Source organism: Pirellulaceae bacterium (assembly GCA_019636385.1).
GTDB lineage: Bacteria > Planctomycetota > Planctomycetia > Pirellulales > Pirellulaceae > Aureliella.
In genome coordinates this window covers 57,672-115,342 of sequence record JAHBXT010000004.1, presented here as the reverse complement: position 1 = coordinate 115,342, position 57,671 = coordinate 57,672, and the positions used below count along the sequence as shown (strand labels likewise).

The following is a 57,671-nucleotide window of genomic DNA, read 5'->3' as shown; positions in this document are numbered from 1 at the left end:
ACTATCAAACCCAAACGTAAATGCAGTGGCAGACAGATCGTTGTCGATTGTTTTGGGAACCCCGACGACGGGAATGCCAAATTCATGGAACTGCTGGGCTACCGCCAATGAACCATCGCCACCGATACAAATCAATCCCGACAAATTGAGTTGTTGGCAGGTCCGCTGTACGCCAAGCAGCAGTTGCGGGTCCAGTTCTTGACGATCACTAACGCCGACTGTCGCCGCAAACCGGCCTTTATTGGTGGAGCCCAGTATGGTGCCGCCTTGCTTGAAGATGCCGCGGGTGATTGTACCGTCTAGTGTCACGTAGCTGACCGGATCAACCAAGCCTTCGTAGCCCTTCAAAAACCCGATCATCTCGTAGCCGTGGCGTTCGGCCGCCTTGGCTGCTCCCCGAATCACCGCGTTCAGGCCTGGACAGTCGCCGCCCGAAGTTAAAATCCCGATTCGCTGTTTAGTGGTGCTCATGCTCAATTTGCTCCCGATAGGTCGGCGCTCTGCTAGAGGTCTTCAAAAAAACTATCCAAACCTAGGTCACCCACAAACTTTCTAAGTCATTGGTGGTGATGCTTTTATCGTCCTCTGCACGGTAAAGTAAGCTTTAGCCGTTACATTCGGAAATGTGCTTACAATCCGCCGGAGCGGTGGCTTGCCAGTTCAGACACAGCTACATCCTGGCAAAGTTTGCGGTATGAAAGTTTCTGAGCGTTGCCGGAGTCATCAAGACTTATGATTCTGGCCTTCTCAGGCATCGATTTAGCCGCATATCTGCTTTCTGGGGATAGAATTGCTGAGTACGGTGTGCTTGCCGTACATGGATGTATCCAAAGCTCACCGGGTAGGATGATGACCAAGCTACTGCAGTGCATGGCGGTAAGTTCTTTAATCGTCGTGACGTTCTCGCCCGTAGTAACGTCGGGTGAAGCTGCTGGTTGTAAGCAGCCATCTACCGAGCTATGTCAACACAGTCCGCCGGAGTTGTGGATTGTTAGCTCACGCTGTGCCCCGCGCTGCGACGGTTTGGACGAAGGTTTCGAAAAACTAACCTACCAGCGGTTTGACGAGTGTACTCGACGGTTCGTCCAGCAGAATCGCGAATCCTTTCTAGCGGCTCAAGCCAACATTCCAACGATGTTGTTTTCGCATGGCAATTCGCTGGATCACCCAGCGGCCATGGAGGTATGTTGGAAAGTCTACGACCGGCTGAAGGTCTGCTCCGGGCCCAAGCTGATGGTGTTTTGGTCCTGGCCCGCCGAGATCCTGTATAGACGACCGGTGATTCGCCCCATCGAACTGGCGCGAACCAACATCAAGGCCAAATATATCTATGCCGAGCGCCAAGGATACTATATTGCAAAACTAACCAATCTGATGAGTACCGTCCAACCGATTACGCTCAGCGGACACAGTTATGGGGGCGTAACTGTAATTTGCGCGCTACATTTTTTAGGCGGCGGGCAACTTGACGGTATCGGGCTACCACCAGAGCAGGCCCAACCGGTGGAACGAGTCAATCTGCGGGCAGGCATCATCTCGGGGGCACTCGATTGCGATGCGATGTATCCCGGGCACCGCTACGAGAGAGCCTTGGTCGCCGTCGAAAAACTGTATACAACCTACAATGATCGCGATTCGACTCTCAAGCGTTGGCCGACGCATTCCTTTCGCGACCAACAGGCTCTGGGGTACACCGGGATGTGTTTGGCCTGTCTAGGTGAACATGCTTGCAAGGTGCGACAAGATCATCTGACCGTGGATGTCAAGCGATCGCACTACATTCAGCCGCACCTCAACAGCCTCACCATGATGGACGCCATCTGTGAGATGGCGTTTGGCGAGGGAGTCTGTCTGTGTCCGGCTCAATGTGGTCGGCGCGGTGCAGCCAGTCGGGTACAAGCTGCCGACATGCGCCGCATTTTAGAACTGCCTGCCACCACTGTATTTCCAGGCCTAGCACTCTAGCGCGGAAAGTGACCGTGGCGTAGAAAATGGACGGTGGCAGCTTGAGTGGCTTTGTAGTGTGGCATCAGCGGATGCAGCCCGCCGACCTGTAGGAAATCGCTGGCGCCCTCTAGATCGTGGGTGTCAATCGGCAACAAACCATCATCGTCACCAGAGATTGCGGCTAGGTAGCCCTGCGAGTTCCCTTTGCCGCCCGCCAAGATTCCGAACTCAAACCAGGGCGTGGCCAATTGCGGCTCTAAGTCGCGCCAGCCATGGCTGGGAGCCAATTGATCGACGACCGGCCCCAACACGGTCTGGGCTAGATGACGTTGTCCGGCAGAGTCGGCCAACAGTGCGCCACGATTGGGTGGGCTGATCATGACCATCCGTTCAAATTCGATGGGTGGCGGATTGGCCAAATTCTGATAGCGGAATAACAGATGTCGCACCAGAATGTTTCCCAGGCTGTGCGCGACAAAGCTCACTCGCTCGACGCCATCGAAGCTGCGCAAAACGTTCTCCAGCGCAACGGTCAATTCCTGCACGTTACATTTGGTGGAGGCGTAACCGAAGCTAATGACTTGAAAGCCACCCGTATCGCGCAAATAGGCTTCCATATTGCTCATATAGCTTCGCGAACCGGCCAGTCCATGCAACAGCACGACTACATGTGGCTTGTTGGCAGCTACGTCTGCTGCGGTTCGATGCCGATTGAGCTCTTGCAGGCAATACTCAAAGGAGCCGACTGCTAATCGGCGATCGTGAGGATTCAGCAAACGATAGTGTTCCGAGCCAGCCTGTTGCTGAATACGCCACCCGTTCGAAATAAGTTGGTCGGTCCAATCCCAGCCACCTCCGCGTGGCAGAATTCCCAGCGTTTGGCGATCGTTGCCGAACAGCCAATCTTGCGCGGCCAATGGCGTGCGCGCCGACGTCATGATGCTTGCCAAGCAGAGCGCGATACAGAACTGCGATCTTCCCGCTAGCAGGCGAGCCAGTTTGACGCAGATTACAGCAACCAGACCGACAGGGATCGCGAGCAGCAAGCTAATTGCGGCCTCCATTGCCCAGGCCGCAGCACCGTTGTCGAAACCATGGCTAAAGTCTTCGATCTGGTGATGGAGTGGTGCGAAGCTATGAATCAGAATACCGCCGCCAACCCATAACATGGCAGCCGTACCTACAAAACTCAAGATGCTAAGGACTGTGGGCATGCCATGAACCAGCATCCGACCAATCGATTGAGCCATAGAGGAACGTTCGGCCTTCACTAGCTGTAGACCAAAATCATCGGCCTTGAGTATCATCGCTACCACACCGTAGACACCGGCTGTAATGCATAGGGCCACCGTTATTAGTGCTGCCAATTTGATAGGAAATGAATCATCGCGCACAGTGGCGTAAGCAATTGCCATGATTTCGGCGGACAGAATGAAATCAGTGCGAATAGCTCCGGCCGTGCGCATGGTCTCCAGCTCGTGGGGACTAATCGTAGCCATCGGCTCTACTGGGTGTTGTAGACTGGGAAGAAAGAGGTGCCGCACGGTATGATGCAGCTTCTCGTAGCCTTCAAAACACAAATACAGTCCGCCGATTGCCAGCAGTGGTTGGATCGACCATGGAACAAGATGTCCCAGGAGCAAGATGATTGGCAACAGTATTAGCAGTTTGTTCTTGAGCGAGCCTTTGGCGATATTCCAAACGATCGGCAATTCGCGGGAGGGGGACAGTCCGACGACATATTTGGGCGTTACAGCGGTGTCGTCGATGACAACACCAGCGGCCTTACTGCTAGCTTTCAGAGCACCGGCAGCCACATCATCCAACGACGAAGCAGCAAGCTTGGCGATTGCCGCCACATCATCCAGCAAAGTCAACAGGCCAGAACTCATTTATCGTCACCGTATATCAAGAAACCACAGGATGCCTCACGGCTCAAGAGGACCTTCTGCTGGAAACTCCCCAGACTGAGACGCTAACTCGGTCCATTGCCAGCGATCCCAATGCAATGTTTGCAGATTGCCGTTTGTATCAACGCGTACTTGGATAGCTCCATCGCGAAACGTAATTCCCAACTGCTCGGCTGCGGCGAATCTGTCTAGCACCGGCAAACGAACGGTGCGCTGGCTGCCGCTGACTACGATGACTTTGGGTTGGCACCAGTTTATCAGCTCTGAGACGTCATTGGTCAAGCTGCCGTGATGCGGTGCCATCATAACTTCACAATGACGGGGCGGCCATCCACACAATGTAGCCATTCCAGACCCCTCCACATCGCCGGTCAGCAGCAGTCGGACTCCAGCAAACTCCAATTGCAAGCACAAGCTATCCGCGTTGTCGGTTTCGGCGCGAAAGTTACCAGGCGGATGCAGAATCAGTACCGACAAGTTGTTCATCGGTGCGATTGACGTTTGTGTGTCCCACGTATGGCATTGGATAGCGCGCGATCGAAGGCCCTGCTGTAAGGCTCTGACATCCGGTTTAGAACTATTCCAAAAGCGCCGAGTACTCGCAACCCGGCCCACCCCAAACCGCGTCAGCAACCCCGGAACTGCGTTGTAGTGATCGGCATCTGCATGCGACAAGATCAGCGTATCGACTCGGCAAATGCCCAGATGCCACAGTGTTGGAGCAATCCACTCGTGGCTGCGCAATGAATCCCCCAGATGACCTGCGTCGTACAACCATACTCTTCCGTCCGGCAGTTCAATTACCACGCACGTGCCATGCCCCACATCCAGGAACGTACACCGCAGTTGGGTGGTCTGGCTGTTGGCTGCCCAACTGCTGTGCCAGCCAGCCAGACCGCGCGGTCCTGGAACAAACCAAGCCACTCCCACAACCAACCATGCCACCAGAGGCATAGCGAGCGTTACCGTTGGCTTGGAGTGTCTTAGCAGCAGCCAAAATACAACCACAGCGTAGAAAGTAATGCTCCACCACAGTGGTGGAGCAGGCAACCACACGTGTCCCGCCGGCAGCGCATCACCGCATTCGACCAGCCACAAAATTAAACTCAAGCTTGCACCGGTGACTTGTCCTGCCAACCAACCGATCGGTGCTAGCCATCCTAACAATCCGGTGACTAATCCTCCGATCAAGCTAATTGTCAGCGGTGGCATCAACACTATGTTCAGAAGTATTGCAATTGGCGACACTAGGTGAAAGTGATGCCAGATCAGGGGGACAGCCATCAGCCATACCCAAAAGCTCATTCGGATTGCCGAGAAAAGGGAACGTCCCAGGGCTAAACTTCGGCGTCGTGCAGGGCTCAAGTTCTCTTCCAACAAATGTTGCAGGGCAGATCGCCGTGGATGTATGTTTGGCGACAGCGATGAGAAGGTTCCCAGCGTAGCAACCGCCATGAACGACAAGACGACCCCGATACTGGTTAAATGCTGAGGATTGAACACCAGTAAGACGAGCGCCGCCAACCCTAACAGATTAGTCAGTCGCCCTTGGTGTCCCCAATATCGGGCAATGGCAATGGTAGTGATCAATATCACGGCTCGCAGCACTGGCGGCTTGCCTCCTGCCAGCACGGCATACATCATACATGCACCTACAACCAGCAGAAGCGTTGTTCGGGGACCAGCGCGCACCAATAAACACAATACGAGAATCGTACCAGCGACCAAATCAACATGCAGGCCACTGATGGCCAGCATGTGAATCGTCCCGGTAGTCATCAATTGTTGTCGGTCTTGCCAGTCCACCTGCTCACGCTGTCCGAAGACCAAGGCTGCTGCCAGTGGAGCCTGAAGGTTGCTGACGTACCGATGAAGGGAGCGATTCACCGCCACTACGGCCAAGCCGCGAAGCCTCACAGGCCAGTAATTCCAGTGCCTCGTGTCACGCTGAACAATCTGATGTGGGCTGTCAGTCGTCACCTGTACAAACCTGCCATGACGACTGGCGCGCTTAGCAGCATCGTGCATGCCGGGATTGGTCGCTGGCCAGATGGCGGTCAGTAATCCGTGGACTTCGATCTCGTCTCCCGGCAACAGAGTATCTACGAAACTGTTGGCTTTGAGCCGACTGGTGGACTGGATGGCAGTCCAGGTATCTCCCTGGCCAATTTCATGCCAGCGCACATTCCACTGAGTAACCCATCGCAGCGAATGGTCATCGACTGGGCGATGCTTCTGATTGGGGCTCCACACGGGTACGCTGATAATGACGCCCCGCAGGGCAATGGGCTGCGATTGCCGCATAGCCACCTCAGAAAGGCTGTCATAGTCAGCAGGTGCGCGCAATAGAGACATCCACATTGCTGCCAAGAGCGCGGTGACCAACGACGTCAGTCGCACAATCCAGACGGATTGTCGGTACATCCATCCGAATGCCAGCAGGATAGATAGGATCGCCGCCGGCCACCATGAGAACTGATCGAGCGCGCCGGGTGCTAGTGCGGCCAATCCGATCCCCAGAATCCAGGCCGCTACGAACCCCACCAACGGATAGCGATGTACCAGCAGTTTGATGGTGGAACCAACGGTTGTCTCGGGTGTGTCGGGCGCACTAGCGGTTGGAGGTTCCATACATGGCTGCTCACAACATCAGCTGGCCAAGTTTCGAGAAACATCGGTACGATAAGCCGCCCATGCGGGGATGATGCCTGCCAAGATAGCCAACACCATTAAGCCGGGGATCAGTACCGCTTCCTGCCAGGAGACTGTGTTGAACATACCGACTTGCAGGCCGGTTTGCTGCTCAATAAATCCGCTGGCGGCTACGCCAACGCCATGTCCTATCAGCCAGCCCAACATGCCACCGCCGACGGCAATCAGTAATGACTCCAGCAGAATGATCAGCATGATGACATCGCGCCTAGCACCAAGAGCCCGCATTACAGCGATGTCGCGTCGGCGCTCATTCATGGAATTGTAGATGCTGACCAAAATACTAATGGCGCTGACCAGGCACACCAGTACCGTCAGTATCAGCAGCACGTTGCTGATCGGCGTCACGAAGACTTGCAATAGATTGGCGATTTCTGACAGCGGCGAGACAGCTTGGGTGTTGAGTCGTTTATTGATGGTCCACAACAGATTCACGGCAAACATTGGTTCCCCGGTCTTGACCAAGATGGCCGTCAGGTCGCGGCGGTGAAGAGGCAGTCGCGGCGGTTGGTCGGTATCGATCGTCTGCTGGACATCTACCTTAAACTGGTCGGGGTTGGCTGGGTCCGCAGCCTCGCGAGCGTGATTGTCCATCCAGTAGAACCCTTCGATGTTGATAAAGGCCGCACGATCATTGGGAGTGCCGGTGGACTCTAAAATGCCCACGATCTTAAACTTCTCGCCGTGTCCCTCGCCATCGGGATCGCCGTGTGTGGTTTGCAGATAGTCACCGACCTGTCGTCCCATCACACGAGCGACCTGCGCGCCCAGTACAGCTTCGTAGTATCCATTGTCTGGCGAGTAGTTCAGCAAATTGCGGCCTTGCGAGAACTTGTACTCCAGTTGCCCATCGGCACCGTGTCTTAATTTGTCGAAGAAGTCGGCGGTGGTACCGACCACCCGAAACGGCCCAAAATAATCACCTAGACAAATCGGAATCGCAAATCCTTTGCCCGATGTATAAGCCTGGAATAGACCGCTGCGTTCCGGTTCCGCCACTCGGCCACCAATCCGCTGAATCTCTCGCTGGCGGCCCTCCTTACCGGGAATTAATTCCAAGTACTCCTCGTATGGAATGACTTCAATCGGCTTGCTCAAATAGAATACCGAGTTGAGAGCCAGTTGCAGTGAGCCGCCTTTTGAGCCGACGATCAGGTTGTAACCCACGTTGCTATTGCGATCGAACGATTCGGTTACCAGCCAACTGATGCTCAACACCAATACGACCATGGCAACACCCAAAGCCATGCTGAGCGTGGTCAGCGCGGATGCCAAGCCACGCTGTTGGATGTTGCGTAACGCAATGGTAAATAGATTCACGTGTTGACTTCCTTTATGCCGACTGGGATGCGCCGGAGGCCATGTTGATCGCTTCCAGCCGATCGACTCGATCAAATTGTTGCGCGATCTGCATGGAATGCGTCACCACCAGCAGCGCGATCTGCTCCGCCTGGCAACACTCGCGTATCAAGTCGATGATCTTCTGTTGATTGGCCGGATCGATATTGGCGGTGGGCTCGTCGGCTAGCAGCAGTCGAGGTTGATTGGCCAGTGCGCGAGCCACAGCCACACGTTGCTGCTGGCCGACCGACAGGGCAGCAGGCTTATGGCCCAAGCGATCTGCCAGTCCCACGCGGTCCAACAGTTCTTTGGCCCGTGCGAGGTCGTGCTTGCCGCTGGCGAAAGTCATTCCCAATCGTACATTCTCCAGCGCCGTAAAACCTGGCAGTAGATTAAAAGTCTGAAACACATAACCCAACTTGGCAGCCCGGACGCGATCACGCCCCTGTTCGCTCAGCCGCGTGATCTCGATTCCGTCCAGTTCAATCGTTCCCGAATCCACCGCCAGCAATCCTGCGATGGAATGCAACAACGTGGTCTTGCCGCCACCGCTTTGGCCAATCAACACCGCTTGTTCGCCAGCAGCCAAGCGATACTGTGGAATGTCCAGCACTGGCAGGCGACCACCGTCGGGTAGCAAAAACGATTTTTTCAACTGGGAAATGTAGAGCATAGCAGATGGTTCGCTGGCGGTCGGGTGTTGAATTTGCCGGGACTCTAGCGTTTGGGGCGGCGCAGAGAGCGCTCTATATCGCGTCGAGCGTCAGTAGCTTTCATTTTCTGGCGCTTGTCATGCAACTTCAACCCTTTGCACAACGCTAACTCGCATTTCGCGATCCCGCGCTGGTTGAAATAAACTCGTAGCGGTACCAACGTCAGTCCTTTCTCTTTAGCCTTCTTAAGGAATCGCACCATCTCGCGCTTGTGAACCAACAGTTGCCGATGCCGTTTGGGCTCGTGGTTCCAAACCGATGCCTGCGGGTACTCGGCAATATTACAGCCAACCAACCACAGCGTGTCGCCCTTGACGCGTCCGTACGCTTCATCCAACTGGCATTTGCCGTCGCGCAGGCTTTTTACTTCACTGCCGCGCAAGATCATGCCGCATTCGACGGATTCGAGAATTTCGTAGCTGCGACGGACTTGTCGATTCGTGCTGATGAGCTTGATCGTCGGCTGGAGACCGCTCTTGCCAGCGGTAGGCGGTTTGGCCGCTTCAGTAGGCACGGGTTTGGACTTGCTCTTTTTGCTCACGGTGGTCGGCTCTCGGCGCGCGGTGCAAACATTTGAATCGAAAAACAGCGTACAATATGTGCTGGTGATTAACAGGGGCCAGCCGTCGGCAAAGCAGCCGTTTCCTGACTAACAGCTTCCTACGGCTTTTCATTTGTACCAGTTCGGTGGGCTGAGTTGATTCGATGCGGATTCTGTCATTCCTGCATTTATCGTGCGTGCAAACGGTCTTTTGGACCGGTATCTTGAACCTCTGGGTTTGTTCAGCCTTGCGCGCATCTGAGGAAGCGCGTACCACGAGTGAAGGTCAGCCCAGCCAGCAACATCAAGTAGCCAATGACGATCTGCGCATCAGGTCGCTGATTTCGCAACTCGGCTCGGAATCCTTTGCTCACCGGCGGCACGCCTTTTCTCAGTTATTGCAAATTGGTGCGTTGGCCCAATCGCAGGTAGCTGCCGCTTGCTACTCCAGCGATAAACAAATTGCGGAATCAGCCACGCGATTGCGGCTGCTCCTGAAGGTCAGCTCGCAGGCCAAGGATACTAGCATGGCTCGCGAAGTTGCTGAACTGTTCTTGGAAGGTAGCGATGAGAATTTGATTGAACTGGCTCAGCGAGGTTATTGGCAATTGGCCGAATCCTTCCTGGAAGAGCATCGGGCCTACGCGATTAAGGCTCAAGAGAACTTTTTTCAAGATGCTAGCTCACGCTCGGTAATCCAAGCCATTGTTGACCACGCGCTGGCGCAAGACAATCTGGATGCAGCTTGGCCCATCGTTGCCCGGTTGGTACCGGATGAATTGGCGGCTTGGACCGCACTGCGTGTGCAGTTGCCCCTGCCCGAGCAGGCCAAAGACGTACATCAGCAGGCCCAGCGATTGTTCGTTACCGGACAATCCCAGCCGTTGCTGGGCGAGCCCATTTCCGCGCAGCTCAATGCACGACTGGTCACGCGCGGATTCCATTGGCAGGAATTGTCAGCGGAGGCAATTCAGGCATCGCTCATCGGCCAAGCAGACAGTATCGGGCGTCGTGCCGCTCAGGCCGTGTTAGTTGAATTCTCGGGGAACCATCAAGCTGCACAACAACTGTGGCGCAAGACGCTGAAGGTTAACGTGGCCCACCAGGATCACGAATCCGAAACTGAACTACCCGAACTTGATGAAGCTGCAGTCCAGGCACTAGCCGCAGCCAATAGTTCGGCTATCGACTCTACCAATCTGAATCAGCTGTTGTTTGCGCTGTTACTAAGCGGTCGCATCCAAGCCATTGAAAGCTTCTTTAAACAGCACGCTCCGAATGCGGCCTGGGAGCATGCCCTGGTGCGTAGCGACTTCACATCTGCCTTTCATCAAATTGGACTAGAGTCCGACCTCAAGAATTTTGATTCTTGGCTGCCTCAACAATTGGCCCAGGCAGAAGCGGCACTAACGGAGTTCAATAGTTCGCCCAGCAATGATCCTCGCCGGCTGCAATCGGCAATCACGTTGGGCCACATGGGAGCCATTCTGGTGGGGCTAGGCTATCGCGAGCAATCGCAACAAGTACTCGATGGGCTAGTTCACTTGGGACAACGTAGTTCTAAACGCCAAAATCCGGTGTGGGATCGCTGCATTTTGCGGTGGATTGGGCGCGATGAATGGCGCGCACTGTGTTTGGAAGCCATCGGTCAGCATTTCGAACGGCTGCCAGTGCGACAATGCCCCAGTATATTCTCCAAGCTGTTTTCTGATCTGGGCGCAAACGCTTGGGCCTTGATGTTAGAGGCTCCAGCCATGCAGTCTGGCCAGCAGTCGCCAGACCCGATCTTGGCCATTCGCCAATTGGATCACCTGCAACGCTGCGATCGCGAATACTTTGGACAAGACGCTCGGCGCATGATCGCCGACTGGCTGTGGCGCACGGCCAAGCGAACATCAACGGGCGATGAGGAATCATCGTCGGTTAGCGCGGACGTAACCAGTCTGGCCTGGCTAGCACACGAGTGCGGGTTTTCTGAGGAAGCGACGCAACTGTTGTCATCGGCGGGTGATCCTGCCAAGGACGCCTACGACCGGTTACGGGTCGCGGCTGAGATTTGTTTGGAAAAGCGACAAGCAACTAGTGCGCTGGAATACTTGGAAATGGCCAAGCCCAGCTTTTTTGATCATGCCTGGGATGCGATCGTTCGCCGAAACGCCTGTTTGCTCGTGGGGCAATTTGATCGCGCACAACTTTTGGAGCGGGCCAATTGGATGCGAATGACATCGGTCAGTTGGAGCGGTGATCGCGCGGCTAGCTATCGAATTGCCGACGACCTGGCCAATAAGAGTATGTGGGAAGATGCTCTGCCCTATGCAGAGCGGAGCTTTCTAATTGGCCAATCGCAGAATTCCTTCTTCGGGTATTGGGAAGCCCGCCAGTATGCTCGCATTTTGCAAGAGTTGAAGCATTACCGACATAGCGCCGATGTGATGCGGGCGGTGTTTGTTGAATTGTTTCAACCAAATTCTCAAACGCTACAGTATTTTGTGCAGAACGACGAGCTTGGGTTAATTCAGTATTCGGCAGCCCGTGAGCGATTGTCGCGAGCCATCGCTTTGATCGAAGAAGGCCAGTACTCCGAGGCACTGCGAGAATTGGATGTGGCATACCACATGCAACCACAGGATATCGAAGCCGTGGTCAGTTGTTTCCCCCGATTGGTCAAAGCAGGGCGGCAGGAATTAGCCGATGCTTTGTTTGATAGATATCGCACATCCATGAGAACTCAGCTATCTGACTGGCCCAACGATGCAATGGCCGCCAACAATTTGGCGTGGATGTATTCGCAGTGTGAACGAAACCTGGATGAGGCATTAGAGTTGGCCCGCACAGCAGTTCGCATCGCGCCCAGTTCGCCGGTCTATCTGGACACGTTGGCGGAAGTTCAATTCAACATGGGTGACACAGCCTCGGCCATTCAAACGATGCGCGACTGCGTGCGACTGAATCCCCGCGAGCCGCACTATCGTCAGAATCTGCAGCGGTTTAGTGGGGCCAATTGACGGAACTCGTTCGCCGTGGCCAGGTTCGCCAAAGCGTGGACCGGTATGAACAGCCCCACTGTCTGCGCGACGGTAGCTGCCCTGTCACTTCCGGACGGGCGGCAACTTACGAGTCAGCTCGTCACCACCACGACCGCTGTCCAATGCTTCATCAGTGCTGTCGGGATCAACTTGGCGGCAGCATTCGGTTAGCCGCCCAATTTGCCGGTCGATGCGATCCTCCCATTCTTGGGTGGTGCATTCGGCTGGTGGAATGCTGGCCATTTCATCCAACAACAGGATTAATCTCAGCAAATGTCGAAAGATGATGCCTTCATGCTTTTGCAGGCCCTTGGCTACGATGTACTTGTTGAACTGACCACCGAATTCCAATACCTCGCCCGCCACGTGAACTGGCGTAATCGACAGGTCATGTACGTTCGGAAAATCATACTGAAACAACCGCTGCAGCTTTTCGCCCAGTGTAATGATCCACACCGGTTGTTCATCAAATACGCCTGAACCGTAGCGTCGTTCTGGCGATTGATCGTCACGCGGCTGACGACCAATCAGTTCTTCTTGACTGGCTAGACCAAGTTCCAGCAGCCGCTCGTCCAGTCGCAGAGTCGCCAGAGGTCCCGGAGGCAGTTCTTCAATTTTCGGTACGCGCACATGACGAGCTACTGTGCCAGGCATTTCCAGTGTACTTTCCAACGCCAGTAAACGCTCGGTGTCATCGGCGATCGCCAAATGCCCGGCCAAGAACTCGCCGTACAGCGGGTGAATGCTCCGCAGGCGGACCAGTAGTTCCAGTCGCGGCTCTGGATATGCGAATTCCGGGCGATAGCTCTTCAAGTCGTAATCGCTGGTACCATCCAGTGATGGCGACGAATCAGCACTTGAAGCCTGTGACGCTAGCGATTCACGCGATGAAGCCACCAGCTTGCTCAGGCCGGCAGCTTCCAGCAGACCTCCACCGGATGGTTTGCCCGAGAACGTGCTATCGCCAGCTTGATTGCTGACTGGCGGAGGCGCAGTTGCTCGGCCAACCTTGGGTTTTGGATCGAGCTGTACATAACCCGCCGTCCACAATGTTAGCAACATGCGGTTGAGCTGCTCCTGGGCTTTGTCGACTTGCCCGCTATCCAGCAACCGACGTCCCACCATCTCACGCAACGGTTGAACGGCGGGGTTTTGTAGCAACAGGTAAGCCAGAAGACGCCAGGGCAGGTTGCCACGGCTGGACAGCTTGGCAGCTTGGCCACTGCGCAACTTGTCGAATTGTTCCTGAGTCCAATAGGTTTCGCCTTCGCGGCGGCGCGGCATCTTTTTCTTCAGTGCCTTCTTGGCCCGCATCAGACCCGGGTCTTTGGTATCCTCCGGGATTTGATCGTATTTCTGGCGCCAGCGCAGCAGCTTGACATCATCTTCGTGAGCCAGCGCGTAGATGTAACCTTCGGAATCGAATTGCGGCCGGCCCGCGCGGCCAAAAATCTGCTGTGCGGACGCGGTATCGATCAGCCGCCGCTTTTCGCGAGGTCCTTTTAGGATGGTAGGCAGCACCACGCTCCGTGCCGGCAGGTTGATCCCGGCAGATAACGTTTCGGTGCAGACCGTTACGCTCAACAGCTTTTTCTGGAACAATTCTTCCACCACGCGGCGATACTTGGGCAGCACACCGGCATGATGAATGCCCACGCCGCGCAGCAATAACTGCTTTAACTTGGGGCCAGCTCCTTCGAACCAATCGTGTTTTTCCAATTCAGCGGCGATGTGTGGCTGCTTGGATTTGTCCAGTACCTGCTTGCCTTTGAGCAACTCGCCGACCTGCCAACACTCATCGCGATTGAAGCAAAACACCAGTGCCGGCGTACGTCGCTGAACTTCGTCGCCATCGGCCATCTTCTCCATCCACTCGTCCAGCAGATGGTCGTTGACCCAGTTGAAGCTCAACGGCACCTTGCGATCTTTGCCTTCGACCAACTGCAAATTGCGGCCACAACTGCGTTGCAGCCAGCGTGTGAATTCGTAGCTGTTACCGACGGTTGCGCTCAGCAGCAGCGTACGGGTGTGGGCGGGCAACATGCCCAAAGTCAGCTCCCACACGATGCCGCGTTCGGGGTCGTTAAAGCTGTGAAATTCATCCATTACCACCGCGTGGACTTGGCTGAAATCAAAGGTCTCGGGCTGCAGCAGTCGATTGAGCAGGATTTCGGCCACCACCACCAGTACCGGTGCATCCGCGTTGACTCGTCGATTGCCCGTGACCAAGCCGATATCGCTTTCGCGAAATCCCCAGCGCACCGCCGACGCACGCAGTTCATGCAGCTTCTGATCCGTCAGCGCGATCAGCGGCGTGGTATAGTAGGCGCGCGTACCACCCCGCAGCGCTTCATAGACCGCCGCTTCAGCGATCAACGTCTTGCCGGTCCCAGTCGGCGCACATACCAGTACGCCTTGGGGCGACGTAAAATAGGCCAGCAGCGCCTCCTCTTGAATCGGATAAGGCGTAAACGGCAGCAACTCAAAATACTCAGCCGCAATAGCATCGCGTGACAAGCCGGCTGGTGAATTCATGGTTGCTGGTTACTTAAACGAGTCGCCAATCGGTAGCAACTATTGTCGCCGCAATAGCCGGTCGGTAGCCACCTTCGCGCTGGCAGCGATTGATTCGCAGCCACCGTCGCGAGTCGGTGGTTGGTCGGTATCTACCGTCGCGCTCGAGGTGATGTCCTTCAGCCAGTCCCTAGCGACCGAATCCCTTGTCGATCGCCAATTCCAGGTGAAATCCGGACTGCCCTAGTTTAGCTTGATTGGCTGGTGTCTCATAGGCGAAGCAACTTCAACGCGCTAGGCCACGAATCCACAATTGTGAGATCGCATGATGGCACCAATGGCTTAGTAAAACTGCGTCCCAAGCTCGGCTGAACCGCTACTGCAAGCTTCTGTTTCGAGACGTGAGCACAGCGGTAGTTATGGGGTCATAGGCACGTAAGTGGCATGACTTCCAAAGTCCAACGCCACCGGCTCGTCTGGTGGATCGTTTCGCTTCGTGCTACAGCGCCACCGACCACCACAACCCATGCCTATTCCTCCGCACATTCAACTCGCACCCCCGCAAGCTCTGCCATAGCATCGAGCATCATCCAATCTTTTCTTCCAGCCATCCCCCCAAAGTAGTCAAATGCTATTTGACAACAAAAACTTTCCGATGTTCGATTTAGATGCTTGAATTCCCTCCAGAATACTGATTCAATCACACTGGTAATCTGCCCCAGGATTAAATTGCACCGGCAAACCGCCGTCAACGATACGCCCAGCTATTCCATTGGGATATTTTTCATTCGTGCATTTCGGGTGACAGAATGAACAACTGCTCGGGCAGCTCAATCGAACTCAAGGCAAGCTCGCTGCGCGAGGGCGGAAGTTTTGAACATCGAGTCGATTTTTTACGAGTGAAAGTCATGTTCTGACTTGTGGTGTCAAAATCATTGGATATTCAGAACCAAATTAGGGTGACTATGAGCAGGTTGCGTACGATCTTCGCGATTGGCGTTTTCAGCATGAGTGGGATATTGCCTTGCAGAGCTGAAATAGACACAAGGCTTTTGAAGTCAATACGAGGTTCGCTGTCGCCCAAAATTATTAATGGGGATCGAACCGTCCACATTCGTGTCGCGGAAGTGACCGATCGCTCGGAGCACAATGTGAATAGGAATTACTCGAAAGAGTTATTGGCAGCAAAGAAGGCGCTTGGTAAGTCAGCAGCGAAAGCTGTGGCAGAGTATGAACTTCTGGTGCGCGGTCCCGAATGTCTGGTTAGAATCGAATCAAGGGAAGTTTCGAACAAGAAGAATTCTAGGGCAATCGGTGTGATTGCAATGAATCCCGATTATGGGTTCAGGTTAAACAAGCAGCGAGAAAATTTCACTCTCGATGAATTGATCGACCTCAACGGTGAGCTCGCGCTCGATCCGGGGCTAACTAGAATGATTCGATCGAGTTTGGCTACTGTTTCTACACAGGAAGTCTACGACTTTGGTGTGCTAGCAGATTATCTGTTAAGCGACGTTGGACAAATTGAGAAGGTCGAGCACCAAGGTGAATTGGTGCGGGTAGAATTCAAGTCGTTGGGGCAGGACAACCCTCGACTACCGCGATTTAGAGACGCTTACTCTGTTCATGATAACAGGCTCAACTTGGCGATTGTGGAGTTCGGATGCGTATGGGTCGCTAGAAACGGTGAGGACATTTCTTCAATTCATAATACCTATTCGTACCAACCGACCTCCTCTGGGAACCCAATTGTTAAGGAAATGATCAGTAGCATGAGATATGCGGATGAACCAGAAAATTCTCAGAGCACTTTTCAACGAACTATCAAAATCATCCGAGAGGATGTTCCGGAGAAAGAATTTCGACTGTCGTACTATGGATTGCCTGAACCTCAGTTTGGAACGAATTGGTTTATGTATGCGGTAATTGGAGTTTCGTTGATGGTTGTTGGCGTCTTACTAATTCGTTGGAAGAATGCTCGAGCATAGCCCACGGCCAGCGCGTAATTAAGTCATTGCCCGCCAAGGACTTGCTCGAGGATGTCGGTATTGTAGGCTGCTAATTCCATGCGACCGACGATGCTCTCGTTCTTCTTCTGCCCGCGTTTAAGTAGCGAGATGGCGAAGCGTCGTAGCCAACTGAGGTTGTTGACTAAGGCCCGCTCACTGGTCTGCTGGGCGTCCTCGCGAAAGGTTACGTCCAACGTCCAGTGCATCGACTCGATCGACCAGTGGCCGCGCACGGCAGCGGCAAACGCAGATACTGTCAGCAAGCGACCAGAGGATGAAGTAGCGTGTCTGGAATGTCTCTTGTTGGTTGGCATCTGTACTGACGCGAACCGCATAGCCGATGGCTTTAACCGAGGGCCAGGCTTTCTTGATTGGCGAATCTTTCTTCAGCTTGATAATTGCGTAGCTGCGTTCATCAATCCGCCCGTGTGACTGATCGGTGGTTTGGAGGCTGCGGCAGTACAGGTCTTCCCGTACTCCCTCCAGTACATCAAAGACCAATTCTTCTACCGTTTCAAATAGGTTCAGCTGATTGGCTTTGACAGCTACCACGTAGGTTCCCTGTCGCTTGTCGATCTGGGCTACGATCTGCTTTTGAAATCCCATGGCGTCGATGGTAACGATCGAGTTCTTCAAGTCGATCTGCTCCAGTAGCTCTGGAATCGCTGTGATTTCATTGGATTTCTCCTGCGTAGCGATCTGTCCAAGTGCCATGCCTTGTTCACTAGCCCATGCGCTCACAATTTGCAGCGGCCCCCAGTCCTTGCGAGCGATCATGTGAGCCGCGACAGGTCTTGCCATCGGGTGGCGATTAGCCGAGGCTGACCATCTTCTGTTTGCTCCATGCACGAGGCTAGCCAGCGCATGAAGCATTTCCGAAACGCTTCAGGCTCAAGCGCGATGAGCACCCTGCGAATACAATCTCGTGATGGCAGGCCACCGGGAAGCTCCAAGAACCTTTCCAGAAAGTCTCGCTTGCCCTTGGCCCAGCGCTCGGGTGCCTGTCGGACCTTTGGCACCCGAGATAATCGCGCAAATGCAGATCACGATCAGATCAGTCAATTTGTGTTTGCGGTTCTTGGTGTTTCTCGGATCGGACAAGCTCTCGAAGTATTGATTGACCAGTTCGACTCGAACTGCTTTTGCAGTGGACATGATCGGCTCTCCCATAGACCAAGCAGCGACACAGCTTCCACGGCCTTCGCAGAAAGAATCACGTCGCGCACGCCTATGGTCTACCAAAGAAATCAATATCGCGCTAGACTACCTGGACCACCTAGCATTGCGCGCTGGCCATGCGTTGTGTGGGTACCTGCATAGACACGTCGGTGTTTCTCTTTTGCGACAATGGCTGTGGGTGCGGGTCGAATCTTTCTGGATCAAACTGCACATGTCGCACTAACTCCTGATTATTCGCAGAGAGGCAATGTAAAATTGCCAAAATAGCCAACGTCACGAATCGTGTTTACAGCAACGGTCTGTGAATTAGCTTCGTAACGAAGATGTAATCGCGAGAGAATTCCATCGGGCGTTCTCTTGCATTAGATTTGACGTTCTCCACTTTCGTTGGACGACACTACATTATGATGCGTCACACTTCTAAGTTAGTAAGGCGTAACAAGTCGAAACGCGATGTATACCGCTGTGCGTCCATTATTGCGTTCATGCTCGCGAACCTTGCGAGTTGCTGCGAAGTGTCAGGGCAGGTGACCTGCTCCCCAAAACCTGATCCAGGTGATATGAAAGTCGAAGAGCCCGAAACGGGCAGGAGGACTTTCAATGACAAGGCGAAGACGCAAACACACAAGCGAACAGATCATCAAGAAACTACGAGACGCCGACGCGATGCTTGCGGCTGGCAAGAGTGTGGGCGAGGTGCTGCAAGCGTTGGAAGTGAGTGAACCGTCACTGAGCCGCTGGCGCAAGCAGTACGGCGGCATGAAGAGCGAAGAGGCCAAGCGTTTAAAGCAACTGGAAGATGAAAACACTCGGCTGAAACGACTGGTGGCGGACCAGGCGTTGGACATTCAGATGCTCAGGGAGGTCGCCCGGGGAAACTGAGCACCCCTCAAGCGCGTCGAGAAGCAGTGGAGATGCTGCAAGCGAAGTATCAAGTATCGCAGCGTCGAGCCTGTCGGGTGTTGGCACAACCAAGATCCACCCAGCGTTATGAGGGGCATCCGAAGGACGAAGACGAGCGGCTAACGAAACGCATAATGGAGCAAGTTAGGCGTAGACCGCGTTGGGGCTATCGCCGGATTGGACAACTACTGCGTCGAGAAGGAGACAGCCTCAACATGAAGCGTATGTACCGACTGTGGGAGATCGGCAGGGCTGAGAGTACCAAGGAAACGCAGGAAAAAGCGAAGTCAAGGCCAAGCGGTGAACGCCTGTCATCGGAAGCCAGCCAGCCAACCGAATGATGTATGGACATGGGATTTTATGGAATCGACGACGCTCCAGGGCACAAGACTCCGATGGCTCAATGTGATCGACGAATACACGCGGATGTGTCTGGCGATCAAGGTGTCACGAAGCATCACCAGCGAAGACGCGATTGATACGCTGGCCGAGCTATTCTCGATGTATGGAGTCCCCAAGATGTTGAGAAGCGACAATGGGCCTGAATTCATGGCCAAAGCGATCCAGCAGTGGCTAAGCAGACTATCGATTCAGACGCTGTATATCGAGCCAGGATCGCCGTGGCAAAACGGAGTGTGCGAGAGTTTTAACGGCAAACTCCGAGACGAGTATCTGCAACCGAGCGAGCTGGTTTCAGTGGCAGACGCAAGACTCAAATCCCGACAGTGGCAAGACGACTACAACAGAGTCAGGCCCCACAGCTCGCTGGGCTACCTGACCCCCAACGAGTTCGCCGCTCGCTGTGCTGATTCCGTTCCGTTCGCTGCGCTCACTCCTCTCCATCAGCACAGCGAACATTCCATTCCCTTACCTATTTCCTAACCCAATCTTTCATATCACGTGGTACAAATAAATGGGGCAGCTCACAGGGCTCGCCGTCAGAATCACAGTTAAGAAAGCAACTTTTTAGTGCGATGGATAGTTTGCGAGAGTCCTCATCCAGGACAACTGGCTCCGGGACTTATTTAATTTCCAAATGCTGGCCTAATAGGGAATCGGGGGATCCAGGCAAGCCGAGGGAATCAATCCCGGAGTCGAGAGACATTTCTTTGTATGGCGACCAGTGTGTGAAGGTCTCACAGGTAAAGGATAACATAGAAATACTTGACGTTGTAAATGAACAATATGGATTTGTGCTCACACGAACAAAGGGAAGTAAATACGCAATAAAGGCTGTTCAAAGACGTGGTCTAAGTCCAGCAGACGATAATATAATTGAACAAAGCATCGGAGATGCCATGTACTGTCTGTTGGGGGCGTACGATTTTTACGGGAGAACAGTATGGGGTTTGGTTCGTGATCCTGGATTCACAATCACTAAGATCGAAGAATTAGGGAATGGTACTGGCGAAGATCGCATCCGCGTAGAATTCGATTACTCACCGGAAAACAAATCTGAAAAAGTGAATGGTATAAAAGATTGGACGATAAATGGTGGGTATCTAGTGTTTCAGCCTAACGATGGCTGGAAATTGATTGAATACAGCAGAGGATATCATCCAGGAACGGTTCAAGGATATCCGCGGACTATCGATACCGTTGATGATTGCCCTGATGGTCAACTTCAATTCACGGACTACGCAGTCGCAAAGTTGTATGCTAAGGATGGAAAGACCGTAGGATTGGAAGATCGTGTCCGTCGAGTGAAGTCAAGCTACGGGCCGATTCCGAAGGAGCATTTTTACTTGAGCCACTACGGGTTTCCCGAGCCAAACTTTGGATCGAAGCGATACTGGCTGTGGATGTTGGGAGGATTGATTGGTGGAATTGCGTGCATCGTCGCGTCAAGGCGGTTGTTGAAACGGTAGAGGGACATGTCTGAATCTGCCGTAACGCTTGGGTTGAGGGTTCCTGGAACACGGGTGGGGCAGTACAAGTGGCCAGTGTTCGGGGTCAAGTTCGCGATCCGGACGGCGATCGCCAGCGTGGCAATAATCTTTTTTGCATTGTCACATACACCTTATGGTTGGCCAATTTATCCCGTCGCTTTCGTGCCGCTAGTGTGCCTGTGGCGCATGGAGAAACTGGCTCCGCAATCGGTTGGCTGGTTAGTCTTTGAGGCGATTGTAGTCGGCAGCTTTATGGGTTGGACCATTACACGCTTTGTTCCGCCGGAGATGCCGGGTTGGAGTCCCTGGCTGCACTTGCTGTGTTGTTTGATGTACAGTTCCTTGACGGTTGCTATTGCCCTGAGCTTGCGGTTTTCTCAGGCGTGGGGCTTGCCGTGGGCTGCGGTTACGGCAGTAGTGGCGGTTGGTGTTGAATATACCCAGGCGAGAATTCTGGGTGTTACTTGGATTCTGTCGAATCCGGCTCTGGCTATCGCAGCAACTCCGTTGGCGCAATGGTCTGCCGTGCTGACGCCCTTCGGTCTGTCAGCGCTGCTGTACTGGATCAATTTCTCTTGGTTGCCGGATTTCAATAGCAACGACATACGATGGAGATGGGCTGGACCGCTGGGAGCCGCCTTGCTGACAGCGGGACTGTGGTTAGGTGGAATGTTTTTGGAGTCGCAAGCGGTTGGTAATTCACCACCTTTTTCTGCGATGTTGGTTCAACCGGGTGGCCCAGCCGATTCACCGACTGAAGAAGAACACGAGACTTGGCGCGCTCTCGCCTCAGCTACTTCCCAAAGCCTAGTGGAGAGTGGAACTGTAGACTTGGTGCTGTGGCCCGAAGCCTGCTTGCAAGATAGCCAGTACGCTGAGCTTGCGCATCAGCATTCAGTGCCGCAATGGGACGCCGGCCAAGCGGCGGCTGACACAGCGTCAAACCAAAGGTCAGGGATGAATCTTGCCGGCTTCCGTCAGCGGTTAGCATCCGGTTACGGAACGAATAGTCTCGTCGGAATATGTTTAGTCGAGAGGGTAATGACCGAAAAGTACGGTCTGACGATCCCAGAACTGCGTCGCTACAACTGTGGTTGCTTAATCGCGGCGGATGGGCGGGTCAGTTGCCACAAGAAGCTAGCCATCATGCCTTTGCGAGAGGAGGTCCCGTATTGGTTCGACTGGGGTTGGCTCCGCAACATCGCCAGTTCACGATCCAATGGCAATTCGAACATCACCGAGGGCCGCAAGTTTGAAACGCTTGAGTTCACAGACGCCGGAGGTCACAGAAAGAGAAGTGGCGTTGTCATCTGCTGCGAATCGTGGCTTCCCTGGTTGCCGCAGTATCATTGCCAAGAGCCGCTGGACGCAATTTGTCACCTGGCATACGACGGCGATTTTAAGGACCATCCGGAGTATACGCAGCGGATGCTGTTGACGATCCGGCTGCGGGCGATCGAAACTCGCACCTGGCAGTTGGTGTGTACGCACTTCAGCGGTACGGCGGTGATTGATCCGCGCGGAAGAATCGTAAAACAGTTGCCGCCAGGGCCGGGAGTGCTGAGGACGGATGAGCTTTAACAGTCAGTAGGCAATGGGCAGTAGGCAGTGGTAAAGAAGATGAAGAGTTGGGAGGTGGAGGATGGTGAAGGTGAATCAGCGGAAATCGGGAATTGAAACGCAGAGTCGCTGAGAGCACAGGGGATTGTGTTGTCGCCGCCGCGCTTATGCCTCAGCGCTCTCAGTATCTCGGCGTTTTAAACTGTCACCATGTTTTGTATTGTAAGCTTGATCGTGGTAACCGAATTGTCGTGTGGAGTCATAAATCATGCGGACGGTAGGTAGACTGGGTTTTACCCTGGTGGAGCTGTTGGTGGTGATGGCGATTATTGGTCTGCTGGTCGCTTTACTGATTCCGGCGGTTCAGGCGGTGCGGGAGGCGGCGCGGAAGATGCAGTGCCAGAATAATCTGAAGCAAATTGGACTGGCGCTACGTAATTACGAAAGCGCCCACAAGAGACTGCCACCGTCGATGGTCTGGCACGGCAAGGGGGAGCCCAACGGCGGTGGGCTGCTGCCAATCGGTGTGCTGGACCGGGTGGCAACCGGCATTAGCCCACAGAGTGAACCCGATCGACTAGGCTTCAACTGGCTGATCATGCTGCTGCCTCACATGGAACAGTCGAATGTCTACGACAAACTGGATAGCCGCTTGGCCATCGATGATCCGGTCAATCGCCCGATAGCGGCCATCGAGCAGCCGACTCTAAAGTGCCCCAGCGATGGGAATAATGGTCAACCGCTGGAGCGAGCACAATTGGTTGGAATCACCGGTCATACCTACGCCCGAGGCAATTACGGGATGAACATGGGCATCAATCCCTACTGCTTTACCTTTGACGGGAGTTGTCCTGATGGATTTAAGGCCGATAGCCCGGACCTGCAAAACAAGGCCAGTCGTGTCTGGGGCAGCGGTGTTGGCGGATTTAATACATCGTTTGCGCTGAGCGAATTCCCAGAGGGTTTGTCTAACATCATTGCTGTTGACGAGGTGCGCGCTGGCATATCACCCATCGACTCGCGTGGGGTATGGGCGCTGGGCATGGCGGGATCGAGCATTACCGGGGCGCATCCGACTGGGCCGAACTTCGTCGAACGTGGCGATGGAATTACAGCTTGTGGCATGTTGATTTTGATGGTCAGCCAGGCCGCGCTGCGCAAGATGCGGATGCCCTGTGAAACCTCGCCGATCCCAGGCAATTATTCCGCAACAGCTCGCAGCCAGCACAGCGGCATCGTCAATGCGCTGCGGTTGGACGGTTCGGTCGAGTCCATTGGCAACAACGTCGAGCGACTGGTATGGCTGAAGCTGCATTCGCGTGATAGCGCTCTAGCCGAACGCATCGCCAAGTAGTGCCTATTCCTCGATCGGTACGTGATGAGACAGGTCCATGCTGTCGTGTAGTGCTCTGGCGATTTCTAAGGCACCGACTTCCGGCAGATGTTAAGGCCGAAACTGCCTTGGCTGCTGAAAACGTTCCTCCTCTGATACATTGTCGCGGCTGGAGCGTAAGTGGTAAGTGAATGTTCCGTTGGAGAGTCCTGGGGGGAGTGTCCCAGGACGCTTCGGGGCTTGGGCAAGATCAATGATGGCCTGAACGACTAGCGCTACATATCGCAGTCATACCGATTTTACTCGCGATTATTGACCTTGCGGTAGCGACTCGGATGCTGCAACACTCGGCGCTGGGATTTGGAACTATCAACGTAGCGGGAAAGGATTCACATGCTTCGTTGCGCAATGACAATCTGGACTTTGACGGCATTGGTCTTATGCTCGGCAGTGGCAAAGGCCGATTGCGTGGTTCTGTTCTTCCAATCAGCGCAGTGCCAGCCATGCAAGCAAATGGAACCGGCGCTGCACAATCTACAAGGCCAAGGTCTGGACATCCGCTCGGTGGAGGCTCCCGAACAATTGGACTTGGCCAAACGCTATCAAATCAAGAATCTGCCGACGCTAATAGTTCTGCGAGACGGTCGAGAAGTTGATCGCATCGTGGGTGTCGTCGGGGCGGATGTATTGGCTTCGCGACTGGGTCGAGCCGCCTCGCGCGGTCAGTCGATGGTCGGTGAGCCGAGTCAGGCAGCGCCCACCGGACCGGTTATCCGAGGGCAATCGCCACCGACTGGCTTTCCATTGCTAGCATCAGCGGGATCGGTAGCACGAACGGACAGCGCATGGAATGAGGATCCGCCGGCGGTTGTGCAGCCAGCTTCGTATGGAAAAAGTGAAAGTCGCCAGAGCCAACAACCTTCGCCCCATGCGTCTGCAACCGATTCGCCTGGTGACCTGGAGCAGGCTTTCAGTCGCGCGATGGCAGCTACGGTTCGTATTCGCGTGGAAGAGTCCAACACCACAGCCTACGGCACCGGAACGATCGTGGCCGTACATGGTCAGGAAGCTCTGGTGCTGACCTGTGGTCACCTGTTTCGCGACATGCTGCCCGGATCAAAATTGACAGTTGAACTACTGGCGGGCACGCCGCGTCAGTCAAACGTGTTGGCGCAATTGATTGACTTTAAAGCGGACAAGGAAGATATCGCGCTATTGACCTTTCAATTGCCGGTCACCGTTCAGCCGGTTGAAGTACTGCCGCGTGATCAGCGGGTTCAGGTCGGCCAGCAGGTATTCAGCATCGGCTGTGATCACGGTGCCAATCCAACTCGCCGCGATACCCGAATTACCCACGTTAATCGATATCTTGGACCGTCGAACATTGAAATCGCTGGCGCTCCTGCCGTGGGACGTAGCGGAGGCGGATTGTTCGATGCCCGTGGTCGGCTGATCGGGGTGTGCAACGCCGCCTGCAATCAAGACGACGAAGGTATTTACGCATCCGCCGAAGTGATCTACCAACAACTGGCTCGCGTCGATCAAGCACATTTGTTCGGTTCTGGCTCGCAGGTTGTACAATCCAATCACCAATCCAACGCGCAACCGGTCGTCGAGCCTCCAGTCAGCCAACCAATCAAGGCAACGCAGGTCGCAACCAATCGCGGTCAAGTTCAATGGCCCGATGAGCGCACGGATGGTCCGCCGCCGATGGCTTCCTTGAGCGCCAACCGTGATTCGCGCAGCGACGGCCGCGCCACTCAGCCGACTCCATCCACTTCGGCAGTGGCGCAACTGATCTGCGTGGTTCGCGATGGCAGTGGTCAGGATCGAGTCGTGACGATCGACCAGCCCTCAGCTGGGTTGTTGCAAGCCATCGAACAACACGGTTCTGGCTTGAAATAGCGTGAGCGGTTACGATTCTTGTTCACGTTGACTTGGCTATGAATCAGTCACCAGTTTCTAAACACCGCCAGCCCATTCAGCGCGATCGGTTGCTGAGCCGATTCTTGCGCTACGTCCGAGTGGGAACGCCAGCCAATGCACAGACTCAGCAGTATCCAAGCAGCCCAGGGCAGTGGGAATTAGGGCGAATATTGGTCAGCCAACTCAGGCAGATGGGCGCGCAGGATATTGTTCACGATGAGCACGGTTTGGTGTGGGCCACCATCCCTTCCACCATGACTAGCGATTGTCCGACGATTCTGTTCAACGCGCATTTAGATACTTCGCCCGAAGCTCCGGCCGAAAACGTGCGACCGCAGGTGATTGATAGCTATCAAGGTGGCGATATTCGCTTGGGCAGCTCCGGCAAGTCGATTTGCGTGCAGGATACTCCTGAACTACAGAGCCAGCTTGGTGGGCATACGTTGATAACAACTGATGGCACAACGCTGCTTGGTGGCGACGACAAAGCGGGCGTTGCGGCCATCATGGAACTAGCCGAACACCTGCTGGAGAATCCACAACTGCCGCATGGCCCGGTGCGCATCTTGTTTACGTGCGACGAAGAAATTGGTCGCGGTGCCGATCATGTGTCGATTGACATGGCCCAGGCGAGCGTGGCTTACACCCTGGACGCTGCCGGTGCTTATCACGTGGAAAATGCAACCTTCTCCGCAGATATGCTGGAAGTGATCGCTGTGGGACGCAACATTCACCCGGCCATCGCCAAAGGCAAAATGGTCAACGCCATTCGCGGGCTCAGCCTGTTGCTGGCCGAACTACCTGCCGATCGATTGACGCCCGAAACAACTTGCGACAGGCAAGGCTTCTTGCATCCCTACCTGATGACCGGCGGAGTAGGGGAGGCGCGCGCTCACATCCTGCTGCGCGACTTTGAGACGTCCAAGCTAGGGGATTACGCTGACCTGGTGGGGACGCTGGCGAAGGAAATCAGCAGCCGAATTCCCGGCCTACAGTTCACGATCAACCGGCAACAGCAATATCGCAATATGGCGGAGGGACTGCGTAACTGTCCACTTGCGGTCGAGCTGGCTGTTCAAGCGCATCAGCGATTGGGAAAACAGCCCTGTTTGTCAGCGATTCGCGGTGGAACCGATGGGGCACACTTCACCGCCATGGGATTGCCTACTCCCAATTTGTCTGTTGGACAGCACAATGTGCACAGTGTGCTGGAATTTGCGTCTTTGGACGAAATGTCTTATGCCGTTGAGCACGCCATTGAGCTGCTAGCGATGTGGGCAGAGTGTCCCGTAAGCTAACTGGAAAGCAATCCCAGCGAAGTGGGTAATCGAAGGGGACTGGTAGGAATCGGTCTTGGATAATCGGGCTCAATCGCGGACAATCTAAGTAGCGCTTGGCAGTTGGTTGTGGTCCGCCGAATCTGCTGTGTACTTACAGAACCGTTTGAGATATCAACAGCGGTTAGCCAACTTTAGAAGCTCTGGAACAACACGTTCGCAGTTCTGCGTGGCTAAGGCCATGCGACACATATCAGGTAGGAGTCGAGTTCATGTCGATAGTAGATCGTGACACAAACGACACCAATAGCGAACTCCCGATGGGCGAGTTGGCTGGTGAGGTGACTCAGCCAATCGACATTGACCCAGTGGAGACGGCTGAGTGGATGGCCTCGCTGGACTATGTTCTGAAGAGCAAAGGCGGCGATCGGGTCAAGTATTTGCTTAAGGCGTTGGACACCAAGGCTCGCCGTGAAGGCGTGGATGTGCCTCTGGAGGTAAACACTCCGTACATCAACACTATCCCGCGTCACAAGCAACCGGCCTACCCGGGCAATCGCGAGATCGAGCGACGCATCAAAAGCATCATTCGTTGGAATGCGATGGCCATGGTGCAACGGGCCAACAAGAAATACGATGGCATCGGCGGACATATCAGCACGTTTGCTTCCAGTGCCACGCTGTACGAAGTGGGCTTCAATCACTTCTTCCGTGGTCGCGGCCCCTCCGGCTACGATGGCGACATTGTTTACTTCCAAGGCCACGCATCTCCAGGCATGTATGCTCGCGCTTATTTGGAAGGACGCTTAACGGAAGAGAACTTGGAATGCTTTCGGCGTGAACTGCAAACGGTCCGTGGTCTGAGCAGTTATCCGCATCCTTGGTTGATGCCAGATTTTTGGGAGTTCCCCACAGTGTCGATGGGCTTGGGGCCGATCATGGCCATTTATCAGGCTCGATTCAACAAGTATCTGCGAGATCGCGGCATCAAGGACACTTCCAATCAGCGAGTGTGGGCTTTCTTGGGTGATGGCGAATGCGATGAACCCGAATCGCTGGGCGCCTTGCACTTGGCCGCCCGCGAAAGGCTGGGCAATCTGATCTTCGTCGTCAACTGCAATCTGCAGCGCTTGGATGGCCCGGTGCGCGGCAATGGCAAAATCATTCAAGAGCTGGAGGCGGTCTTCCGGGGCTCTGGCTGGAACGTCATTAAAGTGATTTGGGGGGACGATTTCGATACGTTGCTGGAAAAGGACACAACCGGAAATCTGGTGCGGCGCGCCGGGGAAGTTGTCGACGGCCAGTTCCAGAAATACACTAACATGCCCGGGTCGTACATTCGCCAGCATTTCTTTGGTAAATACCCCGACGTGGCTGAGTTGGTAGCCAATTATTCCGATGAGAAATTAGAAAAACTGCGTCGCGGTGGCCACGATCCTGAGAAGGTATTTGCTGCATTCAAGGCGGCCGTGGATAACACGGAACAGCCAACGGTCATCCTGGCTAAGACGATCAAAGGTTATGGGCTAGGCGAAGCCGGAGAAGGCAAGAACGTGGCGCACAATCAAAAGAAGCTCAACGAGCAGGAGCTATTGGAATTTCGTAGCCGCTTTGGCATACCCATCTCCGACGACGAAGTGGTCAGCGCGCCATTTTACAAGCCGCCCGATAGCAGTATCGAAATGAAATATCTCCGCGAACGACGTAAGGTGCTAAACGGTCCGGTACCTAGTCGTCCAATGGAGCATCCCAGAACCCAAGTACCGCGACTGGAAGAGTATTCGGCGTTTGTCAAAGATAGCGGCGGCAAACCGATGAGCACCACGATGGGCTTTGTGCGGCTGCTATCCAAGCTGTGCAAAGACAAGCAAATTGGCAAGTATATCGTGCCGATTGTTCCCGATGAATCGCGGACTTTCGGTATGGAAGGTATGTTCCGCGAAGTCGGCATTTATGCGCACTCGGGACAACTGTACGAACCGGTCGATTCCGAGCAGTTGCTGTATTACAAGGAAGCTCAAGACGGGCAGATTCTGGAAGAAGGGATTACTGAAGCCGGTTCGATGTCCAGCTTCAACGCGGCTGGTACAGCCTATGCCACTCACGGAGTCAACATGATTCCGTTTTACATTTACTACTCGATGTTTGGCTTCCAGCGCGTTGGAGATCTGATCTGGGCCGCCAGCGATATGCGTGCCAAGGGATTCTTGGTCGGCGGTACATCGGGCCGTACGACGCTCAACGGTGAAGGCTTACAGCATCAAGATGGTCATAGTCAACTCAATGCAATCGCTTTTCCATTTGTTCGTGCGTATGACCCGGCTTATTCGTATGAGACCACGGTCATCGTTATGGATGGTCTGAAGCGGTTGTACGAAGATGGCGAGACGGCCATTTACTACATCTCTGTGGAGAATGAAAACTACGAAATGCCCGCGATGCCTGAGGGCGTGACCGAGGGGATTATTCAGGGTATGTACAAGCTGACCAGCCGTGATGTTCCTGGCGCCATTGCGCGCGTGCAGCTGTTTGGTACCGGTCCAATTCTCCGCAGCACACTGGCGGCTCAACAGCTACTAGCCGAGCGCTATCGCGTGGCCAGCGATGTGTGGAGTGTGACCAGCTATACTCAGCTCCGCCGCGATGCCCAAGATGTTGAGCGTTGGAATATGCTCAATCCGACTGCCCAACCCAGATGCAGTTACATTGAACAGCAGTTGTCGGGAGTGCAGGGACCGTATATCGCGGCAAGCGATCATGTCCGCGCTGTGCCTGAACAATTGACGCGATATATCCCGGGCGATTATTTCGTGCTCGGGACCGATGGCATGGGGCGCAGCGAGACACGCGAGGCGCTGCGACGACATTTTGAAGTCGATGCACAGTCGATCACAATCGCCGCCCTATATCGCCTAAGCAAACAGCATGTGTTGCAACCAGCTGATGTGGCTAGTGCGATTCGCGATTTGGATTACGACCCGCAGAAGGTCAATCCGATGTTTGCTTGATCTAAGGTTTGGGTGTGACTTTCGCAAATTGCTGGAAAGTATGTAACGATGTCCATTGATGTAAAACTGCCGGACTTGGGTGACGGCATCGAGTCGGGTGACGTATTGGAAATCTACGTTACCGAAGGCGAGGCGGTCACCAAGAATCAAGGATTGATCGAGCTGGAGACGGACAAGGCGACCGTCACGGTTCCAAGTCCACTTTCAGGCACGATCCGCAAGATTTTAGTGGCCCCAGGACAGTCGATTGCGGTGGGGGCTGTTATCGTGCAATTGGAGGCTACCGGAGCTGCGCCGACGACCAAGCCAGCCGCGCCAGCGCCAACGGCTAAGCCAACGCCCACACCTGCACCTGCACCTGCACAGGACCAGGTTTCACCGGCCAGTGCCACCCCGGTTGTGTCTACTCCTTTGACTCCACCAGTTGCTGTGTCATCGTCGGCAGCCGCCACGACCGCGTCCAGCGCAGCGGCGATGGGAACAACCGGTCGAGCCTCCAGCAAACAATCAACGTCCGCCTCGACATCAGCAACGGCCCCATTGACTTCGGTCGCAACTACCGCCAGTACCAATGCGGATACTGTGGTTGCTGCTTCACCGGCCGTACGCCGGTTTGCGCGAGAAGTTGGAATTGACTTGAGCCAAGTTCATGGGACGGGTGATGGCAGCCGAATAACGCGCGATGACGTTCTGCTGGCCGTTCGCAAGTCGTCAGCTCTCGCCGCACAGTCCCAGACTGCCGTGCCGCCGGTACTTCAGCCCGACCGGTCACCAGCCGCCACAGTGGATGTTCCGTCAGGAGCTTCGGGTGCTCAGGCCACGGCGCTGCCCGGCACACCTGGACGAGATGACTACGGACCGGTTCGCACCGAGCGGCTAACCAAGATTCGCAAGACGATCGCCACGCAAATGCACAAGTCGTGGAGCACGGCGCCTCAAGTGACCAACTTTGACGATGCCGATGTCACTGAATTGGAAGCGTTTCGAGTCGCCAGCAAAGATGATTATGCGGCGCGGGGCATCAAATTGACCTCGCTGCCGTTCTTGGTGAAGGCCGTAGCAGCTGCGCTGCGCAGTCATCCGATGCTCAATGCCTCGCTGGATCTTGAAAACGAGCAGCTCGTGTACCATGACTATGTGAACTTGGGAATAGCAGTCGATAGTCCACGCGGTTTGGTGGTTCCCAACATTCGCAACGCGCATCAGATGAGCATTCCCGATATTGCGCGTGCTTTGGCCGACATGGCCCAGCGGGTGCGCAGCGGCGAGTTCAGCGTCAGTGAATTGCGGGGTGGAACGTTTACAATCAGCAATTTAGGTGCCATTGGAGGAACCTACAGCACACCAATCGTTAATGTGCCTGAAGTCGCAATTCTGCTTGTGGGACGTACTAGGCGCTTGCCTGTGGTCATGGACGACAATTTGATCAAGCCTCGTCAGATGATGCCGCTGAGTTTGTCCTATGACCATCGCCTAGTGGATGGTGGTGCAGCCACGCGATTTCTGAATGACGTCATCGGGCTATTGGAAGCCCCCAGCAGATTGCTGTTGGCGCTCAGCTAGTGTTATTCGTCGTTCGCCGATGGTGGTTGTTGGCTCCCACCAACAATCTTGTCCGATCAACCGTTCCTCGCGACCTATCTGGCGGGGATCGGTCGAGCCGATGCGGAATGGGTTCCGGCCGGCTCAGGTGCTCTGATGACGAACATATCACGATGTCCCGGGCACTGCTGGAAGTCTAGCGTGTCGGCCGCTTCGGCTCTGAGTTGTGCTACTTCTTGGCGATCCGTCAGAAGAATCGCTCCTAATGGATGGGCTGCAATTGCCTGAAGCTCCTGTAGCGAAGTAGCCGTGATGACGCTGGTGTGCGCCGGTAATTCCAATTGGAACGCGTTGGGCAAACGATCATAAAACACGACTGTTTGTGTGGGATTGCTGGTGAGCATCTGACGAACCAACTGCAAATCGCTACGCCAATAGGAAAACTGAGGTAACACTTGACCGAATCCGAAGTAACCAACCAGCAGGCTCGCACCCATTGCATAACCCCATGGCCAGTCGAGCCACCGCCGATTGCTGGGAGCAAACCACTTCAGCCACACCAAAGCGGCCGTTACCAGCAATCCAAAAATAATGGCTGTCTCAGTCAGTTGTCGCGCCAGGTAACCATGTAGCGGGATCAAGATCAAGCCGCCAATTAGTACGAGCAGTGTGCCAATCCGCGCGCCTTGACGCGACCAATGCACAATGGGCCCAACGGCAGCAGCTTGGCCGGATATCAATGTTGAGTTCGCAGGCGGTGTCTGGTGACTCCGCTGCGCAACCCACGCGCGGTGCAGGCAGACGGCAATCGCCAAGCTCAGCAGTGGAACGCTTGGTAGAATGTAGGCAGGCAGCTTGCCATCGGACAGTGAAAAGAAGAATACAACCCAGCTTGCAGAAAGTAGGACAGCGCCTAGGGGTTGGCACCGCATTCGGCAGACCAGCGGTTGGGATGACGTCAAGAATCGCAGTGCGGCTGGTATTAGAAAAGTCGTTGGGGCCATGGCCACTAACAGAATCGGCAGATAGAACCAGAAAGGTTGCTCGTGCTGAAACGTGTCCGTAAAACGCTGAAAGTTATGCTTCCAGAAGAAGTACTGAATGAAGCCGGGTTGCTTCAATAGCATCAGCACAAACCAGGGGGCAGGCAGCGACAGGGCGGGAGCGAGCACCGCAAGATAATGCCAATGATGCAACTGACGCACCTGATTGCTCAGGCGATAATAGATGCCCACAGGAGGAATCGTTAACAAAAGGGCGATTGGACCCTTAGTCAATATACCTAGACCGATTGCCACTCCGGCCAGGATAAGCCACAGGCCGGTGCTTCGAGAGGATTCGCGATGCAATGCCATGATCATGGCCAGCGAGGCTGTCGTTGTTGCAAACGTCAAGATAGCATCGGTCAGTAAAAATCGACTAGCGACGGCTAACAACCCAGTGCACAGCAAGCAACAAGTTCCGGCGACCGCAGCTCCCGTGCCAAATAGTTTTCTGCCCAAGACGTAGGTGGTTAGTATCGTTAGCCATGCAGCCAACGCTACCGGCGCACGAGCCGCAAATTGAGACACGCCCAGCAGATGGTAACTGGTCGCGATCGACCAGAAGAGCATGGGCGGTTTATCCATGTATGCTTGGCCACTAATTTTTGGAACGGTCCAGTCTCCTGTCTCGTACATTTCCAGAGCGATTTGGGCGTATCGCGTTTCGTCGGGTTCAAACAGCGGATGATTCAAGCTGTGGCCGATTGAAACTGCGGCCAGCGTCATCACGGCTACTCCGGCAAGCCAAGCCATGCGGTGGTTGTCAGCGGCTGGAGCATTTTCGGAACGTTGGCCCGGAAAGGCCGACTTGTTCCACCAGAGTTCCAGTAGATTAAGGACTGAGTCTGCAACTCTTCTGGTCACCCGAATCGCCTTCCGCCATCCGGTTGGTCGGCCACTGAGTTGGTTTGACTTGGGAGTTTTTGTAGTGAGGGTGTCGTCCAAGATTATTCCTGATCTGGGAGCACTGATTGATTGCAGGAGCCATTGATAGCGGCATACTTCTGTAGCACAGCCTCTGGCAACAGGTCAATGTGACCGCACAAACTCGTAGGTATTTCGCCCATGACATGCTGGTCGAGACGACGAACGGGTCACACCAAAAATTTGGAAAAAAATCTCCGAGTCCGTCAAAAATATGCGTTCGGCCCGCGACTACCAATGTGCAGTTCATCGCTGGCTCGTGTTGACTGGCGACGCGAATTGCATACATCTGCTGTAGGAGCGGAAGCATGTCCCGTATGGTCAGCAAAAAATCGAGATTTTTGGCAGTCTTGGCAATAGTGGCAGTTTGGGGGCTTGGCTGGAACGCAGCTCAAGTGACCGCTAGGGAAACAATCCCCTTAGGCGCAAAATCAGAGTCCACTAAAGCGGCGGAATTACAGAATGAGAGCGATCAGGTACCCGGAACGCCTGATCCAAACAGCAAGAGCGTCAAGATTCGCAAGCCGCGAGCTGCAAAGCAAGCAACGGATATCGACGCGTTGCCTGAGGCACCGGTAGGCCGTTTGCCTCGGTATTTCGCAGGCTTGGTAGATCCCGAACAGCGAGACAGAATTCGGGAGCTTCAAGCCGACTTTCGTCAGCGTATAGAGGAACTAACACAGCAACTGGATCGGCTCAAGCAGGAAGAGCTAGCGGCTTGTGAGGAGGTGTTGACCGATGCGCAGCGCAAGTTATTGCAACGCAAGCGAGCCGAAGCGCACGCCCAATTTGCTAACAAGCGCGAGCTGCGGGATTCATCTCCCACCGAGTAACATTCAGCAACCGAGTAACATTCAGCAAAGGTGCATGAGCTTCTTGGTTTAACCGCGCGGGCATCGCCCCGCGCGGTTACCAAAGGTCGTATGGCCTCATCTGATGGGCACGCGGCTCTCCAAGTTGCTCACTTTGGTTGACCGGTGCGGTTTGTCAATTGCAGCTCAGTGCTTGAATTGTCATGTTCAAGCAGAATGTGAAGTGGGCGCAATTTAGGAGGAATTTTTAAGGCAGTTAACTGCGATTGTCGTAAGTGCCTATCTGTTCTAATGTTGCGTAGAATCTATCGGTATTGACCCAAACAGCCCAATCGTTATAATCCAACGCACTTCTGACAATTCTGGCAAGATTGGTCAGGATGGAAAATGCTGAGGGATACAGAACACAAGCAGATTGGGGTTGGTCTTCGATCTGTGTTCTTTGCGCAACACACGGTAAGTCGGTTTGCTGAAGGCGGAGCTGGGGTCAGGGAAGAGACCACTTAGGATTCTCTGGTCTGATTCGATAGCTTGGCTGTGGCAACCGTCGATCAGGAAGGATGGTGGGAGCCAATGTCGACAACCAAGACAGTCTTTACGACAGGTGAAGCAGCCAAGATATGCAAAGTTAGTCAGCAAACGATTATTCGCTGTTTTGACAACGGGACATTGAAGGGATTTCGAGTTCCCGGAAGCCGATTTCGAAGAATTCCTCGCGACCAGTTGTTTTCTTTCATGAGAGACAACGGCATTCCCACGGATGCCCTCGAAAATGGCAAGAAGAAGCTGCTGATTGTCGATGACGAACAAGACTTGGTGGATTTGATGGCCGACGCTTTCGCGCGGGATGGTCGTTTCGATATCCGCACCGCGAACAATGGCTTTGCGGCCGGTATGCAAGTCAAAGAATTCCGACCAGACATGGTTGTTCTAGACGTCATGCTGCCAGACATCAACGGCAAAGAGGTCTGCCAGCGAGTTCGTAGCGACAGTACCCTCGATTCGGTCAAGATCATTTGCATTTCGGGGATGATAGAGCAAGACAAAGTTGCCAGCCTCCGCGCCGCCGGTGCCGATGACTTTATGCAAAAGCCATTTACCGTCGATCGACTGATCGAAAGAGTTTGCGATTTACTGGAGATTGACCGGCCGGTGGCGCATTAGTGTCTCCCTGTTGTGACTCGTCATACCCTAAATGATATTCATTTCTCGGCCGAAACGTGGCATCAGTTGGTTGGCCTGTTGCTACGCTCGCTGTCTGCCGATAGTCCACAGTACTTAGACGTTGCTGCCAAAAGTCACTTAGCCGACTTGGCCCGCTCGGATGCTGACTGCGCAGCTTGGCTATGCCACATTGCGATACCAGCAGACGCAGGCGGGCCGCTTGGAACGGTTGACGACCGCAGAGGCAGGGTGCCAACTAATGGACGCTTGCCCAGCGTTGATGGTCTGCTGACTTGGAACGAGGCGCAGTTCTGGGAGGATCCGATAGCGTGGGATGATCTGCTTGGCGCACTGGGGTCGCTTCCGCAGAACTCGCCGCAGGCCCAACCCGTCAGGCAGGCGGCGCACACGGCGCTGCGCTTGCGAGGTATGCAACGTGCATACGCTAGTCAACTGGAGCACGAAAAGTGCGAAGTACTATACCAACTGGCATATGGACTGAGCCACGAACTAAACAATCCGCTGGCCAATATTGCGGCGCGGGCAGGAGTGCTGCTGGAAAAATGCCATCAGCATTCTGATCGATTGTTGTTGGAATCCATTCTGGACAGCGCGCTGCGGGGCGCGGAGATGCTTGGTGACTTGATGCTGGTCGCTCGGACTCCCCAATTGCGGCTGGAGGATGTCGACTTGGCAGAATTCGGTAGCCAGGTCCAGCAACGTGGAGCCGACTGGGCGCGGCTCAGGCAAGTACATTTCGACTGTCTCTGGCAACTGACCGACATTGTGAGTCTCGATCGACGCTTGCTGGAAGAGGTCATTTGGGCAGTGCTCCGCAATGCTCTCGAGGCGTCGCTACCGGGCCAGACCGTGCGTTTGACGGCCGGGCGGTCAGACAATCAATTGACGGTACAGATTGATGATCAAGGTGCGGGGCTGAGCCAGCAGGCTCTTAAGCATTGCTTCGATCCCTACTACAGTGGACGAGAGGCCGGGCGTGGCTTGGGACTGGGATTGACCAAGGCCCGGCGACTAGCGCAAATTCATCGTGGCCACGTTAAACTGGCTAACCGAGCCACCGGCGGGTGTCGAGCCAGCGTGGTTGTGCAACTGGGGACTTGGTAAGCGTTGCGGTGAGGCAGGGTGGGGCAGCAAGCCGATGCAGCAGGAATGATTCCTTCGAGAGGCATCTTCAAGCATAGTAGGAACGGCAGAGTCGACTTGAACAACTTGCGCCGGCCCGCCACGATCTGGACCGAGTTTGGATGAAGCGTAAATGTCACTTTCCGGTAGGAGCTTGAAATGCATATACGAATGGGTCGATGGCTGTTAATTCTGTTGTTCTTGGTGCCTGGTAGCTTCAGTGCGCTGGCTGACGAGGGAATGTGGCTATTCAGTGAACTGCCCACGCAGCACCTCCAAACCGTACACAGTTTTGTGCCGCCCGCTGGCTGGGCAGAGCATTTGATGAAGTCCAGCGTTCGTTTCAACGTTGGCGGTTCGGCATCGTTTGTATCCAGTCAGGGTCTGGTTTTGACGAATCATCATGTGGCATCGGACACGCTGTTTAAGTTGTCGAACGAAAAATACAACTACTTGCAGGATGGATTCTTAGCGCACAGCCGATCCGATGAGCTAAAGGCTCCTGACTTGGAGTTGAATCAACTGGTCAGCATCCAAGACGTCACGCAGCGTGTCCAGAACGCGGTGACCAAGCAGATGTCTACATCAGAAGCGGTGGCGGCGCGGCGGGCGGTCATTGCTGAGATCGAAAAGGAGTCATTGGATCAAACCGGACTGCGCAGCGATGTGGTCACACTTTTCGGCGGCGGTCGTTATCACTTGTATCGCTACAAGCGTTATACCGATGTCCGGTTAGTCTGGGCTCCCGAGTCAGCTATCGCCTTTTTCGGCGGTGATGCCGATAACTTCGAATACCCGCGCTTTTGCTTGGATGCTTGCCTGATGCGAGTGTACGAGAATGATCAACCCGCCAAGATCGAGCACTACTTGCGGTGGTCGGCGGAGCCATTGACTGAAGGTGAGCTGGTGTTCGTATCGGGCAATCCCGGGCGTACCAATCGCATCTACACCACAGCGGCGCTGAAGTATTTGCGTGACCATCGTATGCCGTATGTGCTGAATATGCTCCGACGCCGCGAGATTGCGTTACAACAGTTCAGTTTGCGAGGTGTCGAGCATGCGCGACGCGCCAAAGATGATCTGTTCGGCGTGCAAAATTCGCGTAAGGCCTACTTGGGAATGCTGGGTGGTTTGCAAGACCCGCAGCTCATGCAGGCCAAGCAACAGGCGGAAGAGAGGTTAATCGCCACGGCCCAGGCAGATACGACCCTTGCACAAGTAACCGATGCGATTGACTCCATCGCCGGTATCGTGCAGCAACGATCGACCATGCTTGGCAAGGATATAGTCGTGAATAGTCAATTGTTTCATATCGCCAGGACAATAGTGGAGCTGGTGGCGGAGGATCAGAAGCCATCAGGTGAGAGGCTGCATGAATATGCGGATGCCGGTCGTGCTTCGCTGGAACAGCAGCTATACAGCGCAGCGCCGATCTATGCTGACCTGGAAAGCTGGCTGATCGCCGATTCGCTGTCATCGCTGCTGGAAGCTCGCGGAGCTGACGATCCTCTGTGTCAACAGATCATGCATGGTATGAGCCCAGCCGACCGAGCGGCCGATTTAGTTGCGCGTTGTCAACTGGCTGATTTCGAGGCCAGAAAACGCTTGGTCCACGGAGGTCCGCAAGCAGTCGCTGCTAGCACGGATGCGATGATCGAGTTGGCGCGATTGCTGGATGCCGATCACCGCCGGTATCGCAAACAGGACGAAGATCTGAACGAGCAGGAGAAGCAAGCCTACGCCAAGATTGCCGAGGCGCTATTCAAAATCAACGGTACCTCTACCTATCCCGATGCAACGTTCACACTCCGTTTGGCGTATGGTACGGTGCAAGGATACCAACAGGCCGGCATGTGGCTCGCACCCTGGACAACGATGGGTGGTACTTTTGAGCACGAGGCCGCACATCGTGGCCAAGCGGACTTTGTGTTGCCTGAATCTTGGAAGATCAGTCGTGACAAGATTGATCCCAGCGTCCAATTCAACTTCGTCTCCACTGCCGACATCATCGGCGGTAATTCGGGAAGTCCTGTAGTAAACCGCGCAGGTGAATTGGTTGGTTTGATCTTCGACGGTAACATTCAATCCTTGACTGCCAACTACACCTTTGATGATCGACAAATGCGAGCCACATCCGTTTCCGGTATGGCCATCAAACATGCTCTGCAGCGGGTCTATGGCGCGGATAAACTGGCCAGCGAACTGGGCAACTAGCAAGTTACTGGCGCGCGAGCACGGTGTTGATAACCCGAGCCACTAGGGAATCGCTGGCAAACGGACCATCGCGGCCAAGTTGCCGCAGTCGTTCGTAGCGGTCGTCGCTGGCGAGTACGGCGATGCGCGAGGCTTGATCGGGTTGATGCAGAAAGTCGTTGCGTAGCTGGCTGTACAGTCGCTGAAACTGCACGATGGAAAGTTCGACCGCCAAGTCGATTTTTTCGAGTTGTTCGGCGCTCAGCCCAGCCTGGGTGTAAGGCTGTAGCAGTCGGTCGGCAACGGAGCGCCAATGCAATCTCAGCTCTTCTTTGTCAGTGATACCCACAGCCTCCCAGCCGCGATTCTTGGTTCTGCCTAAAAAAACCAAAGACTCCTGTCGCTGCCCGTGAGTGTCCGTTGCGTTGCTCAGTACCAGCACTAATTGTTCAATCGGTGACAGTGGCTCTGCCGTGTATTGCTTGGGTGGTACAGGTGTGCTGCTGGCCGTCGCTGTTGCCTGGTTGATTGAGGTGCTTTCAGGAGAATTCGCGGCTGGTACGACTTCATCTGCCACGCAGCGTTTGGGGGCGGAGCAAATAAAATATCCTAAAATCGCCACCAGGAGCACGCCACATGCTTGGCGCATCCAGATTTCTGGCCCTTGCAACATACTCGATGTCACACCTCGTGAAAGCTCTACGGACAGTCCCGCAGTGCATGATATGGATCAAAGTTCAATCGGTCCAAACTCTACGACAATTCGGATTGACCGGGAATTGCATATTTGACTTCAGGTAGCGTGCCAGCCCAATCCAAATCTTTCGGGAATAAATCGAGTGTTGACTTTTGGGTCAAGAACTCCCAGGTAACCCGGCGTCCCGAGTAAGCTGTTAAGCGTCCCATGACGGCGGTCAGCGAGCTATCAGCGGTTTCCTTCAGTTCGACGATCGGTTGTCCAGCGCGGATCGAGTCGATCAAGTCCTTGTGTTCCTGTTGATATGCTTGGCTGATGCTGCCTTTCATCGACCAGATTTCCTTGCCGGTACGATCAAGTATTTTCGAGCCACCGTTGCCCGCTGCGATGTGGCAGGTGCCCTGGGTGCCGTAAATCACGTTGTTGTTGTAGCCATCGGTGCGCGGAATCTGCCTGCACATAAATGACAACAGGCGATCACCGGGATAGACATAGTCGATCGCCATATTGTCCCACATTTGGCTATCTTCGGGTCGCGTAAATCGACCGCCGGAACCATATGCCTCTTCGGGTGGACCACCCATGACCCAGTTCATCACGTCGATATTGTGAACCGCCTGTTCGGCGATTTGATCACCGCTGAGCCAAATGAAGTGCATCCAATTGTAAATCTGGTATTCGACATCGCTCATGCCCTCTTTGCGAGGCCGATACCAAATGCCATCTGCACAATAGCGGCTGACTGCACTGACAATGTCGCCAATGGCGCCGGCGCGAATCTGCTCGATGGCCCCTACATAGTTGGTCTGACGACGGTATTGGGTACCTGTCACAATCCCTAGTCCTTTGCTCAGGGCTAGCTCATGTGCCTCTAGGCACACACGATAGCCGGCTACGTCGACGCAGGTTGGCTTTTCGGCGAACACATGTTTGCCAGCTTGAATGGCTTCCAAGATATAGTAGGGCCGAAATCCCGGGGGCGTGGTCATGATCACCACGTCGATCTGTGGATCGTCCAAGATACGCTTGTAGCCATCCAAGCCGCCATACATGCGGTCAGCGGGCAAGTCCATTTTTTCGGGATGCCGTCGAGTGATCTGATTGGCTTTACTGGCGCAGTTTTCGGGATAGACATCGGCCGCTGCGGACCACAGGACGTTTTCGTTAATGCTGAGCGAATCATCGACAGCTCCAGTGCCTCGACCACCGCATCCCACAACGCCGATGCGAAGGGTGTGCTGTTTCTCCTGGGCCGCCACCGAGCTGTGTACCATCAGGGCTGCTGCGCCAGCACCGGCAGTCGTGTTCAGAAAGTTGCGTCGATTGGTAGTTGAACTCACAGTTTGAGTCATGAAACGGTTCTCGTCGTCAGTGGTAACAGAGCGAATTGCAGCGCGATGGTAGCTACGTTCGCCAGAACGTGCAGGCATTGTAGTCACGTTCGTCGAAAACGTGGAGGTCTTCAGCCACGTTCACCAGTAAAACGGAGCAGGTCAGCTACACTGGCCGTGACCGCAGTACCCTACAGGAGTGTTTCACGTTCTAAGCGAACGTGGCTGTAACTTCCGGCGGACACTGCTACCAAACGCTAGTCCCACCACCACTGTTGGCCGCTGGCAGCAGATTGCAAGCGAATCGACTTGACTGATTCATCCTGAGTTGCCAATTGGCTGACAATCTTCCAGGGATTGATCTCCACACCGCCACTGGCTGATATTGTCCAGCCGGCCTGACCGCGAATGAAGCTACATTGCGGCTCGAGCCATTTAGGGACCTGCCACTCGGGGGTGGGCAATGGCTGATCCGACTGGCCGAGCAGCAACGACAAATCACAACCAGACAACTGTTGTAACTGCTGACTGCTGATTATGGTCGCCACGATATTCAGGTCCATGATGCTTCGCAGGTCGCCAAAAGCTGGCTCCAGGGCACACAGTTCGTCAAACTTTTCGGTGAACATATCTGCCCAACGCTGTGCTTGTTTGCTGACGTTGCCGCTACCGACGCGGTTGCCAGTGGCGTCTACAGAATCATCTTCGGTCAAGGTCTTGATGCCTCGACCTGAGATCTTCCAAGCGAGCCGATCTTGGCTGTGCGCAATCGAGTCGTAATCGCAGGTAATCCACCAGCGTGGTTGGACGCCCCGCTGAGCACCGGTATTTCTTATCATCTCCAAATAGCTAGGAAGGTTTTTTATCGGAGAGGACGTCAGGTTCATTGCCAAACGCTTCATCTGAAAATCGGCTGCAACCAGCGTTTGCGCCATTCGCGAATTCTGTGGCAGCCCTGTCAAGGTCACACGCTGAGGCCCAAAAGCTTCGCGCAGGGCCGGCTCGGCAGTCGATGGGCTGAATCCGCTACCGCTTCCAATCCGTGACAGCAACTTCTCAAGCCGCATCTGGCCTTCGGGAGTAGGGTCAATCGACACGCTAATTACTTGATCGCGTGTGTCAGAGGAGCTTCGCAATGCAACCAGCAAATCTTCAAGCCGCAGGACTGGACGTCCGCTCTGCTTGCCCACGACGCTGGCATCATCGCGAATGGTCCACGTTTCGGCGGGCCCCGCCAACACAATGTCACCGTCCGCTGAACCGTCCGTGGCTTGAGGATAGACAAAGACATACTCGATTCGCTGCAAGCCTGCCAAGTAAAGTACGTCGTCCGGCAATTGCGAACCTTCGCTAATGGCTTGAGCCAACAGTCGTTGCAATTTAACCAGTGAAACCATGCGCAGGCTCACGGAATCAACTAGTTTGCCTGTCGGTGACTGGGCGGTTTTACGAAGCCGATCGAGCACCTCGGCACGCTCGGCCAAAGTAGCGTTACGGACTACGCCTTGGGCGTCAACGCTGACTCCGCCGACTACAGGAAATCTAGGAAATGGAGTAATCTGAGCCTGTACCGTCAGCGGCCAGCAAGAAAGAGCCGCGACCACAACTACCAGCCTATTAAACCAGGTAAAATGACCTGTGAACATGTACCGACTCCGAAGAGGTTCTTCTAGCGAGATTAAACTGAGGGAAGATTCGCATTCCCTGAGAAATGCGGTAAACATTAGTAGTAGGCAGGGTTGGCCAAGTCTCTTTAAGACTACTTGGCATGGGTAAACAATGCAACAAACAACCTCACATTCTCAAGCTTATCTCGTGATCCAATCCGGCAATCGTTGGACCGATATCCTTAGGCTACAAGACAACCAAATTGTGACTATCGGCCGTTCCTCAGACAATCAAGTGGTGGTTCAGGAAGACAGAGTAAGTCGCCGTCACGCAGAGATTTCGCGCCACCAGGGGGGGTGGCAGGTCGCCGATTTGGGCTCGCGCAACGGTACGCAGGTAGCGGGTGTAACGATTGCAGGGCCGCAGACTTTGACCGGCGGCGAGCGGATTACGGTCGGTAGTTGTCACATGACCTTTACCTTCCAGCTGTCAGAGCTGTTTCCGGGCCAGATCGATGAACCGGCCAGTGATGTACAGGCAACACGTGACGGTGGCCAACCGCCAGTCATCGTCCAGCGATTGTCGCATTCGCAGTGGTCGGGTCAATTCGAGTTACCGTTGGCCAAATCGGATCGCGATGACAAGTGGAACTTTTTTTATCGGCTGATCTTTGAGCTTGCGCAGTGTCAGTCGGCTGACCAAGCTGCCGCTGTAGCACTGGATCATCTGCTGACCGAACTTGAATTGACGGCCGGCGGCGTCGTCAAGCTTGATGAGCCGGCTCAGCGTGACACGCCCAGTGGCTCGACCAACAACCATCAATCACAGGTAGACTATCGACTGGCGGTGTTAGCGATCCGTCAATCGCCGGGACGCAGCTATCATCGCGTCAGCGATTTTTTAGTTCGCAATGTGTTGCGGGACCGGCAAGCCGTCTTAGCGCGCAACGTCGATGACGACTCGGATTTGACTGCGCCGAGTGTGTCCGGAGTTCACGGCGCAGACAGCGTTTTGTGTGCTCCGCTTTGTTTGCGCTCGCCCCAGGCGTCCGATCGAATTTTGGGGCTGCTGCATTTATATACGCACTCCGATCAGCGACCTCTGACCACGCAGGACTTAGACATTGCAGTGGGTGTTGCCGATAATCTGGCCATTGCGTTACACAATCTACAACACCAACAACAATTGGCAGATGAACTGGCCGCCAGGGAGCGAAAGATTGGCCAACTTGAACAGCAGCTTCAAGTCCAATGGGAATTGGTGGGCAGTTCGCCTTCAATGGAACAGCTCAAGCAGTCCATTGCCCGCGCCGCTCCTTCGTTGGCCACGATTCTAATTCGTGGAGAAAGTGGTGTTGGCAAGGAGTTGGTGGCGCGGGCCATTCACCAGGCTAGTCAGCGCCGGCAGGGACCACTGGTGTGCCTGAATTGTGCAGCGCTGGCCCCGACGCTGTTGGAAAGCGAGCTGTTTGGTCATGAAAAAGGTGCTTTCACTGGGGCCTCTGAGCGCAAGATTGGCAAATTCGAGGCGGCTCATCGGGGCACGCTGTTCTTGGACGAGATCGGTGAAATGCCCATCGAATTGCAGTCGAAATTCCTGCGAGTACTAGAGGGACACGCGTTTGAACGATTGGGAGGAAATAATCGAATTGAGGCCGACGTTCGTGTGATTGCAGCCACCAATCGGAACCTGGAAGAGGCGATTTCGACCAGGCTCTTTCGCTCCGACCTCTACTACCGGCTACGCGTCATCGAGATTCTGGTTCCGCCCCTTCGAGACCACCTTCAAGACATCCCAGATTTGACACTGCACTTCTTGAAGCTGTATCTTCCTCACGCCAATCGACGTTTGGTAGGTATTGACCCGGCAGCGCTGCAGCGATTGTTAAGGCACTCCTGGCCCGGAAACATCCGCGAATTAAAAAATTCCATTGAGCGCGCCGTTGTACTTGGCCAAGGCAGCACACTGACCGTCGATGATTTAGGTTTGTTAGAGGAAGGAAAATCAACAACCGTCAGTCAGCTGCTCACGGATGTTCAGCCGCTGGGTTCACTTGAAGATATGGAACGCCGTCACATTCTAGCAGTGCTCAAGCAAGTCGGGGGCAGTAAGAGCAAGGCTGCGCAACTGTTGGGAATCGAACGTTCGACACTTGACCGAAAGCTGAAGCGATACTCAAATCTCAGTTGAAGAATTTTCACCTGCGACCGGTGGCGGCGCAGTTCAGCGCGGTTGCCAAGCGCCACAGTCGCCCATTATCGACAAGGAATACTGCCAGTGACTGAATTGCCGGTCGTCCATCGCAGCGACTCATGCGGCGTGCAGCCTTGCTGCAAACCGGTCAGGGTCTGCCCGGTGTTGGCGACCGGGGCGCTCACCTTGGCCGGGTGGATTGTCATGGCAGCTTGTAGTCCATTTTGGGGGATACATGCGTTCGGACAGCAGTCGTTGGATTCAGGCAGCGCAGCGTCGACCGCCGCGCTGGCTCCAGCGGATGCGGATGAAATAGCCCTACTGATCGATCAGCAGATTCAACGCTTGGGCGACCGCAATTACCGCTCGCGACAAATGGCCCGTGCCCTGCTCGAGTCACATCCGCAGCTGACATTGCAGCAGATTCAGGGGTGCATATTGCACGTCGAATCCGTTATTGGAATTCAGTTGGTGGAACTACTGAGTGGACTGGCCCTGCATACTGACCTTTCGATTAGCTCAGCGGCCACGGATACATTGAACACTTTGGCCAATCAAGCCACCAGTGTCGGTCGAACCGCCATCAATAGTCTGAGCGCAATTGCTGACTTGCAAGAAGAGAAGGCGGTTGAGATGTTGAGCTATCAAGGCGCCTACATCGGTCCGCAGAACTTTAGTATCAACGGAACCATCAATCAAGCCGATACGCCGCTATCGCTGCACATCGACGAAGACTTCAAGGGCAGCGACAGCGATTTGCATTGGATTCGATACCTCAAGTCGATTCAGGTAGCCTACCTTAACGGCTCTAAGATCAGTCCCGTGGCGATCGCCAGCATCAGTCAACTGAAATCATTGAGAGCCATTAAATTGCGTGGCGTTACCTTGACGCACGAGCAATTGTTGGAGTTTCGGTATTTGACGCGCTTGGAGCATCTGGGATTGTCGTACGTCAAAGTGGACGACAGTTTTCTGCCCGTTCTGATGCAGCTGCCCATCAGCCAGTCGATTCGTCTGTATGGTACTCAGGTCAGCCTGCGCGGCGAACAACAGTTGCGTGCGCACTTTAATGGCGTTGAAATATTTCGAGGCGCAGGTGGTTTCTTAGGAATCTCATCCACGCAGACTTCAGCGGTAGTCGAGCAAGTGACGCCAGGCTCGGCCGCAGCGCTAGCCGGCATTCAGCCGGGCGACATGATCTTGGAAGTCGGCGGCACCAAGATCAAGACCTTCAGCGAACTCCGAAAGCAGCTAGGTAACTATGAAGCAGGTCAAAGTGTTGAGCTACGTGTGCTGCGTCCTCCCCAGGGTCGTTTTCGAGTGCCAGGATTGCAGCCCCAGCCCGATAATGTGGGGTCGATCGAGTTGACCCTTAGTGCTCTGCTGCAAGAAGAAAGTTTATAGCGAACTGTCGCGCATGGATGACCATTATTCAAAGGCAGAATGTCAGAAGTTTCGCCGACAATTGACGAGTTGGTACGCCGCCAACCATCGTCAACTACCGTGGCGAAAATCGCGGGATGCCTATCGCATTTGGATCAGCGAGTCGATGCTCCAGCAGACTCAGGTTGCCACCGTGCTGGCTTACTTTGAGCGCTTTGTCCAGCGTTTTCCGGATGTGCATTCACTAGCAGTGGCCGATCAGCAAGAGGTTCTCCAGCTGTGGGCCGGACTGGGCTATTACCGCCGTGCGCGAAATCTGCACTTGGCCGCTCAACAGATTGTCCAGCAATTCGCTGGCCAGTTTCCCGATCAAGTCAGCCAGTTGCAAACGTTGGCGGGTATTGGTCGCTATACGGCTGGGGCCATTGCCTCGTTGGCGTTTGACCGGCGAGCGCCTATCGTCGAGGCCAACACTCAGCGTCTGTTCAGTCGTTTGATGGCGCTGCGCGAACCGGTCGACTCGGTGACGTCGCAGTCACGACTGTGGCGATTTGCCCAGTCGCTGTTGCCACCCGGTGGTGGCTCGGGCCGCGTCAATCAAGCGCTGATGGAATTAGGTAGTCAAATTTGCACTCCCGCTCAGCCTGCATGTCATCGTTGTCCCGTTCATGAGTTCTGCGCCGCCCGCCGCCAGGGACTGGAGCACCAGTTACCAACCAAGTCGAGCAAGCCAAAGCCCCAACCGCTCACTCACGTGGGGCTATTGATTTGGAACGGTCGCAAGCGGTTTTTGATGTACTGTCATCAGCCTGGGCAGTGGTGGGAGGGATTGTGGGATTTGCCGTGGATCGAGTTGGAAAGTGAAATAAGCCAATCCATGGGAAAACGTCAGTCGGCTATGATTCAACAGCGTATTTGGGAACGATACAAGCTTGATGTTCAAGTAGAACACTCAATCACCAGTGTGCGTCATTCCGTTACTCAGTATCGAATCACCTATCACTGTCTGGCAGCGGCGCTTCAGGAATCGTCAATAACCAAAGGCTGCGGGTTACGATGGACCAGTCCGCTGACTTTGCCGGCTGCTACTGCCCGATTCCAGCGGCTATGCAAACAAGGGCTGTTGGAGCCTAACCGCCGCATTTCTGTCTGTGGCGCAGTGCGTAGTAATGGTCGCCACGTGCGCACCTAGCTACGGTCGCCATGACAGTGGGTTTCCCCGCGTGACAATGGTGCCTGACCTGTGTCGAGATGTCGGCTTATTGGTCCGACCAATTGCAGTGCTCGATTTTCTGGCTGCCTGACTTTGGGGCGGTATAAACCAAGATCGCGCGGATCGTAGGATGCTGCTGGCAAAAATCGCGCGCGGCCTGGGGTCCGAGAATGAACAGTCCAGTGGCCAGTGAGTCGGCCACTGCCGCGCTGGGGCAGATCACGGTCGCGCTCATCATTTGATCGGCCGGCCAACCACTGCGCGGGTCAATCAGATGACTGTAACGCCGTCCGCCGAAGTGAAAGTACTGCTTGCCCGACCCACTCGTTCCTAACGCTTGATTGTGTAGCGTAAATGTCTCAAGCGTTTCTTCCCATCGCCAAGGATGCTTCAATGCCACCTTCCAGCCGTTACTCAGCGGACCGCTGCGACGACCATAGGCTACAATGGAACTCAGGCCACCGTGAATCATAAAGTCATTCACGCCGGACTCCAACAATAGTTCGGCCGCACGATCCAAGGCGTAGCCTTTGCCGATGCCTCCGGTATTGATGCACATTCCGGGTTGCGAAAGTGCAATCGTGCTGGAGTCATCGTCAACTTGCAAATGCTGAGTGCCAACCTTGGCCAATGCGGATTGAATCTGCTCTGGGGATGGCAGGGAGCCTTGACGGCGAGAAAACCCCCAGGCTTCCGACAGACTTCCGGCCGTTACGTCAAAGGCACCGCCCGTCCAGCGATGGACGTCGATGGCCAGATGTACTAACTGTAACGTCTCCTGGTCCACCCAGACGGGTCGCAGACTTCCGAAACGGTTAACCTTGCTGACGTAACTGTGCGGTCGATAGACGCTCAGCGAATTCTCAATATGTTCGATCAGTTGCAGTGTCGTTAGTGCGGCGTCTACTCCAGTCGCATACTGGTGCTGATTGAGCAGTATCTCGAACTGGCAACCCATCATCGGGCGACTCACAGCTTGCAACAGTGGTCGCTTGCCAAAATCTAAAATCGATTGGGAGACAGTGGGATCGAGGGTGCCTGACAAATGCTGGTTGCGATTGAACTCGCCATCAATTCTCGTGCTATCAATTCGCAGTAGCTTGTCGCGTAAATCAGAAACTCGCAGTGTGTCTTGGACAACCCTGGCCCCAACCCCTAAGAGACTAAACCAATCCTGCACAGTGCGCTCAGACATGGAAAGGTTACCTCTTGCAGATAGCTGCGGTCGCCAAGAACGTAGGCTTGTACGCTGCCACCGCCATCAAACCTGAAGCGAGGGGGTCTGCTCTCAGACTCGGTGAGCCCAAATCGAAACGTGAATTACTGAGCGGCAGTGGTCGTTGGAGGTGGAGTCAGACTCTCCTTGGTGACTCGAATTGGCACTTCCACGGTTTCTACCCCAGGTATTGGTGTAACCACCACGAAGTCGCCAGAATGAATGTCAGCCCGGCCTACATCACACACCAAGTATTCCTTGTCAGGTTGATCCGGAGGTATGTAAGCCCCAACTACTTCAACACCCTCCAGAACTTTCAAGAATCCAGCCTGCCATCGTTCTGGATCAGGCCGCTTGGGTGCCGTGGGGTTGGTATCGTCGCCAGCTCGATCGCTGACCAAGGTTGGACGCAATTGCTTGGATGGATCCGACGGCTGGCCGCCGTCATCGGTCGACTGGCTGGAATGGCGCCCCTGGACGACCTCAAAAGCTCTCTTGTCGGGCTCAAACTTCCAAACGCGGTGTGCATCGGTGGCCGGCTTGACTCCGAGTTTAGGAATCAACATCAATTGTGTGGCCGGCTTGGCCTTCAGGATCACATCGACGAACATGCCTCGCACCAACGACATCGAAGATTCGCCAGGCGCAGTTCCGTTGAGCAAATATTCACTGGGTCGGTCTACGACGATACGTAGCGGAACCATGCGGTTCTGAGGGTCCAGGCCAGATCCGTCGAAGCGATCGAGCTTGCCCTTCCATTGGTAGACTGCCGAATGCCGGCCGCCCAGTCGGAACACAATTTCGGCTTCGACCGGCGGTGGTTTTTGCAACGTGGCCAAAGTCGAGTTGAGTTGCCGATCGTGGCTGACTATGTTCTGGTCCAGAATCCAATACAACTGATCCATCCGCAAGCTACACGACACTTCAGCTTTGGAAATGTCTTCTATGGTCAGCAAGTTCGTTCCCCGCTGGACGTACGAATCGCGCTCGATCTGTTCGCGAACAACGATACCGTCGACAGGCGAACTGATTTCGGTACGCTGCAAATTCAGTCTGGCTTGCAGCAATTCCGTCTCGGCCATTCGACCGGCCAATTCAAGGCGCTGGCGGCGAGTCCGCAGACTGTCGGCTTGATTGGTCAACGTGACCCTTTGATTCATGGAAGAGAGCATCTGTTGTTTCGCGGCGCCCAGCTCAGCTAGACTGGCAAAGTTTTGCTTCAACTCGGCCGTGCGTTTGAAATCGGCTTCAGCCAGTTCGTATTGGGCTTGGGCCAATTCCAGCAACCGCTGCGTATTCTGTAGCTCCTGTTCATTTTCGCGCAAGGCAACTTGTTCCTGGTTCAAACGCTGAGTCAAACGTTCGATCTCGTACTCATAATCGCGAGGGTCGATCTTCAGCAGCACCTGACCTTGATGAACGTGATTACCGGGGCGCACCGAGATGTCCTTGTCGACAACGCGACCGCTCACTTCAGCAGCCAGCAATATTTCTCGGTAGGGAACGACCACGCCCGATGCAGCGATATCCAGCGAATCAGTCAATGCGCGCACAGTCTCCACCTGTGCGGCGGGCATGACGGACAGCAGCGATGCTTCGTCCGAACCCAATTTGGGAATCTTGGCTGGCTCAGGGGCCTTCACCGCAAGAAAAAACCCAACGCCAGTAGCAACCAATAGCAGAGGGACAATAAGCCCCACAACGGCGTGAACGCCTCGCTTGAACATTATAAAATCATTCTCAACGGATCAGGGCGAGGTAGAAACTTGGGGTCAACTGCCAGCCCTGTGGATAGCTGCCTTCACCTGCAAGACCTATCAGTCTTCTCAACGATAGCCGTTTTCGCAACCCCGAATCGACTATTTCACCCAGTAGTGCGACATCCTAGTGCCTTGATCATGGACTTGGTCGTCATCGTTGGCCCGTCCCCTCTGTAGGGTGGGGTAAGTGCGCAGAGGCAGCCTAACCGGCATTTTCGGCATCGATTCAGGTTGTTCGTCGGCCAATCATGAAGTTTGGCTCAATTCTCTGGCGGAGCGTCTTTTATTTTGTCGCCGTTGTACGAATAATCAATCCACCAGTCGACTCGCCCATCTCGCGGTCCAGAATCAACCTTCATCGTGGCACCAGCGAACCAGCACAGTCTTTTCCATGTCTATTCGCAATTGGCAACAGTTTGAGTTTTGGCAAGGGTTTCGTCACACTTGGCTAGTCGTGCTGGCCAGTACTGTGACCCTTGGCGCGCAACACGCCGCGAGCTTGATTGCCCAGCAACCCACGTCGCCAACGCTTGAGCTGCAGTCGATACCAAACACTACCGACCTGCCAACAGATGAGACTGCCGAGCCATCGACAGAGGCTTCGTCTTTAATGGCCGGTGATGGTCGAGCGACTAGAAAAGCGGTGTTGCCGGCCAGTGCCACGAGTGATCGCGCGGATCATGAAGGAATGACTTACGTCGCGCTGAGTCAACAGCTCACGCGAATTGTTGATGGCAAAGAACCGACGACGCTGGCTGAGTTACGGGCACTAGAGCTTCAACAGTCCAAGGTGGCTGAAGCTGTCAAACAAGTAACAGTCAATATACAGCAGGGCACCGCGCAGGGCAGTGGCGTGATCATCAGCGCCGAGGGTTACATCTTGACCGCCGCTCACGTGGCCGGTGGGCCAGGACGCTCTGCGATTGTGATCATGCACGATGGACGACGGCTGAAAGCTGAGACATTAGGCATGAATCGTGATAAGGATGCAGGGCTTGTGCAAATCGTCGACCTGCAAGGACTAACGTTGCCCCATGCAACGTTGGGACGAAGCTCGCATTTGAAAGTTGGCCAGTGGTGCATTGGATCTGGACATCCTGGCGGTTGGCAACCTGAGCGTGGGGCGGTCATTCGCGTCGGTCGCATCCTCAGGCGACAAGACTCGCATACGCTGTTCACCGACTGCGCTTTGATTGGCGGTGACAGCGGGGGCCCCCTGTTCACACTGGATGGAAAGCTGGTTGGTATTCATTCGCGGATCGGCACCGATATTTCCGAGAATATGCATGTCCCCATCGATGTCTTTAGTCGCGATTGGAAAGAGTTGGTGCAGAAAAAGGCCTGGGGTGTGTTGCCGGGATTTGATCCGCCTTACATTGGCGTGGTTGGCAATTCTCAAAACCAGGATCGTGCCGAAATCGCCCGGGTGGAGCCAGAAAGTCCGGCTGACTTGGCGGGTGTTCTGCCAGGTGATGTGATTCTGAGTGTCGATGAACATTCGGTCCTTACTTTCCAAGATTTGGAAAACACGATTCGGGCTTATGCACCTGGCGATTTCGCCGTCTTGAAGGTGCGACGTGGCAACGCAACCCTGCAGTTACCCGTTACAATCGGGGCTCGTCGGTCCAGCAGCAAACGCTAGGGCCAGCACGACCATACTCTGCATCTCGGTAGCTTCGCTCAACAGAGCGTCAACTGAAGCAGAATTCGCCAGAACATGACTGTCGAAATGTACCAAGATGGTGATGGTAGCTAAGATCCCGCGGGCAGTGATCGCCACACAGTTCATCGGTGCATTGCTTTAGTCGCAACCATTTTCAATGCCTCACCTTTCGCTCCTCATAACTTCCTACCGAGTGTCCGATGGTCCTTCTAGACTACCTAGTTCTATTGACCTATTTTCTGGTCATGATTTTAATCGGTCTCTACAGTTCGCGGCGTATACAGGGGCAAGCCGATTTCTTTATGGGAGGGCGGTCGTTCGGCAAACTGCTGCAAACATTTGCCGCCTTCGGTGCAGGTACCGGCTCCAGCGATCCAGTCAACACGGCTCGCACCGTTTTCACCGGCGGGATGAGCGGTATGTGGAGCGTGATGTACTGGCTGCTGGTAACTCCTTTTTATTGGATCACCGCCATTTGGCATCGCCGCATGCGGCATTTAACGTTGGGAGACTGGTTTGTTGAACGCTACCAATCGCGAGCCTTAGGTGCTGGCTACTGCGTATTCGGAATTCTGTTCTACATGGTGTATGGCTCCATGCTGTTTTCTGCTATCGGCAAGGTAGCCTCACCTCTGCTGGGTGTGACTACGTTTTCGCTGGCCGGACAGTCCTACCCCATCGAGCTGATCTTGGTGCCAACGATCGGCTTGGTTGTGCTACTTTACGGTGTGATGGGCGGTTTACACGCCGCTTACTACACCGACTTGGTGCAAGGTATGTGCATTATCTTACTGTCTGTGATTTTGATTCCTTACGGACTGCATGCCCTGGTAGTGAAGTTTGGGGATCCAGCCAATGAAGGGTTGATGGCCGGTTTCACGTATATTCACCAACAGCTTCCAGCAGAACATTTTCACATGGTTGGTTCAACCAGCAGTAGCGAATTCCCGCTACATCGCATTATCGCTGTCGTGATCATCAATCTGATCGGCATCGTCGTTCAGCCGCATTTTATCGCCACGGGTGGCGGATCGGCCAAGACCGAGCAGACCGCCCGCGTTGGATTGGTGTCGGGAAATTTTCTCAAGCGATTCTGCACCGTGGGCTGGGTGCTGACTGCGCTGATCGCGCTGGCGCTGTACGCAGATCATCCCGAGCTGATGCTTGATCCCGACAAGACGTGGGGGATTGCCTCTCGCGAACTGTTAGGGCCCGGCTTGCGCGGTTTGATGTTGGCCTGTTTGCTGGCGGCACTAATGAGTAGCGTGGATGCATACATGGTCGTGGGCTCAGGGCTGGTCGTTCGCAATTTCTACGCTCCCTACATCAATCCAACGGCCAGTGAGGCTCAGTATCTCAAAGTGGCACGCATTACCGGCACGATCGTTGTCGCAGGGGCGGTCATCGTGTCGCTGTTCTACATGAATGTATTTCAGCAGCTTCAGCTGACCTGGGTATTCAACATTCTGTTCGCCGCTCCATTTTGGATTGGCCTGTATTGGCGTCGAGCCACATTGACAGCCGCCTGGGTGACGGTGGCCTATAGCGCACTGCTGTTTTTTGTCATTCCGACTCTTGGTCCCTGGGCAGTGCCGGCGCTGCGAACAGACCCGCGCTGGACCGCTATGAATCCAATTGTGGAAACCGTTACAGTCCATGCCGCTTCACCTTCCGACGTGTTACGCCGCTCGGCGACCATCGCCGCTTGGCAGTCCGCAGCCGACGCAATTGCAGCTCAAGGGCAATCTCCTGAAGAGCAGTTCGAGGCGCTGGAGAAGCTTGGAGCGCGCCCCAGTGAACTGACCGTGGGCGATCCCGTGTCTGTCACGCAACGCACTGGAGGTCAAGGCATTTATTGGCCAGATGGCCTTGAGCCAATTGATGCACAGGGACAGCCCGCCCCACACATTCGACCAGAACCGCTTGGTCAACCACAGTTGGTCAGCGATTCTGTTACGCAAACATGGCTCAGTTATCCACCGGGCACTCGTTTTCGCGGTAAGGGCTCACTGCGCCTGGATTTCTTGTTGTACGAATGGTTAGGCGTCGAATTAGCCAGTAAGTCCACAGCAGTTTTGAATACACTGGAACTGCCGCCCAAGATCATTACGCCATTTCTGGTGATGATCTTGGTCAGTTGGATGACGCGGCGTCCGCCGGAGAGCGTACTGAACCGCTACTACACCAAGATGAAGACGCCAGTCGATCCCGACCCCGAAGTCGATCGCCACAACTTGGAAGTTGCCTACGCTAACCCCGCCAGTCTGGAGCACCGCAAGCTGTTTCCAGGGACAAACTTGGAATTCCAAAAACCAACAGCGACCGACCTATGGGGAGTAGCGGTCAGCTTTGGCGTCTGCGCCTTGATCATCGGATTGGCGATGTTAGTTGCCCGAATTGGTGCTTAACTGTTGCCAAGTCCAACGGAATAGATTGTGCGAATCGGCGTATCGAGCTTCTGTCGGCGGGAAAAACTTAATCCTAGCCGTTGATCGGATGTTATCGGAGATCAACGACAGGAGTGTTCACCGGGCGAGCGCGATATCGGTGGCTTAGTTTCGGGCAGCACAATCTGCGCTAGCGGTTTGATGCGCGGTGCAGTCGTAGTGTCGCTGGCTTGACTGCAGTTGCCGCAGCCAAGCTGTGAATTTCCGCATGCCCAGCGCCAGCCGCGACGCAGAACCAGGCAGGCACAGAGGCCTACGATTACAAGCGATATCAAGAATTGCCAATCCATCCGATACTTTCGTTGATTCGGTGCAGTGCGAGCACGATGGGGAAAATGGTCCACCGTCTGGCAATGCTCGTTACGGCTGGGTGCTATTGCGACGCTACAATTATATCACGATAACCAACGGCTGCTTAGTTGGTAGGTTATCAGCGCCCCCAAGTAGGCCAGCGTCGTCATATAGGCGAAGGTAAACACGGGCCAGAACCAAGAATTGGTTTCGCGGCGAATGACCATCAGCGTTGCAGCACACTGTGCGCACAAGGCGAAAAAGACCATGACAGACAAGGCAACCGCCAAGTTGAACACCGGGCGTCCGTCCGGCCAGCGTGAAGCATGCAGCGCAGCGTGCAGACCACTGTCCTCTTCGTTCACGTCGCCACCCAGCGAATAAATGGTACCTAGCGTGGCGATAATCACCTCGCGTGCCGGGAACGAAGCAATGACGCCAACGCCAATCTTCCAGTCCCACCCCAGCGGTTTGACCAATGGTTCAATGGTCTTGCCGAAGCGTCCCAGCCAACTGTGCTCGATCAGGTCAGCGGCCAACTGACGGCGCTGGGATTGCCACAGTTCCAATTGATTCGAATCTGTGTCTGAGTTTGCCGATTCGATACGCGCATTAAGCTGGTCGAGTTGTCGATGATCGCCTGGAAAATAGCCGGCGGCCCACACTAAAATGGCCGTACAAAAGATCAGCGTGCCGGCGCGGGTCATAAACGCCAAAGCCTGCTCCCATACTCGCTGGACCACAACCCACAGCGACGGCAATTTGTAGCTGGGCAGCTCCATGACAAAAGCGCTGGGCTGCCCGCGAAACCAGAAACGCTTCAGCAGCCAGGCAACCGGAATGGCAACCATTAAGCCAGTCATGCTCATGGCCATCAACACCAGCCCCTGCAATCCGATCCAACCGCCCAGCCACGTCTTGTCCGGTACAAAGGCGGTAATCATCAGCGCATAGACGGGGAGCCGCGCCGAACAACTCATTAACGGAGCAATCAAGATCGTGACCATTCGATCGCGCCAACTTTCGATTACGCGAGTTGCCATGATGCCTGGAACGGCGCAGGCAAATGAACTCATTAGCGGCAAGAACGATTTGCCGGTCAGGCCCAAGCGAGTCATCAGCTTGTCCATCACGAAGGCCGCGCGGGCCATGTAGCCACAATCTTCCAAAAGTCCGATAAAAAAGAACAGCAGCAGAATAATGGGCAAGAAGACCAACACGGAACCCACACCGGCCACTACCCCATCGGTTAGTAAGCTCCGCAGTATGCCCGGCGACATTGATGACTCCATCAATGACGCACAGCTTGACACAAGCCAGTCATCGATCCAGCTCGACAGCCAGCTGGCTCCGCGCGTGATGAATTGGAAGATGATAAACATCAAGCAACCGAAGAACGCAAACCCTGACCAACGATGTGTCAACCAACGGTCGATGCGATCTGAAGTGGAATGTTCGGCTCGCAGGGCAGGTTGATAGATGTCTGCCAACTGAGCGCGAATCCATTTGTAACGAGATTTGATTTCTACGGCTGGTACGCGCTGGCCAGTGGACAACAGCCGCCCCCGCACTGCCATCAGTTGCTGGTTTAGTTCGGACAATTCGGGCAACCGACCGAGCTGCTCTGCGTGAGCGCCCTCTGTATCTAAAATCAGCCGTTGGACTGCAAAATCGGGTAGCCAATGGCCTCGTGCCTCGAGCCACTGTTGAAGCTGGCGGCATTCATGCTGAAACTCGACAGGGAATAGGTCGGGAGCTGCGCTAGGTGGTGTTCTTGATAGTTCTCGTAGCGTCCGTCGAACTTCGTCCAGACCTTGGCCCCGGTTGGCCGAGGTCTGGACGATGGGCACGCCCAGTCGTTGGCTGAGTTGTCGGACATCTAACTGCACGCCCGTTTGAGCTCGATCCCACATGTTCAGGACCAGCAGTAGCGGCACGCCCAACTGCCGCAATTGAGTAAACAGATACAGATTGCGTTCCAAGTTGGTTGCGTCGGCAACATGCACAATGACGTCGATATTGGGCACCTCAGCTACGCGACCCAGTAGCACATCTACCGAGACTTTCTCGTCTGGCGTGCGTGCGGTCAGGCTGTAGGTACCGGGTAGGTCAACTACCGTCACCAAGCCTTCGCTGTCCCGATAGCTACCGAGCTTCTTCTCGACAGTCACGCCTGGGTAATTGCCTATCCGGGCTGGTACACCGCATAGCCCACTGAAGAATGTGCTCTTGCCCGTGTTGGGATTGCCCATCAGGGCGATCGTTAAGCGGCCGTGTTCCTGAGCTGACAACGCACTAGTCCACATCAGATTCCTGAGCGGTTCGGACCGCGATGCGATCGGCTTCACTCTTGCGCAGCGATAGTCGGTAGCCGCAAACTTCGATCTCCAACGGATCACCCAGCGGAGCCATACCGACAACTTTCAACACTTCACCGTCTGTAACGCCCATTTCCATGATTCGGGCCGCCACCGCATCGTCGCCGACAATCTCTTCGACAACGGCCGATTTTCCTACACCAATGTCCGCGAGAGTTGGCATCAGCTCAGTCCAGCACCATTGCGAGCCGTCAATAGTTTTTTGCGCGTCGCGTATATCTCGTCCAATATGCGAATTGATGTCATCTTCTGGTTGTCCATAGCCTTGTGTTGGCGTGCCGACTAGTATTCGAGTTTGGTCGTGCCAACCAAGATATCCACTTCATGATTGAGCCGCAGGCTGAGCCGTCGGCCTTCGATCGCTAGAAGGCAGGGTTGTCCAGGACGAATCATACGAATCGAGCAGCCTTTGCGCAAACCAATTTCAGCAAGTTGGTGTACTTTGACAGCATCCCCCAGCACCTCGACAACGCAGGCTACGTCGCCAGAGCCCAGTAACTCCAACGGGAAGACTTCATCGCCTTGGTCAGAAACCATCAACCAACCCCATGCATGCTTCAATATGAGACCAAGTATCAACAGTAGATCTTTAGTTATAGTCGCAACTCGCAGATAGGGAAATATCTTTGTGTCTTGAGTTAGGGAAAACCCAGCTTTTCAAGTAGTGCAGCCTTGATGATTTGCGCCCAGAGCTGATACCCGCTGGGACTTAGATGCAGTTTGTCAGCAACAAACAGTTCGTCGTTGGGTAAGCAGTCAGGCGTGAAGAAGTGACAACGAGTGTCGATGAAATGGAGATGCTGCTGAGTCAGTGTGTAGCCACGGATCAATTCGTTTGCGCAGTTGACTTGAGGCCAAACAGAAAATCGACTGCTCGTAGGA

General features: G+C 54.6%; 40 protein-coding genes and 1 pseudogene (2 of these 41 cut by a window edge). 21 read left to right on the top strand and 20 right to left on the bottom strand.

What is annotated here, in order from left to right; all coding sequences use genetic code 11:
- Positions 1-471, bottom strand: the start of a protein-coding gene (locus KF752_14985; protein ID MBX3422856.1) for an ATP-dependent 6-phosphofructokinase. 759 nt of this gene lie to the left of the window's left edge; only the first 471 of its 1,230 coding nucleotides appear in the window; its start codon is at positions 469-471; its stop codon lies off the left edge, out of view.
- Positions 472-846: 375 nt separating this feature from the next.
- On the opposite strand from KF752_14985, the gene KF752_14980 reads away from it, so the two are divergent.
- On the top strand, positions 847-1,965 hold the full coding sequence (locus KF752_14980; GenBank protein ID MBX3422855.1) for a hypothetical protein: 1,119 nt from the start codon (positions 847-849) through the stop codon (positions 1,963-1,965).
- Here the strand turns inward: KF752_14980 and KF752_14975 are convergent.
- Genes KF752_14975 through smpB form a run of 5 tightly spaced genes read right to left on the bottom strand, consistent with a single transcriptional unit; the run spans position 1,962 to position 9,137 of the window.
- Positions 1,962-3,839, bottom strand: coding sequence for a DUF808 family protein (locus KF752_14975; protein ID MBX3422854.1), 1,878 nt, complete (start codon positions 3,837-3,839; stop codon positions 1,962-1,964). The two genes, KF752_14980 and KF752_14975, sit on opposite strands and share 4 nt — an antisense overlap.
- A gap of 36 nt (positions 3,840-3,875) precedes the next feature.
- On the bottom strand, positions 3,876-6,488 hold the full coding sequence (locus KF752_14970; GenBank protein ID MBX3422853.1) for a ComEC/Rec2 family competence protein: 2,613 nt from the start codon (positions 6,486-6,488) through the stop codon (positions 3,876-3,878).
- Between the two features lie 18 nt (positions 6,489-6,506).
- Entirely contained in the window at positions 6,507-7,889 is a 1,383-nt protein-coding gene (locus KF752_14965) for an ABC transporter permease (protein MBX3422852.1), read from the bottom strand.
- Positions 7,890-7,902: 13 nt separating this feature from the next.
- Positions 7,903-8,583 (bottom strand): ABC transporter ATP-binding protein, encoded by a 681-nt coding sequence (locus KF752_14960; protein MBX3422851.1) that lies wholly within the window; start codon positions 8,581-8,583, stop codon positions 7,903-7,905.
- Positions 8,584-8,627: 44 nt separating this feature from the next.
- Positions 8,628-9,137, bottom strand: coding sequence for an SsrA-binding protein SmpB (smpB, locus tag KF752_14955; GenBank protein ID MBX3422850.1), 510 nt, complete (start codon positions 9,135-9,137; stop codon positions 8,628-8,630).
- Between the two features lie 191 nt (positions 9,138-9,328).
- Here smpB and KF752_14950 point away from each other — a divergent pair, with 191 nt between their 5' ends.
- On the top strand, positions 9,329-12,169 hold the full coding sequence (locus KF752_14950; protein MBX3422849.1) for a hypothetical protein: 2,841 nt from the start codon (positions 9,329-9,331) through the stop codon (positions 12,167-12,169).
- A gap of 84 nt (positions 12,170-12,253) precedes the next feature.
- On the opposite strand, the gene KF752_14945 is transcribed toward KF752_14950, so the two are convergent.
- A complete protein-coding gene (locus KF752_14945) occupies positions 12,254-14,725 on the bottom strand; it encodes a DEAD/DEAH box helicase (protein MBX3422848.1) in 2,472 nt (823 codons plus the stop codon).
- On the opposite strand from KF752_14945, the gene KF752_14940 reads away from it, so the two are divergent.
- Together KF752_14940 and KF752_14935 are read left to right on the top strand one after the other, a co-directional pair.
- Positions 14,724-14,951: a hypothetical protein gene (locus tag KF752_14940; GenBank protein MBX3422847.1), complete on the top strand. Its 228-nt coding sequence runs from the start codon at positions 14,724-14,726 to the stop codon at positions 14,949-14,951. The two genes, KF752_14945 and KF752_14940, sit on opposite strands and share 2 nt — an antisense overlap.
- 718 nt (positions 14,952-15,669) lie before the next feature.
- Positions 15,670-16,692, top strand: a complete 1,023-nt coding sequence (locus KF752_14935; protein ID MBX3422846.1) for a hypothetical protein — start codon at positions 15,670-15,672, stop codon at positions 16,690-16,692.
- Between the two features lie 23 nt (positions 16,693-16,715).
- Here the strand turns inward: KF752_14935 and KF752_14930 are convergent, their stop codons facing one another.
- The 3 genes from KF752_14930 to KF752_14920 form a co-directional block, all read right to left on the bottom strand.
- Entirely contained in the window at positions 16,716-16,919 is a 204-nt protein-coding gene (locus KF752_14930; protein ID MBX3422845.1) for a hypothetical protein, read from the bottom strand.
- Positions 16,867-17,514 carry an ISAs1 family transposase gene (locus KF752_14925; protein MBX3422844.1) on the bottom strand — a complete coding sequence of 216 codons (648 nt, stop codon included), beginning with the start codon at positions 17,512-17,514 and terminating at the stop codon, positions 16,867-16,869. The genes KF752_14930 and KF752_14925 overlap by 53 nt, the downstream gene beginning before the upstream one ends.
- A gap of 90 nt (positions 17,515-17,604) precedes the next feature.
- Entirely contained in the window at positions 17,605-17,868 is a 264-nt protein-coding gene (locus KF752_14920; GenBank protein MBX3422843.1) for a transposase family protein, read from the bottom strand.
- A 624-nt stretch (positions 17,869-18,492) separates the two neighbouring features.
- Here KF752_14920 and KF752_14915 point away from each other — a divergent pair.
- From KF752_14915 to KF752_14880, 8 genes and pseudogenes are all read left to right on the top strand, one after another.
- A pseudogene (locus KF752_14915) lies at positions 18,493-19,569 on the top strand (IS3 family transposase).
- 353 nt (positions 19,570-19,922) lie between these two features.
- A complete protein-coding gene (locus tag KF752_14910) occupies positions 19,923-20,663 on the top strand; it encodes a hypothetical protein (protein ID MBX3422842.1) in 741 nt (246 codons plus the stop codon).
- Positions 20,664-20,669: 6 nt separating this feature from the next.
- On the top strand, positions 20,670-22,265 hold the full coding sequence (locus tag KF752_14905) for a hypothetical protein (GenBank protein ID MBX3422841.1): 1,596 nt from the start codon (positions 20,670-20,672) through the stop codon (positions 22,263-22,265).
- A gap of 247 nt (positions 22,266-22,512) precedes the next feature.
- Positions 22,513-23,598, top strand: a complete 1,086-nt coding sequence (locus KF752_14900; protein ID MBX3422840.1) for a DUF1559 domain-containing protein — start codon at positions 22,513-22,515, stop codon at positions 23,596-23,598.
- A gap of 372 nt (positions 23,599-23,970) precedes the next feature.
- Positions 23,971-25,482 (top strand): trypsin-like peptidase domain-containing protein, encoded by a 1,512-nt coding sequence (locus KF752_14895; protein MBX3422839.1) that lies wholly within the window; start codon positions 23,971-23,973, stop codon positions 25,480-25,482.
- A gap of 38 nt (positions 25,483-25,520) precedes the next feature.
- The gene (gene pepT / locus KF752_14890) at positions 25,521-26,801 is read left to right on the top strand and encodes a peptidase T (protein ID MBX3422838.1); all 1,281 of its coding nucleotides are present in this window, start codon (positions 25,521-25,523) and stop codon (positions 26,799-26,801) included.
- Between the two features lie 320 nt (positions 26,802-27,121).
- Positions 27,122-29,788 (top strand): pyruvate dehydrogenase (acetyl-transferring), homodimeric type, encoded by a 2,667-nt coding sequence (gene aceE, locus KF752_14885; GenBank protein MBX3422837.1) that lies wholly within the window; start codon positions 27,122-27,124, stop codon positions 29,786-29,788.
- Positions 29,789-29,836: 48 nt separating this feature from the next.
- A complete protein-coding gene (locus KF752_14880) occupies positions 29,837-31,351 on the top strand; it encodes a 2-oxo acid dehydrogenase subunit E2 (protein MBX3422836.1) in 1,515 nt (504 codons plus the stop codon).
- Between the two features lie 74 nt (positions 31,352-31,425).
- Here KF752_14880 and KF752_14875 read toward each other — a convergent pair whose 3' ends face one another.
- Entirely contained in the window at positions 31,426-33,237 is a 1,812-nt protein-coding gene (locus KF752_14875; GenBank protein MBX3422835.1) for a glycosyltransferase family 39 protein, read from the bottom strand.
- A 368-nt stretch (positions 33,238-33,605) separates the two neighbouring features.
- Between KF752_14875 and KF752_14870 the strand changes: the two genes are divergently transcribed.
- The 4 genes from KF752_14870 to KF752_14855 all read left to right on the top strand — a co-directional run bounded on the left by KF752_14870 (position 33,606) and on the right by KF752_14855 (position 38,630).
- Positions 33,606-34,130 (top strand): hypothetical protein, encoded by a 525-nt coding sequence (locus KF752_14870; protein MBX3422834.1) that lies wholly within the window; start codon positions 33,606-33,608, stop codon positions 34,128-34,130.
- 552 nt (positions 34,131-34,682) lie between these two features.
- Positions 34,683-35,273, top strand: a complete 591-nt coding sequence (locus KF752_14865; GenBank protein MBX3422833.1) for a response regulator — start codon at positions 34,683-34,685, stop codon at positions 35,271-35,273.
- Positions 35,274-35,285: 12 nt separating this feature from the next.
- The gene (locus KF752_14860; GenBank protein ID MBX3422832.1) at positions 35,286-36,398 is read left to right on the top strand and encodes a HAMP domain-containing histidine kinase; all 1,113 of its coding nucleotides are present in this window, start codon (positions 35,286-35,288) and stop codon (positions 36,396-36,398) included.
- Positions 36,399-36,587: 189 nt separating this feature from the next.
- On the top strand, positions 36,588-38,630 hold the full coding sequence (locus KF752_14855; protein MBX3422831.1) for a S46 family peptidase: 2,043 nt from the start codon (positions 36,588-36,590) through the stop codon (positions 38,628-38,630).
- 4 nt (positions 38,631-38,634) lie between these two features.
- Here the strand turns inward: KF752_14855 and KF752_14850 are convergent, their stop codons facing one another.
- The 3 genes from KF752_14850 to KF752_14840 form a co-directional block, all read right to left on the bottom strand.
- Positions 38,635-39,282 carry a hypothetical protein gene (locus tag KF752_14850; GenBank protein MBX3422830.1) on the bottom strand — a complete coding sequence of 216 codons (648 nt, stop codon included), beginning with the start codon at positions 39,280-39,282 and terminating at the stop codon, positions 38,635-38,637.
- Between the two features lie 80 nt (positions 39,283-39,362).
- Positions 39,363-40,736: a Gfo/Idh/MocA family oxidoreductase gene (locus KF752_14845; GenBank protein ID MBX3422829.1), complete on the bottom strand. Its 1,374-nt coding sequence runs from the start codon at positions 40,734-40,736 to the stop codon at positions 39,363-39,365.
- A 158-nt stretch (positions 40,737-40,894) separates the two neighbouring features.
- Positions 40,895-42,283, bottom strand: a complete 1,389-nt coding sequence (locus KF752_14840; GenBank protein MBX3422828.1) for a DUF1598 domain-containing protein — start codon at positions 42,281-42,283, stop codon at positions 40,895-40,897.
- Between the two features lie 133 nt (positions 42,284-42,416).
- Here KF752_14840 and KF752_14835 point away from each other — a divergent pair, with 133 nt between their 5' ends.
- The 3 genes from KF752_14835 to mutY all read left to right on the top strand — a co-directional run bounded on the left by KF752_14835 (position 42,417) and on the right by mutY (position 47,013).
- Complete coding sequence (locus tag KF752_14835; GenBank protein MBX3422827.1) at positions 42,417-44,435, top strand: sigma 54-interacting transcriptional regulator; 2,019 nt, start codon at positions 42,417-42,419, stop codon at positions 44,433-44,435.
- Between the two features lie 87 nt (positions 44,436-44,522).
- Positions 44,523-45,842, top strand: coding sequence for a PDZ domain-containing protein (locus KF752_14830; GenBank protein MBX3422826.1), 1,320 nt, complete (start codon positions 44,523-44,525; stop codon positions 45,840-45,842).
- 13 nt (positions 45,843-45,855) lie between these two features.
- The gene (gene mutY, locus KF752_14825) at positions 45,856-47,013 is read left to right on the top strand and encodes an A/G-specific adenine glycosylase (protein MBX3422825.1); all 1,158 of its coding nucleotides are present in this window, start codon (positions 45,856-45,858) and stop codon (positions 47,011-47,013) included.
- 67 nt (positions 47,014-47,080) lie between these two features.
- Here the strand turns inward: mutY and KF752_14820 are convergent, their stop codons facing one another.
- Positions 47,081-48,229, bottom strand: coding sequence for an FAD:protein FMN transferase (locus tag KF752_14820; GenBank protein MBX3422824.1), 1,149 nt, complete (start codon positions 48,227-48,229; stop codon positions 47,081-47,083).
- A gap of 125 nt (positions 48,230-48,354) precedes the next feature.
- Positions 48,355-49,977, bottom strand: coding sequence for an HlyD family efflux transporter periplasmic adaptor subunit (locus KF752_14815; GenBank protein ID MBX3422823.1), 1,623 nt, complete (start codon positions 49,975-49,977; stop codon positions 48,355-48,357).
- Between the two features lie 424 nt (positions 49,978-50,401).
- On the opposite strand from KF752_14815, the gene KF752_14810 reads away from it, so the two are divergent.
- Positions 50,402-51,652: a trypsin-like peptidase domain-containing protein gene (locus KF752_14810; protein MBX3422822.1), complete on the top strand. Its 1,251-nt coding sequence runs from the start codon at positions 50,402-50,404 to the stop codon at positions 51,650-51,652.
- Positions 51,653-51,873: 221 nt separating this feature from the next.
- Positions 51,874-54,081, top strand: a complete 2,208-nt coding sequence (locus tag KF752_14805) for a sodium:solute symporter family protein (protein MBX3422821.1) — start codon at positions 51,874-51,876, stop codon at positions 54,079-54,081.
- A gap of 434 nt (positions 54,082-54,515) precedes the next feature.
- Here KF752_14805 and feoB read toward each other — a convergent pair whose 3' ends face one another.
- The 4 genes from feoB to KF752_14785 all read right to left on the bottom strand — a co-directional run.
- Positions 54,516-56,717 carry a ferrous iron transport protein B gene (feoB, locus tag KF752_14800; GenBank protein ID MBX3422820.1) on the bottom strand — a complete coding sequence of 734 codons (2,202 nt, stop codon included), beginning with the start codon at positions 56,715-56,717 and terminating at the stop codon, positions 54,516-54,518.
- Entirely contained in the window at positions 56,707-56,952 is a 246-nt protein-coding gene (locus KF752_14795) for a ferrous iron transport protein A (GenBank protein MBX3422819.1), read from the bottom strand. Before KF752_14795 ends, feoB begins: the two co-directional genes overlap by 11 nt.
- A 119-nt stretch (positions 56,953-57,071) precedes the next feature.
- Positions 57,072-57,326, bottom strand: coding sequence for a ferrous iron transport protein A (locus KF752_14790; GenBank protein ID MBX3422818.1), 255 nt, complete (start codon positions 57,324-57,326; stop codon positions 57,072-57,074).
- Positions 57,327-57,427: 101 nt separating this feature from the next.
- Positions 57,428-57,671: the 3' end of a hypothetical protein gene (locus KF752_14785; protein MBX3422817.1), read on the bottom strand. The gene runs 545 nt beyond the window's last position; the window shows 244 of its 789 coding nt (coding positions 546-789); its start codon lies off the right edge, out of view — the gene reads right to left on this strand; it ends in the stop codon at positions 57,428-57,430.

What these genes read in the sequence shown, in the direction of transcription:
- KF752_14980 (MBX3422855.1), top strand. Translation starts at nt 847, where the DNA reads ATGATGACCAAGCTACTGCAGTGCATGGCGGTAAGTTCTTTAATCGTC.
- KF752_14975 (MBX3422854.1), bottom strand. Translation starts at nt 3,839, where the DNA reads ATGAGTTCTGGCCTGTTGACTTTGCTGGATGATGTGGCGGCAATCGCC.
- KF752_14970 (MBX3422853.1), bottom strand. Translation starts at nt 6,488, where the DNA reads ATGGAACCTCCAACCGCTAGTGCGCCCGACACACCCGAGACAACCGTT.
- KF752_14960 (MBX3422851.1), bottom strand. Translation starts at nt 8,583, where the DNA reads ATGCTCTACATTTCCCAGTTGAAAAAATCGTTTTTGCTACCCGACGGT.
- KF752_14950 (MBX3422849.1), top strand. Translation starts at nt 9,329, where the DNA reads ATGCGGATTCTGTCATTCCTGCATTTATCGTGCGTGCAAACGGTCTTT.
- KF752_14940 (MBX3422847.1), top strand. Translation starts at nt 14,724, where the DNA reads ATGGTTGCTGGTTACTTAAACGAGTCGCCAATCGGTAGCAACTATTGT.
- KF752_14945 (MBX3422848.1), bottom strand. Translation starts at nt 14,725, where the DNA reads ATGAATTCACCAGCCGGCTTGTCACGCGATGCTATTGCGGCTGAGTAT.
- KF752_14935 (MBX3422846.1), top strand. Translation starts at nt 15,670, where the DNA reads ATGAGCAGGTTGCGTACGATCTTCGCGATTGGCGTTTTCAGCATGAGT.
- KF752_14930 (MBX3422845.1), bottom strand. Translation starts at nt 16,919, where the DNA reads ATGCACTGGACGTTGGACGTAACCTTTCGCGAGGACGCCCAGCAGACC.
- KF752_14925 (MBX3422844.1), bottom strand. Translation starts at nt 17,514, where the DNA reads ATGGCAAGACCTGTCGCGGCTCACATGATCGCTCGCAAGGACTGGGGG.
- KF752_14920 (MBX3422843.1), bottom strand. Translation starts at nt 17,868, where the DNA reads ATGTCCACTGCAAAAGCAGTTCGAGTCGAACTGGTCAATCAATACTTC.
- KF752_14905 (MBX3422841.1), top strand. Translation starts at nt 20,670, where the DNA reads ATGTCTGAATCTGCCGTAACGCTTGGGTTGAGGGTTCCTGGAACACGG.
- KF752_14900 (MBX3422840.1), top strand. Translation starts at nt 22,513, where the DNA reads ATGCGGACGGTAGGTAGACTGGGTTTTACCCTGGTGGAGCTGTTGGTG.
- KF752_14895 (MBX3422839.1), top strand. Translation starts at nt 23,971, where the DNA reads ATGCTTCGTTGCGCAATGACAATCTGGACTTTGACGGCATTGGTCTTA.
- pepT (MBX3422838.1), top strand. Translation starts at nt 25,521, where the DNA reads ATGAATCAGTCACCAGTTTCTAAACACCGCCAGCCCATTCAGCGCGAT.
- KF752_14880 (MBX3422836.1), top strand. Translation starts at nt 29,837, where the DNA reads ATGTCCATTGATGTAAAACTGCCGGACTTGGGTGACGGCATCGAGTCG.
- KF752_14870 (MBX3422834.1), top strand. Translation starts at nt 33,606, where the DNA reads ATGTCCCGTATGGTCAGCAAAAAATCGAGATTTTTGGCAGTCTTGGCA.
- KF752_14865 (MBX3422833.1), top strand. Translation starts at nt 34,683, where the DNA reads ATGTCGACAACCAAGACAGTCTTTACGACAGGTGAAGCAGCCAAGATA.
- KF752_14855 (MBX3422831.1), top strand. Translation starts at nt 36,588, where the DNA reads ATGGGTCGATGGCTGTTAATTCTGTTGTTCTTGGTGCCTGGTAGCTTC.
- KF752_14850 (MBX3422830.1), bottom strand. Translation starts at nt 39,282, where the DNA reads ATGTTGCAAGGGCCAGAAATCTGGATGCGCCAAGCATGTGGCGTGCTC.
- KF752_14845 (MBX3422829.1), bottom strand. Translation starts at nt 40,736, where the DNA reads ATGCCTGCACGTTCTGGCGAACGTAGCTACCATCGCGCTGCAATTCGC.
- KF752_14840 (MBX3422828.1), bottom strand. Translation starts at nt 42,283, where the DNA reads ATGTTCACAGGTCATTTTACCTGGTTTAATAGGCTGGTAGTTGTGGTC.
- KF752_14835 (MBX3422827.1), top strand. Translation starts at nt 42,417, where the DNA reads ATGCAACAAACAACCTCACATTCTCAAGCTTATCTCGTGATCCAATCC.
- mutY (MBX3422825.1), top strand. Translation starts at nt 45,856, where the DNA reads ATGGATGACCATTATTCAAAGGCAGAATGTCAGAAGTTTCGCCGACAA.
- KF752_14820 (MBX3422824.1), bottom strand. Translation starts at nt 48,229, where the DNA reads ATGTCTGAGCGCACTGTGCAGGATTGGTTTAGTCTCTTAGGGGTTGGG.
- KF752_14815 (MBX3422823.1), bottom strand. Translation starts at nt 49,977, where the DNA reads ATGTTCAAGCGAGGCGTTCACGCCGTTGTGGGGCTTATTGTCCCTCTG.
- KF752_14810 (MBX3422822.1), top strand. Translation starts at nt 50,402, where the DNA reads ATGTCTATTCGCAATTGGCAACAGTTTGAGTTTTGGCAAGGGTTTCGT.
- KF752_14805 (MBX3422821.1), top strand. Translation starts at nt 51,874, where the DNA reads ATGGTCCTTCTAGACTACCTAGTTCTATTGACCTATTTTCTGGTCATG.
- feoB (MBX3422820.1), bottom strand. Translation starts at nt 56,717, where the DNA reads ATGTGGACTAGTGCGTTGTCAGCTCAGGAACACGGCCGCTTAACGATC.
- KF752_14795 (MBX3422819.1), bottom strand. Translation starts at nt 56,952, where the DNA reads ATGCCAACTCTCGCGGACATTGGTGTAGGAAAATCGGCCGTTGTCGAA.
- KF752_14790 (MBX3422818.1), bottom strand. Translation starts at nt 57,326, where the DNA reads ATGGTTTCTGACCAAGGCGATGAAGTCTTCCCGTTGGAGTTACTGGGC.